Origin of the sequence: Pseudomonas azerbaijanorientalis, assembly GCF_019139795.1 — a bacterium.
GTDB classification, from domain to species: domain Bacteria; phylum Pseudomonadota; class Gammaproteobacteria; order Pseudomonadales; family Pseudomonadaceae; genus Aquipseudomonas; species Aquipseudomonas laurylsulfatiphila.
This window is the reverse complement of the sequence record NZ_CP077078.1, coordinates 1,650,041-1,705,853: the sequence shown is the minus strand read 5'-3', so window position 1 is coordinate 1,705,853 and position 55,813 is coordinate 1,650,041. Positions and strand designations below refer to the sequence as shown.

Below are 55,813 nucleotides of genomic sequence, written 5' to 3'. Positions count from 1 at the left end.
GGCCCGGACACTGAACAATGACAGCAGCAACGGAATACTGAGATAGACCACCAGACGCAGGTCGAAACGCAGACCGTTGGCGAATGCCTCGAGGAAGGTCGAAGCCGGTGTATCGAGGATCATCGAGCGGTTGTAAACCAGCAGCGCGACGCGCAGCAGGCTGAACATGACCATCATGACCAGTGCACACAACAGCGTGTAGGCCAAATGCGATTTGACGGTCGGTTGCAGCAGGCGACTAAAGGCTCGCTGCTGATTCAGGGCGTCCGGGATTGCCATGTCGTTTTAGGACCCATTGGAAGTTGAAGTTTCAAAAAATACAGCTGCGCCTGGCCCTCTTTTCGGCCCGTACAAGGCCCGGGGGTTTGCGCGGTGCGCAAATGTTGCACGATCAACGGCTGCATTGCCATTGATTACTACCCTCATCCCGACTGTTTCATCCTGCATTCAGCAATACGCTGCGGGTTGCGGGAGAGCTGACGAATTGTCTTGGAGACGTGGTGAAAATTTCGTGCAACGCATATCCGGTAACAAATTAAAGCCCCCCCCCTGCCCTGTCAAAAACGCAAACGCCCCGAACCGACCGGGGCGTTTACAGTCACCTTAAAAGAATCACACCGTCACTTCTCGGCGCGTTCCTTGAGGGCTTTCAAGGTATTGAACGGGGCATCCACCACGAACTTGTTGGCCACCATCGACGGTACGCTGCCGCCCGGTTCGGTGTGCACCTGATAGGTCACTTCGATCTGGTCGCCCTTGGGTACGAACTTCCAGAAACCGTCGACCTTGGCAACCCGGACGAAGCCTTTTTCTTCAGGAAGGTATTTCGGTACGCCTTCGAGTTTGCGGGTCAGGCTGCCATCGGCACCTTCGGTTGTGGTGATGTGCAGCACCGAGTCACGCGGAGTAACCGGCCATGGGGTGTTGAACTGAGTGTAGGTCCAGCTCTGGTCACCTTCGTGCTTGAGCAATTTCTGGGTTTTGCATTCGTGAATCCAGGCGCAGGCTCCGGACACGTCATCCTGCAACGCACGCAGCTTGGCCATGGTGGTTTTCATCAGCGTAACGCCCTGGTAGGCCTTGTAATCGGACCCGGCCACTTCACTCAGGGAGACCTTGATGCCGTCTTCGTTTTTCGCGATTTTCCAGTCTTCGGCCTGGGCCGTCGAGGTAGCCAGCACAACCGTCAAACCACACAGCACAGCCATACGATGCAGCGAACTCATAGTCTTATTCCTTATTGTTGAAGTTCCGTTCGTTGGGCTTGCACCTGCGATCACCTTCAGGTCTTTCGCAGGTGATCGCAGGTGCGAGCCCACACATCACGCCGCCGTCATTTGCTCCCACCAGCCAATCAGCCGGATGGCCTCTTCGCTGCTGCTTCCGCACACCTCGGGGTCGGCCTCGAAGGCAGAACACACCGCCGGCCGTTCCGGCTGGCCGAAAATATTGCACAGGTTATCGGCGGAAAGCTGCAGGCAACGCTGCCCCGCGGCCTTGCCGTTGGGCATACCGGGGATCGGTGAACTGATGGACGGGGCAATGCAACAAGCGCCACAGCCCTCACGGCATTTCATGACGACAAGCTCCTCGCAACGAGCAATGTGTAAAAGGACGGGGCACAGAGTACCCGCTAAAACAGTTGTTTTAAATTACCTGCGAGCGGGTTTTTCCACGTTAACGGGCATGACCGACCAGTCTCCGACAAAGCGTCTGTTCTGCGGCTCGCGGAACTTGCTGGCGTTACTGCTTGAACTCGAAATCCAGTGCCGCGCCTTCAACCTCACGGCGCTCTTCATTGCGCAGTTGCAGCTGCATTTCATTGCTGAGCAGGCGGCCGTTGAGCTGGAACGGGCTGCTACCGCTTTTGTCACCGAACATCTGGGGCAGCAGTGGTTCGCGCTTGGACAACGGCACTGTTCCGACCGGCTTGAGTTCCTGAACCATATCCTTGGGCAAGCTCAGGTCCAGCTTGGCGGATGGAAGCTCGGTCTTTACCACTTCGCTGGCCGGTTTCGATTTGGAAGCAATAGGTGGGCGTTTTTTCGCGGACGTCGCCGGTTTCTTGGCCGGCGAAGCTTTTTTTGCGGGTGCGGTTTTTATCGGTGCAACGTGGAAACTGCCGGTGGCCTGCTGATCCTGCTCGGTGGCGGCAACGACGGATACCGGCTGAATACTCGCAATCAGGCAGAGCAAAAGCCAGGCGGCAGGAAAAGTCGGTTTCATGTATCCAACGGTGGGTGCAAACGGCAGAGGTGTCTATGCTCGCCTGTTGCAGCCCACAAGACAAGCGCAGTAGCAGACTATTACAAACTGCCAGCCATCTCCTGGCAGAGTTGGGTGGCCAGCATGCCCAGGGTCATCAACGCGCGCTCGGCTTCACGATTCCAGGGCGTGCCGCAATTGAGGCGAATGCAGTGATTGAATTGCTCGGTATTACTGAAGATCAGCCCGGGCGCAATACTGATGCCCTGCTGCAATGCCCGCACGTGCAACTCCTGGGTGTTGACCCGCCCCGGCAGACTGACCCACAGAATGAAGCCACCGGTGGGCCGGGTCATCTGCGTGCCTTCCGGGAAATACTGCTGTACGGCCAGCTGGAAGGCACTGAGGTTCTTGCGGTACTCCTGACGGATAAAGCGCAAATGCCGGTCATACCCGCCATTCTCCAGGTAAGCGGCAATTCCCATCTGGGTCACGCTACACGCTGAATGCGTGCTGAAGGTCTGCAAGCGCTGGATTTCCTGCTGATACTTGCCGGCAATCATCCAGCCGATCCGCACCCCGGGTGACAGGGTTTTCGAGAAGCTTGAGCAATAGATCACCCGGTCCAGCCGGTCATAGGCCTTGAGGGATTTGGTGCGTCCCTGCTCGAACATCAGCTCACCGTAGATATCGTCTTCGACAATCTGGATATCGAAGTCCGACGCCAGGCGCAGCAGTTGTTTCTGCCGCTCTTCAGGCATGGTGCCACCCAACGGGTTACTCAGCCGAGTGGTCAGCACCAACGCCTTGATCGACCACTGGTTGGCTGCCAGTTGCAGGGCTTCCAGGCTCATGCCCGTGGCCGGATCGCTGGGGATCTCGATGACCTTGAGGCCCAACAGATCGGCCAGTTGCAGCAACCCGTAATAGGTCGGCGACTCGGCTGCAATCAGATCGCCCGGACGGGTCAGCACGCGCAAGGACATCTGCAGCGCATCGACGCAGCCGTGGGTGATCACCACTTCCGACGGATCGACCACCACGCCGGCATCGCGCATGCGGATCGCCACCTGTCGGCGCAACGGCTCGAAACCGGGGCTGAACATGTAACTGAAGGCCCGCGGGCTATGGAAACGAGTGACTTTGGCCAATTGCTGATGCAGCGCTCGCACCGGCAAATAATCGACACTCGGCACCGCCGCGCCCAGCGGGAAGACACCTTCACGACGGGATTCGACCAACACTTGTTGAATGATGCTGCTACGGGTGACCAGGCCGGGGCGCTCGACCCGGGCGATGTCCGGCGTCGGCGCCGTGAGTGCCGGCGTCTGGTGCACGTAGTAACCCGACTGCGGCCGGGCGCGGATCAGCCCCTGATCTTCGAGATTGGCATACGCCTGCAACACCGTCGCATGACTGACATTGAGCTGCGAGCTCATCTTGCGCACCGAAGGCACGCGCTCTCCCGGCTGATAGACTCCTCGGCGGATGTCTTCGGCCAGTTGTTGAGCAATACGTTGATAGAGCAAAAGATTGGTCATGACGCAGCACTCGATTTCACGGGCATTTTATTCTTGTGTAAAACAATACCGGAACAGTTTAGAAGTGTACGGGGACAGTTACCACAATAGTCGACCGTACAGTGCAGTGTCAGCAAAATCTGTACTGTTTTGTGCGGTAATCGGCAGGCGAAAAAAAACCCGGCGCTGCATGGCAGGCCGGGTTTTCCATCGACGCACACCCTACCGGGCGGCGCCGAGCTGGCCGTTTTCGTCGGAAAACACAATTTCCACCCGACGGTTCTGCGCACGGCCCCGTTCCGACGCATTCGCGTCCACGGGATACTCGTCGCCGTAACCTTCGACCTGGATGCGCTTGTCGTCGATGCCCAGATCCATCAGCACGTCAGCCACCGATTGTGCGCGGTCGCGAGACAGCTTGAGGTTTTCCTGCTTGCCCCCGGTACTGTCCGTGTAACCTTCGATCCGCACCACACGCTTGGGGTTGAGTTGCAGGAACTGCACGATCTTCAACACCACGCGGTTGGCCGAAGGTTTCAATTCCGCTTCACCGGTGTCGAACAGCATGTCGCCCAACGTCATCACCAGACCGCGGTCGGTCTGGGAGGTGGTCAATGCCAGGATCTGCTCTTCGAGCCATTTGCCTTGCTGCTGCACACTGAACAGTTTGGACTCACGCAATGCCAGTTGCAGACGCTGCCGTTCCAGTTCGAGTTTTGCCGCTTTTTCTTCGTTGAGCGCCTGATTGGTGTGTTCCCGGGCAATGGCGCTATAGCGCTGGCTCAGGTAGGCGTAATGCACCACGTCCGAACCACTGCCCCAATAGCTGGACAGGCGGTCGGCACGGGCCAGGGACTCACCGGCGCGGATCACGTCCTTGGGGGCGATTCGCAGCACATTGGAGTCTTCCTTGACCTTCTGAAAGTCGGTTCCAGCCTGCTGCAACGCGGTCTCGCTGTGCTGGCTGACGCAACCGGTCAGGCTGGCGGCCAGGATCAAACCGCCGAGGGTTTTGCTCTTGAGGCTCATTGAGCATCTCCCAGTTGCTTTTGCAGACGGGCGATGCGGGTGTTAAGCACGTTCAACTGTTCCTCGCTCTTGGCCGTCAGCACCTTGGCCTCAGCCAGGCGCGCATCCAGTTCGGCCTGTTCGGCGCGCATGCGCGCATTCTTGAACGATTGATCAGTCATGTTGCCCTTGGCGCGGTTGTACTTGTCCTCGGCCAGTTTCATTTCCGGCACATCGTCGGCGGTGGCACCCACGGCCTTGGCCTGTTCGAGTGCCTGTTCGGTCAGGCGCATTTGTTCATTCGGCGCCGGATCGGTTGCACAACCCGCCAGGGCGACAATGGCCACGGCAGCGAAAAGAGGTCGAATACTCACTAAATATCCCTACTGTTTTGGGGTACTGACGGGTTGTTGCGAGGGTTGCTGCGGTTGTGAGCGCTGTGCCTTCCAGCGCTCGATATTGCGCAGCAGCACGGCTTCCGTCAGTCCGGACGCGGGCAATTCTGTCATCTTTTTGGCCAACTGTCCGCGCAACCACGGATCGTTGCAGGCCGAGTTGTGGGAAATCGCCAGGAACAGGCCAGGCTTGTCGACCGGTTGCGAACGTGCGATCAGATCACCGGCCATGCCCAGTGTTTGTGCAGTCGCCATGCCCGAGTAACGTCCGGCCAGGACAAATTCGACTTCGCCCAACAACAGTTTCTGAAAGGCCAGGGTCAGATTGGACATGCGTGCGAGGGTTAATTGCTGTGCGGCAAAAGTGCTGAATTGCGCGGTCAATCGAGCCTTTTCCGACACGGCACCCGGATGACCGTGCAGATCTTGTGCTTCGTTGTAGACCAGCGTCGAATCCTTGCGCGTCCAGACCAGGTAGTCGTTTTCCAGCAAGGGTGGATGGATGTAATCCAGGGTTTCCAGCTCACTGACGGTCAACGTCGCGTCCGCCAGCATGTCCATGCGTCCGCTGCGCACTTCGTCCAGGGCCTGAGCGCGTTTGCCGGCATACAGCAGTTCGACCTTGAGCCCCAACTCCCCCGCCACTTGCTGCAACAAATCGGCATTGGCACCGATCAGGTGTTTGGGATCTTGCGGGTCTTGCCAAAGGTACGGCGGCGCATCGGGGCTGCCGGTGACCACCAGGCGTTCGCATTTGCCTGCGGCGAAAGACAGCGCCGGCAACAGCGTCAATCCCAGCAAGCTCCACACACAGCGCAGATCCATGGCTTCATACTCCACTCATACCCGGTTATGCCTCCTGTAGGAGCGAGCTTGCTCGCGATGGAGGTCAATGCGCCGCGTTTTTTTTCAGAATGAACGCGTCATCGTTAACGCCCATCGCGAGCAAGCTCGCTCCTACAGAGAGCAAAAAAAAGCCCGGCCAAAAGGCCGGGCTCTTTATAAGTCAAGCCGCCGGTTTAGACCAGCTTCTCGAACTCGGGGATGGCTTCGAACAGGTCCGCCACCAGGCCGTAATCGGCCACCTGGAAGATCGGCGCTTCTTCGTCCTTGTTGATCGCAACGATCACTTTGGAGTCTTTCATGCCGGCCAGGTGCTGGATCGCGCCGGAGATACCGACGGCGATGTACAGCTGTGGCGCAACGATCTTGCCGGTCTGACCGACCTGCATGTCGTTCGGAACAAAACCTGCGTCGACCGCGGCGCGCGAAGCACCCACGGCAGCGCCCAGCTTGTCGGCCAGGGCGTACAGGTGTTTGAAGTTGTCGCCGTTCTGCATGCCACGGCCGCCGGAAACGACGATCTTGGCAGCGGTCAGTTCCGGACGATCGGACTTGGCCAGTTCTTCGCCGACGAAGCTGGAGATGCCAGCGTCGTGGGCAGCGCCTACGGCTTCAACGGCAGCCGAACCGCCTTCAGCGGCAACCGGGTCGAATCCGGTGGCACGCACGGTGATCACTTTCACTGCAGCGTTCGATTGAACGGTAGCGATGGCGTTACCGGCGTAGATCGGGCGCTTGAAGGTGTCGGCGCTTTCTACCGAGATGATCTCGGAGATCTGGTCAACGTCTAGGGCAGCGGCAACGCGCGGCAGGATGTTTTTGCCGTTGGAAGTAGCGGCAGCCAGGATGTGGCCGTAGCCCTTGCCGAGTTCGGCAACCAGCGGCGCAACGTTTTCCGGCAGTTGGTGAGCATAGGCAGCGTTATCGGCTACCAGCACTTTAGCCACCCCAGCGACTTTCGCAGCGGCTTCAGCCACGGCGCCAGCGCCCTGGCCTGCAACCAGCACGTGGATATCACCACCGATTTTGGCGGCGGCAGCAACGGTGTTCAGCGTGGCCGGGGCCAGCACTTTGTTGTCGTGTTCAGCAATAACCAAGATAGTCATTTAGATTACCTTCGCTTCGTTTTTCAGTTTCTCGACCAGTTCAGCCACCGACTTGACCTTGATACCCGCGCTGCGTGCAGCCGGCGCTTCGACTTTCAGGGTCTTGTTGGTGGAGGCGGTGGAAACGCCCAAAGCGTCCGGAGTCAGCACTTCGAGAGGCTTCTTCTTGGCTTTCATGATGTTTGGCAGAGACGCGTAGCGCGGCTCGTTCAAACGCAGGTCGGTGGTGACGATGGCCGGCAGTTTCAGGGAAACTGTCTGCGCGCCGCCGTCGATTTCGCGAGTCACGGCAACGCTGTCGCCGCTGATTTCGACTTTCGAAGCGAACGTGCCCTGACCGTAGCCGCTCAGTGCAGCGAGCATCTGGCCAGTCTGGTTGTTGTCGCTGTCGATGGCCTGTTTGCCAAGGATCACCAGCTGAGGCTGTTCCTTGTCGACAACAGCCTTGAGCAGCTTGGCAACGGCCAGGGAAGTCAGGTCTTCGGCGGACTCGACGAGGATGGCGCGGTCGGCACCCAGAGCCAGCGCGGTGCGCAGTTGCTCTTGAGCGGTGGACGGGCCGACGGAGACGACGACGATTTCAGTCGCAACACCTTTCTCTTTCAGGCGTACGGCTTCTTCCACGGCGATCTCGCAGAACGGGTTCATCGACATCTTGACGTTGGCAAGATCGACGCCGGAATTGTCCGCCTTGACGCGAACCTTGACGTTGTAATCCACAACGCGTTTGACAGCTACAAGAACCTTCATGGATTCCTCGTTACTCTCCGGTGAAAAGAAAGTCGCCTAGGCGAACCTGGCGGTTGATGCTCATCGGGCGCAAGGGCACCTCTAAAAACGCCGGCTAACGTGTCAAGTGACCATCACTCATGATCTGCATGACCATTCGTCAGTGGTGACTGACGAGTCATTCAACGTCACGGCGTGTAAACTTCGCGCCAAACCCGCACGGCGCATCACTCTCTACTGCCATCGCCCTGTCTTTAGAGGTGCTCTTGAAACCAACTGCCAGCCTACGGCGAGCGCAAAACCGCCCGTATCTTGACCGGAACGCCTATTCCGGTCAATACGCCAAAATGGCCGTTCATAAGGCGCGTGACTTTGATTTCTCTGGCTTTGAGCCAATTCAAACAAACGTTTGTATTGGACGCTGAGAGTGGTGTAGATATAATGCGCCACCCAAAGAGAAAGGTGGTCAATCGATTGTCCGCTTTCGGCGTTGCGCCGGAATTCATGGATGCGACACCCAACCTCCAAATTAGAAAAAAAACTGTTGAGCCTTGAGTAGGAGATAACCTGTGGAACGCGAATACATGGAATTCGACGTCGTCATCGTCGGTGCCGGCCCCGCTGGTCTTTCCGCCGCCTGCCGCTTGAAGCAGAAGGCCGCCGAAGCCGGTAAGGAAATCAGCGTCTGCGTGGTCGAAAAAGGCTCCGAAGTCGGTGCTCACATTCTGTCCGGTGCCGTGTTCGAACCACGCGCCCTGAACGAACTGTTCCCGGACTGGAAAGAACTCGGCGCGCCGCTGAACACTCCCGTCACCCGTGACGACATCTTCGTGCTGAAGAACGCTGAAAGCGCGCAGAAAGTTCCAGACTTCTTTGTGCCCAAGACCATGCACAACGAAGGCAACTACATCATCTCCCTGGGCAACCTGTGCCGCTGGCTGGCCCAGCAGGCCGAGAACCTGGGCGTGGAAATCTACCCGGGCTTCGCCGCTCAGGAAGCGCTGATCGACGAGAACGGCGTGGTGCGCGGGATCATCACCGGTGACCTGGGTGTCGACCGCGAAGGCCATCCGAAAGAAGGCCTGTACACCCCGGGCATGGAACTGCGTGGCAAATACACGCTGTTCGCCGAAGGTTGCCGTGGCCATATCGGCAAGCAACTGATCAAGCGCTTCAACCTCGACAGCGATGCCGACGCCCAGCACTACGGCATCGGCCTGAAGGAAATCTGGGAAGTCGACCCGGCCAAGCATCAACCCGGCCTGGTGGTGCACACCGCCGGTTGGCCGATGGACATCATGGGCACCGAGAACACCGGTGGCTCGTTCCTCTATCACCTGGAAAACAACCAGGTCGTCGTCGGCCTGATCGTCGACCTGTCCTACAGCAACACCTACCTGTCGCCGTTCGACGAGTTCCAGCGCCTCAAGCATCACCCGGTGCTCAAGCAGTATCTGGAAGGCGGCAAGCGCATCAGCTACGGCGCTCGCGCCATCTGCAAAGGCGGCCTGAACTCGCTGCCGAAGATGGTCTTCAAGGGCGGCGCGCTGATCGGTTGCGACCTCGGCACCCTGAACTTCGCCAAGATCAAGGGCAGCCACACCGCGATGAAGTCCGGCATGCTCGCCGCTGAATCCGTGGCCGAAGCACTGTTCGCAGAGAAGGACGGCAGCGAAGAGCTGACCACCTACGTCGACGCGTTCAAGAAGAGCTGGCTCTACGACGAACTGTTCGCCAGCCGCAACTTCGGCCCGGCGATCCACAAGTTCGGCGCCATCGTCGGTGGCGGCTTCAACTGGCTGGACCAGAACATCTTCGGCGGCAAACTGCCGTTCACCCTGCACGACACCAAGCCGGATTACGCTTGCCTGAAACTGGCGGCCGACTGCAAGAAGATCGACTACCCGAAACCGGACGGCAAGATCAGCTTCGATAAACTCAGCTCGGTGTTCATCTCCGGTACCAACCACGAAGAAGAGCAGCCGTGCCACCTGAAGCTGGCCGATCCGAGCATCCCGATCAGCAAGAACCTGCCGCTGTACGATGAGCCTGCCCAGCGTTACTGCCCGGCCGGCGTGTATGAAGTGATCACCAAGGAAGACGGCGAGAAGCGCTTCCAGATCAACGCCCAGAACTGCGTTCACTGCAAGACCTGCGACATCAAGGACCCTGCACAGAACATCACCTGGGTAACGCCCGAAGGCGCTGGCGGCCCGACTTACCCGAACATGTAAGCCGACCGCTGAACATCAAGGCTCCCGAATGGGGGCCTTTTTGTTGCCTGGCATTTATGCAACAACACAAACCCCATGTGGGAGCGGGCTTGCGCGCGAAAGCGGTGTATCAGTCGACATCCATGTTGAATGAATGACCGCTTTCGCGAGCAAGCCCGCTCCCACAAAGGGGTCGAATCAGACCTTGAGGCCCAGCTCCGCTGACAGCCGTGCCGTGACCCCTTTGATCAAAGGAATCAGCTCGGCCATTTTTTCCAGCGGCATGTACGGCACGGTACTCGCAATGCTGATGCCGGCGACGATGCGTTTGCTGGCATCGCGCACCGGCGCTGCCACGCAACGGATCGACGGCTCGTTATCTTCCAGATCGAAGGCATAGCCGCCGGCCACGTACTCGACCATGCGCCGCTCGAACTGCTCCCAGGATTGCTCAGGGTGCTGCGGCCAGAATTGATTTTTCCCACCCACCGGCAGGCTGACTTCGTACAGGCGCTGCCACTCTTGCGGCGAATCATCGAGCATCAGCGCCTTGCCGATCCCGGTGCGCGCCAGCGGCATGCGATGGCCGACCCGCGAACGCATTTCCGGGCCATTGCGTCCCGGGTTCTTGTGCAGGTACAGCACTTCGTCGCCTTCACGGATCGCCAGATGAATGGTGTCGCCGGTCAACGCCGACAACTCATCCAGATACGGCCCGGCCAGGGTCACCAACGGCAACTCTTCACGGGCCTGAAACCCCAACTCGATCAGTTTCGGCCCCAGCAGATAGCCGACTTGCGGCACCACCCGCAGGTAACGCTCGTCCACCAGGCAACTGGCCAGGCGATGGGTGGTGCTGCGCGTGGTGCCGATCAGCCGGGCGATCTCCTTGAGATCGCGGGCGCCGCTGGCCACGGCATGAACCACACCCAAACCGCGAAGCAGGGTCTGGGTGCCGGTCGGTGCGGCGTCCTTGGCGATTTTTGGGGCGTCTTCCTGCATATCCAGCCTTTACCGTTGAGCGAGTGAACGGGCGGCATTATGGTCGCCCGCGTGCCACGACTACAACTTGATACGCTCGACCTTGCCCACCAGCAAGATGTAGGACAGTGCGCCAATCAATGCCAGCACCGAGATGTAGGTGATTGCCGGGGCAAAGGAATCACCCGTGGCGAGGAAGCCGATCACGATCGGCGTGGCAATGGCCGCCAGGTTGCCGATGAAGTTGAACACCCCGCCGGTCAGCCCGAGCAAACGCGCCGGGGCGAGCGTCGACACCAGTGACCATGTGATCGAAGCCAGGCCGTTGCCGAAGAATGCCAGCGCGAGGAAGGCAATCACCAGCGGCGTCGACTCAACGAAGTTGGCGCCGATGATCGAGGTGGAAATCAGCAAGCCGCTGATGATCGGCAACTTGCGGGCGAAACCCACCGTGTAACCGCGACGGATCAAAAAGTCCGAGAAGAAACCGGAGCACAGTACGCCGACAAAGGCCGCGAGAAACGGCAGCGACGCCAACAGGCCGGACTTGATGAAATCCATACCGCGATATTTCACCAGGTAGGTCGGGAACCACGTCAGGAAAAACCACAGGGTCGAGTTGAGGCAGAACTGGCCGAGGTAGATGCCCCAGAGCTTGCGCTTGGTCAGGACAATGCCAAGGTCAGTCCAGCTGAATTTGGCTTTGACCTTGGCCTGTTCGGCCTGGATATCCACCAGCCCGCCGCCCTCGCGGATCAAGTCGATCTCCGCCTGATTGGCGCCTTTGAAGTCCCGCGGCTCGCGATACACCGCGTACCAGATCACTGCCCACAGAATGCCTACCGCGCCGGTGGTGACGAACACCATGTGCCAGCCGAATTCGTGCTGCAGCCAGGCCAGCACCGGTGTCAGGAAGGCCAGGCCGACGAATTGCCCGGAGGTGTAGAAACCGATGGCCGTGGCGCGCTCGCGCTCGGGGAACCAGGTGGTGACCACGCGGCTGTTGATCGGATAGGCCGGCGCTTCCAGGGCGCCGACCGCCATGCGCAACACGAACAGCGCGATGAAGCTGCCAGCGAAGCCGAGCATCACGGTGGCAATCGACCACAGCAGCAGCGCTGCCGTGTACAGGATGCGTGGCGGTACCCGGTCTACCAGCCAGCCACCGGGGATCTGCATGGCGGCGTAGGTCCAGCCGAAGGCAGAGAAGATCAGGCCGACATGAATCGGGTCGATGCCCAGGTCACTGGTCAATGCCGGGGCGGCAATCGACAGGTTGCTGCGGTCCAGGTAGTTGATCACCACGGTGATGAACAACAGCACCATGATGAAAAAACGCTTGCGGCTGGGCGTCACCAAGGACGCCTGCCCGGTGAGGGTTTGCGGTTGCATGGGGGGTGCCTCTTCTTATGGTTATTGAGGTCAATGAGAAAACCGGGGGAACGCAGATCCCTCTATCCATGGAGATCAAACTGTGGGAGCGAGCCTGCTCGCGAATGCGGTGTGTCAGGCAACATCAATGTTGAATGCACCATCGTCTTCGCGAGCAGGCTCGCTCCCACAGGACTCAGTGGTGTGTCAGTGACTCACCACTCGGCAAAACTGCCATCGGCATGGCGCCAGATCGGGTTGCGCCAGCGGTGGCCGATGGCGGCGCGTTCGATCACGTATTCCTCGTTGATCTCGATGCCCAGGCCCGGGCCGTTCGGGATCTTCACGAAGCCCTGGTCGTAGTCGAACACCCGTGGGTCTTTCACGTAGTCGAGCAGGTCGTTGCTCTCGTTGTAATGGATGCCCAGGCTCTGCTCCTGGATGAATGCGTTGTAGCAAGCCGCGTCCAGTTGCAGACATGCCGCCAGGGCAATTGGCCCCAGCGGGCAATGCAGCGCCAGCGCCACATCGTAGGCTTCGGCCATGTTGGCGATCTTGCGGGTTTCGGTGATACCGCCGGCGTGGGAAGCATCTGGCTGGATGATGTCGACGTAGCCTTCGCTGAGCACGCGTTTGAAATCCCAGCGCGAGAACAGGCGCTCGCCGAGGGCAATCGGTGTGCTGGTCAGTGGCGCCAGCTCTTTCAGCGCTTCGTAGTTTTCGCTCAGCACCGGCTCTTCGATGAACATCAGCTTGTACGGATCAAGCTCCTTCATCAGCACCTTGGCCATGGGTTTGTGCACCCGACCATGGAAGTCCACGCCGATGCCGACGTTCGGGCCGACTGCATCGCGCACGGCAGCGACATTGGCCAGGGCCTGGTCGACCTTGTCGAAGGTGTCGAGGAATTGCAGCTCTTCGGTGCCATTCATTTTCACCGCAGTGAAACCGCGTTCGACAGCTTCTTTGGCAGCACGCGCCGTGTCCGCCGGACGGTCGCCGCCGATCCACGAATAGACGCGAATCTTGTCCCGCACCTGACCACCCAGCAGGTCGCTGACCGACACGCCCAGCGCCTTGCCCTTGATGTCCCACAAGGCCTGGTCAATACCGGCCAGGGCGCTCATGTGGATCGCACCGCCACGGTAGAATCCGCCGCGATAGAGCACGGTCCAGATGTCTTCGATGTTGCGCGGGTCCTTACCGATCAGGTAATCGGACAATTCTTCAACGGCAGCGGCAACGGTGTGGGCGCGGCCTTCGACCACGGGCTCGCCCCAACCGGTGACGCCCTCGTCGGTTTCGACCTTGAGGAAGCACCAGCGTGGCGGAACGATGAAGGTGGTCAATTTGGTGATTTTCATCTGTTGTCTCTCTTATAGATGCAGCGCTCGCAGCGCCAAAAAGTCTTAGCGAAGGGCTTTCCAGGCAGCGACATAGGCCTTGGCATTGGCCGCCACCTGCGCAGACGTCATGCCCGGTTTGAACAGACCGGAGCCGAGGCCGAAACCTTTGACGCCCGCGTCGATAAACACCTGCATGTTGTCCGGGGTAATGCCACCGACCGGTGCCAGAATCGTCCCGGCCGGCAGTACCGCCAGCCAGGCCTTGACGACTGCCGGTCCCATTTGCTCGGCCGGGAACAGCTTGAGGATGTCCGCGCCTTCGGCCAGCGCCGCGAAGGCTTCGGTCGGTGTGGCGACACCGGGCGACAGAGACAGCCCCGCCGCTTTCGCCGCACGCAGGACCTTCGGATCGCTATGGGGCATGACGATCACCTGCCCCCCCGCCACTTTCACCCGTTCGACCTGCTCCGGCGTCAGCACCGTGCCGGCACCGATCAGGCAATCGGTAGGCAAGGTACTGCGCAGGATGCGGATACTGTCGTACGGTTCTGGGGAATTGAGCGGCACTTCGATGACGCGAAATCCGGCGGCGTACAGGACCTCGCCGACAGCGGCAGCTTCCTGTGGACGCAAGCCGCGCAGGATCGCGATCAGGCCGTTTTGCGCCAGCGCTTGTTTGAGCATGTCAGACCTCCAGGCAGGTTTAACGGGATGCGGTGGACGAGACCAGACCGGCGGCGAGCGCCAGTTGCCACAATCCGCGTTCGGTGGCCTGTTCGGCCAGGGTCACCCGGGTAAAGCCGCAGGCATCGAGCGCACGGCGGTAGCGGGCACAGAGTTGGGAATTACCGATAAGGATGATCGACGGCAGGTGCACGCTGTTGCGCCGACGCCGCTGGACATTGGCCAGGGCCGACAACTCGTGGCCGATCAGCAGGCCGGACAGATAATCGGCCTGGGCGCAGGCGCTCAATTCGCCGGTCAGGCCCAGGCTACGGGCGCTGAACAGCGTCGACAGCGGACCGGTTTCACCGTCCGCCGACAACGCGACCTGCACGCCACGATCAAACGCATCCCCCTCGAAAGACCCGCCACGCTGCTGGGTGCGCCCGAGAATGCTGTGCTCGCTGAGCACTGCGAAGACCTCGCCGGTCATGAAAGTGTCGAAATGCACGATGCAGCCGTCGGCCACTTCCACCCATTTCGAATGACTGCCCGGCAGGCCGATCAGCAGATCCGCACTCGCCTCGCCCGGCAGGTTTTGCAGCACACCGAGCACCTGAGTTTCTTCGCCGCGCATCACGTTCGGCAGACGTGAACGCTCGATGACGCCGGGCACGATGTGCACATCGACGCCACGCAGGCTGCGAACGGTTTGCAAGGAAGTGCCGAGCGTGGCGACGTTCGCCGGCGTGTCGCGGTACGCCGCTTCGCACCAGCCCTGGGCGCTGCCGACCATGCCACAGGCAATCACCTGCAATTGCGGCTGGGCATCGAGCCAGTCACCGCATGCCTCTTCGAAGGCCAGTTCAAAACCGTCGGTGCACTCCCGGCCGCCGATGATTCGCGGCGCCTTGGGCAGCTGCATGATCCCCGACGCCAGCGAACGCTGTTCGAGCACCTGCCCGCCTTCGGCCAGTTTGTAAGCACGTAATGAGGTTGTCCCCCAGTCGAGCGCGATCAATTGCGCCTGCATCGCTTCACCTGTTTTGGTTTTTGGCAGTGAGTGGGCGGGACTATAAACCCGGATGCCGGGAAATCTCAATATATAAATATCAATCCCATATTGTGAGACACGAACAAAAAAAGATCGCAGCCTTCGGCAGCTCCTACAAGGTGAACCTCGTCCCGTTGTAGGAGCTGCCGAAGGCTGCGATCTTTTAAGGGCGATCAATTACCAGCAGCAAAATCCCTCAAAACGGCCCCATCCATCCGATACCGAACCCACTCCTCCTGCGGTTGCGCCCCCAGGGATTTGTAGAAGTCGATGGCCGGCGTATTCCACTCCAGCACGCTCCATTCGAAACGGCCGCAGTCGTTGGCGCAGGCGATTTTCGCCAGATGCCGCAACAGGGTCTTGCCTGCGCCACCGCCGCGCTGCTCCGGAGTGATGTAAAGGTCCTCGAGGTACAGGCAATTGCTGCCCAACCAGGTGGAATAGCTGAAGAAGAACACCGCGAAACCGATGGCTGCACCGTCGCGCAGGCAGATCAGGCCATGGGCCGTGGCGCCTTCGCTGAACAGGCTGCGCTCGATATCGGCAACGCTGGCGATGACTTCATGGCGGGCACGTTCGTAGTCGGCCAGTTCAGTGATGAACGCGAGGATTTGCGGTGCATCACTGGGGGTCGCCGGGCGGATTTCGATCGTCATGGACGTGCCTTGTCAAAAGTTGAAAACGCCATACTAAGGCGACACGATATTTGTGGCGAGGGGGCTTGCCCCCGTTGGCCTGCGAAGCAGGCCCTTTCTCAGCGATCGCATTACACCAGAAAGATTGCAGTTTTCTTATTGGGGTTGCTGCGCAACCCAACGGGGGCAAGCCCCCTCACCACAAGCAAGCTCCCTCGCCACAACAACGCAGAGGCTTCACTCCGGCCGCCACTAACCCTGGCATCGATAACCTTGAACCTGACAATCAGGCACTGCGTGGTTAGATAGAGGCGCTGCTCACTTATCCGGTCAAGGAACCGCGTCATGTCTACCGCAACACCCCCAGTTTCAAGCAAATTGTTCGGCCTGTTTTGCCTTGCCAGTTACCTGCTGTCATTGTCCTATGGCTCGACCTTCCTGCTGTCGCTGCTGATCAACGCGCGTGGTGGCAACGAACACGACGCCGGCAGTGTGATTTCGGCGGCGATGCTCAGCACCTTTGCGGCAGTGATCGTTTCCGGTCATTTGTCCGACCTGCTCGGTGCCGCCCGGTCGGTGGCGCTGTTCGGTGTGTTGCTGGTAGCGGCCAGCCTGGGCTTCGCCCTGACCCCGGGCTTCGGCCCTCTGCTGTTGTTTTTCGGCCTGCTGCTGGGCCTGGGTTGGGGCGTGTTCTACACCCTCGGGCCGATCATCGTGGCAAGCCTGGTGACGCCCGCACAGCGCGCCAGATACTTCGCCCTGCTGTCGGGCAGCATGATGACCGGGATCGGCAGTGGCCCACTGCTCGGCCGCGCGGCGAGTGCCCTCGGGTACCCGGTGACCGCTGCGTTTTATCTGGCGGCGCTGGCCAGCCTGGTCGGTGTGCTGCTGTTCTGGCGCCTGCAGCGGAAATTGAATCAGGCCCCTCTGCCATCGGGCAGCGTGTCGCGGATTTCGTGGCGTGCCGCGGGTCAGGTGCTGTCGTCCAGGGCTGTCTTTCCAATCATCATGGTCGGTCTTGGCGGCTGCGTGTTCGGCGGTCTGTCGAGCTTTCAAACCAGTTATGCCGCAGCGCACTCGCTCGACTACTCGCTGTTCTTCCTCGGTTTCATGAGCGCGGCGATCAGTGGCCGAATGCTGGTTGCCGGGTTCGTGGTCAAGCGCGATCCATTGCGTGCCTCGTGCCTGCTGTCGGGGCTGATGCTGGCATCGATCGTCATGTTCGGTTTTGTCGTCGACAGCAGCTTCAGCTACGTGCTCGCGGCGGTGATGCTCGGGACCGGTTACGGCCTGACCTACTCGGTGATCAACGGCCTGGCCGCCAATGAGGCGCCGACCGGCACCACCGCGCAATCCTTGTTGCTGTTCAGCCTGTCGTACTTCATCGGTGTGTTCGGCTTCCCCTTGCTGGCCGGGAAAATCATCGTCGAGCAAGGGATGGCCACGCTGCTGCTCACCGTGCTGGCGGTTGCTGCGCTCAACTGGTTGATCACCGCAGGCCGATTGATCTGGCGAAGAGCAGCAGCGGTCAGGGCATTGACACAGGCCTGAGCCGTCCGTCGTTAACAACGCACCTATCCCGGGCGAGGACGGACTAATCAGGTAAGGACTCTACCCGTTGGAGACAACACCATGATCCTGTCCAGGTTGACCGCCCTCGCCCTCTGCGCCCTGCTGTCTTGCACCTCGTACGCCGGAGCCATCGGCTCGAGCACCGGCCCGACCAATCCGGTGGAAAAGCCCAGGGCGCCAGCCATCCAGAGTGCCCCCGGCATGAACACCGACGGCACCACGATCGACCACAACCTGCCTCCGTCCACCGGCACCGACCCGCGCATCCAGGGCAATGACATGGGGCGTCAGGGCGGGGCGGACTTGCCGAACAGAAAAACGCCCGGCAGCGGTGGTCTCGGCTCGAGCACCACCGAGGACGAGGACAGCAACATCAGCCAATAGTGAAGCCAGGATAAATGTACTGAAGCTGATGGCCCCTTCGCGAGCAAGCCCGCTCCCACAGGATCTATGCCACACACCCTGTGGGAGCGGGCTTGCCCGCGAAGGCGTCGTCATATCCAACATTTACATTTCAGACAGACCTTCGCGGGCAAGCCCGCGCCTACAGAGGAAATGAATGTCAGCGCTGCTTAAGTCGGTCAATGACCACCGCCAGCAGCAAGATCGAACCGCGAATCACATACTGATAAAACGTATCGATATTCTTCAGGTTCATCGCATTCTCGATGATCGCCAGAATCAACACCCCGGCAATCACGTGCCGGATCATGCCGATCCCGCCACTCAACGATACCCCGCCCAGTACACAGGCCGAGATCACGGTCAGCTCGAAACCCTGGCCGATCATCGGTTGCCCGGAGGTCATGCGCGACGCCAGGATCACCCCGGCCAGCGCGCCGATCACGCCATGCACGGCAAAGATGATGATTTTGGTCCGGTCGACATTGACCCCGGCCAGCAACGCCGCCTCCTGATTGCCGCCGATGGCCATGGTGTTGCGCCCGTAGGTCGTGTAGTTCAGCAACCAGCCGAAGAACAGGAAGCAGACGATGGTGATCAGGATCGGTACCGGCACGCCGAACATCTGACCGTTGCCGAACACGAAGAACGACTCCTGGGACACCCCCACCGCCTTGCCGTTGGCGAAGATGTAGGCCAGGCCGCGCACGATCTGCATGGTCGCCAGCGTGGTGATCAGCGCGTTGACCCGCAGCTTGGCAATGACGATGCCGTTGATCAGCCCGACGATCAGGCCCATCACCAGCGCCGCACAGACACCGAGAAACACGCTGTCGGTATCACGCATCACCACCGCCGCAACCACCCCGGCACAGGCAATCACCGAGCCCACCGACAAGTCGAAATGCCCGGACGCCAGGCAATACAACATGGTGCACGCAGCGATCCCGGTGGTGGAAATCGCCAGGCCCAGGCCACGCATGTTCAGCGGCGACAGGAAGTTGTCGATCATCAGGGTACAGAGCACGAAGATTCCGACGGCCGCCAGCAGCATCACCCAGTCATCGAGGAAGCGCCGCAGGTCCAGCGGTTTGCGCGTGGTCGGCAGGGTGTTGTTTTGGGTTGTCATCATAGTCACCTCTCAGTTCGCCACGCCGTCAGCGCGTTGGCGCGGCAAAGCCAGTTGCAGCAGGTTGGATTCGTTGGCCTGGTCGCGGCTCAGCTCGCCACGCAGCGCGCCTTCGCACAGCACCAGGATGCGGTCGGAAATGCCCATGACTTCCATCAAGTCGCTGGACACCACAATCACCGCGATCCCCTCGGCCGCCAGGTTATGGATGATCTGGTAGATCTCGGCCTTGGCACCGATGTCGATGCCGCGGGTCGGTTCGTCGAGCAGCAACACTTTCATCGGCATCGACAGCCAGCGACCGAGAATGGCCTTCTGTTGATTGCCACCGGATAGAAACTTGATCGGCTGCCCGGCGTGTGGTGTTTTTACCTTGAGCGCCTTGATCTGCTGGTCGGCGTTGCCTTTCTCCCACTGGCCACGCAACAGGCAGCCGAAGGTGGAATGGGCGCCGCGGGCGCTGATGTTGATGTTCTCGGCGACGCTGGCCAGCGGCAGGATGCCTTCCTTCTTGCGGTCCTCGGGGCACAACAGGATCCCGGCGGCAATCGCATCCCGGGGTGAACGCAGCTTCAGTTCATGGCCACGCAGTTTCAGCTGTCCGGCGCGGTTTCGCGCCAGGCCGCTGAGCAGGCGCAGCAGCTCGGTGCGACCGGCGCCCACCAGCCCGAACAAGCCGAGAATCTCGCCTTTGTGCACCTCGAAACTCACGGGCTCGCGTAACCCCGGCCCGAGCAGACCGTCGACCTTGAGCGCCACCGCACCGCGCTGGCGCGGGCGGTAATCGTAGATGTCCTGGATGTCGCGCCCGACCATGCAGGTGACCAGTTGATCATGGGTCAGCTCGCTCATGTCATCGAACGTGCGCACGTATCGTCCGTCCTTGAACACCGTCACCGCATTGCAGATGCGGAACACTTCTTCCATGCGGTGGGAGACGTAGAGCACCACTTTCCCCTCGTCCCGCAGCCGGCCGATGATCGCCATCAAACGGTCGATCTCCCGTGCCGAAAGGCTGCTGGTGGGTTCGTCGAAGGCAATCACATGGGCGCCACGGGACAGCGCCTTGGCGATTTCCACCAATTGCCGCTGGCCGAGAGACAGGCGCCCGACTTTCTCCTGCGGGTCGATCTCATCGGCCAGGCCTTTGAGACAGGCCAGTGCCTGCTGGCGCAGGGCGCTGCGATTGATCAGGCCGAAACTGGCTGGCAGATGCCCGAGAAACAGGTTCTCGGCCACGGTCATTTCCGGCACCAGATGCAGCTCCTGGTGGATCACCGCGACGCCACTGCCGATGCTGTCGGCGGTGGACTTGAAGTCCATCGTCCGCTCGCCGATCTGCAAGGCTCCGCTGCTGGGTATGTAGGCCCCGCCGAGGATTTTCAGCAGCGTCGATTTGCCGGCGCCGTTCTCGCCCATCAAGGCATGAACCTGCCCCGGATGGGCGACGAAGCTGATGTTGTCCAGCGCCTTCACCCCGGGAAAGGTCTTGCCGATCCCGTTGAAACGCAAGCTGCCGCTGTGTTGTTGTGTATGTGTTTGCGCGTGCATAACCCACCTCTTCAAACCGGACAGGCAGCCTCGTCGCCGAGACCGCCGCTGAAACCAATGGCCGTCAGTTCCACAGGCCGATCTTTTCCAGTTCCTGCTTGAAGTTGTCGCGGGTGATCAGCGTCACGTCATCCATGGCTGTGTACTTCGCCGGTTCTTTGCCGGTGGTGACCCACTCGTACATCATGCTTGCGGTCTTGTAGCCCTCGATGTGCGGGCTCGGCAGCATCGAACCATAAAAGCCGCTGTCAGGCTTCTTCAGCTCGCCGATGGCGTCGGTACCGTTGATGCCGATGCCGATCACGTTGGCCGCAGCGAACCCGGCGCTCTCGGTGGCGCGCACACCGCCGAGCACGGTGTTGTCGTTCATGCCGCCGATGATCAGGTTCTTCGCTGCACTCGGCAGTTTCACCAACGCCGAGTTAGTGGCGTCCATGCTGCCCGGCACGTCGAGGGTCTTGAGGGCCGAGAACAGGATGTGGTCCTTCGGCATGCCGGCGTCTTCCAGGGCTTTGACCGAACCGTCAGTGCGCTTCTTGCCGGTGTCGAGTTCGTTGTAGGTATTGATCACCGCGTACGTGTCTTTCCAGTCCCAGCCGCGTTTCTTCGCCTCGGTGGCCATGGCATGGCCTTGCTTCTGGCCGACTTCGAACGCAGCCATGCCGAGGTACGGCACGTCTTCCATGAATTTGCCGCTGGCATCGACGAAACGGTCATCGACAGCGATCACCTTCAACCCGCTGAGCCTGGCCTTGGCCATGATTGCCGGGCCGAGGGACACGTCCGGCGGACAGATCACGAAGCCTTTGGCGCCGTTGGCGGCGAGGCTGTCGATGGCCGACAGGGTTTTCTCACCGTCCGGCACGGCGATCTTGATCAGGGTGAAGCCCTTCTCTTTCCCGGCCTTTTCGGCAAACGCCCACTCAGTCTGGAACCAGGGCTCTTCCGCTTGCTTGACCAGAAAACCGATTTTCACTTCCTCGGCCGCCAGCAGCGTGCTGCTCAGGCTGACCGCCGAGACCGCCAACGCGGCACAGCATAGGGAACGGATAGCACGACGACGATTCATAAGCTGACTCCTTGTTATTTTTCTTGAGCGTTCTTTGAAAGCGTTCTGTAAAGCCTGGGCGGTAAACCGTACTGCCAATAGTCATATCGTATGATGATTGACTTTCAGACGTACCAGGACGCCTGAAAGCCCGGCCACTCAGTCGTGGTACATCACCGAGCGCCCACCATCGATGGTGATACACGAGGCATTGATGAACGGCGCTTCATCACTGGCCAGGAACACCGCAGTCATCGCCACTTCAATCGGCTGGCCGATGCGTTTGGGCGGATGCAGGTCAAACGCACGCTGGCGCTCAGCGTGAGGGTCGGCGAAACCGTTCCAGTAATCGATATTGATCTGGGTTTCGATATAGCCCGGTGCGATGGCGTTGACGCGGATGCCCCTGGACGCATATTCGATACCCAGCGCGCGGGTAAGCCCGAGCAAGCCGTGCTTGGCCACCGGGTAGGGAAAGCAGCCCGGAATGATGTGGGAGGAATGGGACGAGGCAATATTGATGATGCTGCCGATGCCCTGCTCGATCATCTGCGGCAGCACCGCCTTGCAGCCATACCACGCGCCATCGAGGTCAATGGCAAAGCAGCGACGCCAGTCTTCCTCGGTCATTTCCAGCGGATCACGGAACACGTTGACCCCGGCGCAGTTGACCAGCACATCGATCCGGCCATGTCGCTCGACCGCCAGCCTGGCCATAGCCTGCAGATCCTGCGGCTGTGAAACGTCAGCCTTGATCGCCACCACGTCGGCGCCCTGTCCGCGCCAGTGCGCCGCGACCTTCTCGACCTTCTCGGCCTGGATGTCGCTGATGATCAGCCTGGCCTGCTGGGACACAAAGGTCGCCACAATGGCCTCGCCAATGCCCTGGGCGGCACCGGTCAGCAATACGACTTTGTCTTTGAGGCGCTCACCCTTGGGCGGCTCGGGCACCGGGGGCAATGACAGCGGTTCAGCCATGGTTCAAGACTCCTGTTCGAAAACACGACGAAAACCGGACATCAGTCGATGGCCGGTCAAAAGGCGTTGTGGAAGAAAACAGGTGAAAGCGAAAACGTTTCAGCTTGAAAACGCTCTGCGGCACTGTCTGCGCAAGGGAGCACGGGGGAATTTCGCTGCATCACTTCACCTGTTTTGTTTTTTTGAGTGTGAGTGCATGTAACTGGTGAGGCCGACTATAAACCTGGCCCGCAACAAATCTCAATATATATATTCATATCCCATATTATGGGAATTAACCCGCAAAACGCGTACAACGCTTCCCGGGCACATCCACTGGAATCGACAGCACCGCCCCATCCAGGGGATGGCCCAGTGGACTCGCCGCGCTGGTGATGTACAGGGTTTTCAGGTCTGCACCACCGAACACGCAACTGGTGGGACGACTGATCGGCAGTTCGATGGTCCGGTCGACTTTGCCGTCAGGGCTCAACCTGAGCAGACAGTGGCCATCCCAACGGGCATTCCAGATAAAACCTTCGGCATCCATCGCCGAGCCGTCCGGGCCGCCGCGCCCGTGCGGGCCAAACCAGACCTGCGGCGCATCAAGGGCGCCGTTGCTACGGATGAAGTGTCGATACAAGGTGCCATCGAGGCTGTCGCCGAAATAAACGCTGGTGGCGTCATCGCTCCACAACAGCGTGTTGGGAATGCCCAGGTTGCGCAGTAACGGCACAACCCGCCCGGCACGATCGATGCGCAACAGTCCACCCGAACGGCGCACGATGGGCAGGTCTTCGCCCTGTTCTCCGATATTGTTTTGCATGGTACTGAGCCAGAGCCGGCCCTGGGCGTCGCAGCGGGCTTCGTTGGGGCGGTTGCCCGGTTGCGGATCGGCCACGCAGAACAATGTCAGGCGCGGCGCCAGGCCCGGTGAATCGAGATCGAGCCGATACACGCCACTGCTCAATGTCACCAGCGCGTCGCCGCTTTCACAGGGGATGAAGGCTGACACATGTTCCGGCATCTGCCAGATCTGCACGTTGGCGCCGATCAACCGCAACGCCTGTTTACCCGCGATATCCACCCAATACAGGGCCTGGGTCGGCGCATCCCAGAACGGACCTTCGCCCAGTTTCGCCCGATGCCCGGTAACCGCCGTCAACGTCATGAAACCTCCTGCATGGTTCTTGTTTTTATGATGTAGGACCCAGCTTGCTGGCGATGGTGTGTCAGTCGGTCTCGTGGTAGCTGATAAACCATCGCCAGCAAGCTCGCTCCTACAGGGGTTCGAGTGCTCAACTGGCCTTTTTATCGGCCATGACTTGCGGGTAGTAACGCTTGATCGCCAGGGCGGCGTTATCGATCAGGTTCATGCAGGCCCAGACGCCCCGAGCGGTATCACGGGCCGCAATAGCCTCGGCCAGGTCCCGGTGAATCGGCAAGGTGCGACGCAGTTCATCCGGGTCGGCGGCGGACACTTCAAAGGCCACCGCCAGCAACGCGCCGAGGGCGGGAACCATTTGTTCGATGAATTGATTGTGGCTGGCGGCCAGGATGCACTCGTGGAAGAGCTGGTCGGCACGGTTGTAATCGATGCCGCTGTCCACCGCCCGTTCCAGTGCGTTGCAGGCCAACAGGATCGCGTCCACCTGTTCGCCGGTTGCGCGCTCACAAGCCCAGCGCACGGCCATCGGTTCGATGGTGCGACGCAGATCGAGCAGATCGTCGACGAAGTTTTCCGGCAAGCCGCTGCGCGACAGCCAGCCGACGACTTGTGGATCGAAGAGGTTCCAGCGCCGCACCGGCAACACTCGCGTGCCGACTTTCGGGCCGACTTCGAGCATGCCTTTGGCAACCAGGGTTTTGATCGCTTCGCGGATGACCGTACGGCTCACGCCAAGTTGTTCGCCGAGGTCGGCTTCGACCTTGAGTGACTCACCCGGCCTGACCTGCCCCGTGGCCAGCCAGCATCCCAGCCAGTCGACCGTCGTAGCATGAAAGCTGTTGGACATGAGCACCTCCAAGCCGTATGCGATGGAGGACCACGCTAATCATCATACGATTGTGTGTCAATTTGATTTTTTGAAGAAATCAGAAATCTGACGCGGGAGCGGGCTTGCTCGCGAATGACGGTGTTACTGAATCAACTCGGTACTGAGTACTTTTGAAGACCCACCTATCACGCTCTCGCTGAGCTGAACAAACGCCTGGGTATCGATTTCCCCCTGCTGCATCGCCCCGCGCAACACGTCGTCCAGTGAACGCTTGTTGTGGGTTTTCAGACGAATCTCGCGATCCAGTTCCTGCAGCAACACCACCGCCCTGGCCACCTGCGCCGGGTTGACCCGATCACTGCGCAGCGTGGTGACTTTCTGGCTGGTCCCGACCAGTTTGCCGTGCAGGCTCTCGTAGCGTTCATCGCTCATGCCGCCGGCCCGGCGCACCAGTTCGATGGCGTAATACTCGGCAAAGCCTTCATTGATCCAGTCACTGCGCTTTGTGCCGTTGATCCGCCCGAACACCTGGGCCAACTCGCGAACCAGGGCGCTGGAGCCGCTTTCGCCGACCAATGGCAGGCGACTGTTGAGGTAGATCGACTCATGCGCAGACCGGCTGCCACGCCACATCGGATCATTGGCCCCGACGATCAGCAGTTTGCCCGGGTGTCGCGGGTACAGCGCCTGCACTTGCGGCCAGACGAAGGTCAGCAGCGTCAGCACATCCATACGCCGCATGCCCTGCCCCAGCGGCGAGGCGACGGTGACTTCAGTCTCGCCCAGACGGGTACGGCGGCTGCCAAGCTGGCCGGCGAGCATCCAGCCCGTGGGCCGGTCGAACAGCCTGGAAGGGTTATCGATACGGAACTTGTTCTGGCCGATCCGTGGCCACGCGGTTTCGACGCTTTTCCAGCCACCGGGCAGCTCGAATTCAAGGCGTGAAACCAGTTCGATGCCATCTTGTTGATCGAGTCTGGCAGGCGGCACCAGATCGTCGCCGCGCATCAATGCCCAGCTTGGCGTCATGCGAGCATCAAAGCTGCCGTTCTTGCGACCGTGGTTGATACTCACCCGATACGTCAGGCTGGCCTTGTCAGCCGCTGGACGCCAGACACCCCGCACCGCTTTGCCAGGGGTCAGTTGCCATTGGCCGTCGGCCTTGAAATCGCTGTAGTGGCTGCCGTCGCCGAGGTCGAAATCCAGGCTGCGAACCGCCGAGCCCTGGGCGAGCGTCAGGCGCACTTCGGCCTGATCGTTCTTCGGCAACAGGCGCACGTGATAATCCAGATCGACCTTGTTCGCTGCCCATACGGGCGCACTCACGGCCAGTAATCCAACGCCCCACGCCTGCCGCCATCCCACAGCCATACACACTCCTTCGTGAAAGGTTGAGCCTCTGGCAGTCAGCCTGCGCGGAAAATCAGGTGATCTTCCCAGTCGTCTTCCGGCACGCTGCCTTCGGCGAGCATGCGCCCGGACTGGGAAATCCGCTCATGATGCACGGCATCGCGATCACCGCACACCAGGTGATGCCACAACGGCAGGTCCTTGCCTTCGCTGACCAGACGATAACCGCACGTCGGCGGCAGCCATTTGAATTCGTCGGCCTTGCCCGGCGTGAGCTGGATACAGTCCGGCACAGTGTCACGACGGTTAGGATAATCCGTGCACTGGCAGGTTTTCAGGTCCAGCAGTTTGCAGGCGATGCGCGTGTAATAGACGCTGTTGTCGTCTTCGTCTTCAAGCTTTTGCAGACAGCACAATCCACAGCCGTCGCACAGCGACTCCCATTCCTCCTGATCGAGTTGATCGAGGGTCTTGCGTATCCAGAACGGTTCTACTTTGGCGGCCATGGTTCGAGCATCGACATCAGGTGGTGAAAAGGCCGCCAGTCTAGTGCCCGAAGCCCCGTGGGCCAAGCATTGGCGACTGTCGGTAGAACGGGCTTGTCAGTTTCTGCGCTGCCAAGTAGGGTTTTTCGTCGCTTCCACTTTCAAACGTAGCAAGGAATCTCTTGATGAGTGCCAACCCACGCGTTGCCGATTACACCATTGACCCTCAGTTCACCGATCGCTGGTCGCCCCGCGCCTTCACTGGCGAAGCCATTGCCGAAGAAACCCTGCTGAGTTTCTTCGAAGCCGCGCGTTGGGCACCCTCGGCCTACAACTCGCAACCCTGGCGCTTTCTTTACGCACGTCGCGATACGCCGAACTGGGAGCGCTACCTGGGACTGCTGAACGAGTTCAACCGCAGCTGGGCGCAACATGCTTCGGCCCTGGTGATCGTGATTTCGAAAACCACCTTCACCGCGCCAGGCGCCACCGAAGAAACCCCGGCCCTGTGGCACACCTTCGACACCGGTTCCGCCTGGGGCCACCTGGCCCTGCAAGCAAGCCTGAGCGGCTGGCACACCCACGGCATGGCCGGCTTCGACCAGGAACTGACCCGCAAGGAGCTGAACATTCCCGAAGGCTACGCCCTGCACGCCGCCGTCGCGGTGGGCAAGCTGGGGGACAAGGCCAGCCTGGCGGATTACCTGCAGGCCCGTGAAGTACCAAGCCCGCGTCGCCCGTTGAGCGAGCTGGCGGCTGAAGGCGACTTCAGTCTCTAAGCCATACTGAAAATCCCTGTGGGAGCGAGCTTGCTCGCGATGGCGGCCAGTCAGTCAACATTGATGTTGAAGCTAATGGCCTCATCGCGAGCAAGCTCGCTCCCACAGTTTTTGAGAGTGATTTCAGTACCCGCGATCGAAATCCACTTCCCCGCGCAACGCCTCTCCCGCCTGAAACGCCCGCAGGTTTTCGACAAACAGCTTCACCATCATCGACGGCGAAGTCGGTGCCGAACTGTGGCCTGTAAGCAGCAGGCCCCAGGCTGTCCAGAATGGATGCCGCTGGGGCAATGGCTCCTGACGGCACACGTCGATCACCGCGCCCGCCAGATGCCCTTCCTTCAAGGCTTCCACCAGATCCGCATCGACCACCGCCACACCGCGCCCGGCATTGATGAACAACCCGGTCGGCTTGAATTGCTTGAACAGCGCCGCGTCGTAGATATCGTGGGTTTGCGGCGTGTTCGGCAGCAGATTGACCACGTAATCGACTTCACCGACCAGCCGCGGCAGATCCGCCAGAGAACCGACTTCGATAAACGGTGCCTGTTCCCGCGCGCTGCTGGCAACGCCATACAACTCGACACCAAACGGCACGAGGAACTGCGCGACACTCTGACCGATATCACCGGTGCCGACGATCAACACCTTGCGCCCCGCCAGGCTCTGACCATGACGGCTGTCCCATTTGCGCTCGACCTGGCTGACCAGTCGCGCCAGCACTTCACGTTCGTGACCGAGCATATAGGTGAGCACGTATTCGGCCATGACTTGCCCGAAGATGCCGACTGCACGGGTCAATCGATAGTGCCGTGGCAAACCATCGGCCAGCAGCGGCGTAATGCCGGCCCAGGTCGATTGCAGCCATTGCGGTTGATGGCCCTGGCGTAACAGGGTCGCCAGCAGATCAGGCTGGCCGAGCCACACCGGACAATCGGCGGCCTGGCCGGCCAGCTCGGCGGAATCACCGCTGGTCAGCACCTCCAGGTCCGGTGCCGCCTCGCGCAACAGTTGGGCGTACACGGGGTGGTCGTGTTCAGCAATCAGGACGCGCATGCTTCAAACCTTTCAAAAACAGTGCAGACGGCAGCCGACAGAGCGCTGCTCCGTCGATGCTGCCATCGCTAAAATCAATCAGTGTTTCATAACCACTCTGAACAGAGCCTGTCTGCCATTCACACCGGATCGTTGCGGCGCAACAATTCTTCCGGCAAGTGCTCGATGTACTCGTCTTCGGCAGGCGGCATTTGCAGGTGATAACCCTGTTTTTCGAGGTTATCCAGCACGACGGTGATGTCCTCGCGCGACAGCTTGCGCTCGGGGCTGAGCACCAGGTCGAACGCGTGGATGGCCTTGCCGAAGGCTGCCATCAGGGGGTCCGGCACGCGCTCCAGAGCATCGCTCTTGAGCACATACAGGTACATTTCGTTTCTTTTCGAGCTGCGGTAGATGGAGCAAATACGTTTCAAGGCTGTTCTCCGGCGGTGACCAGGCTGTCAAGCAGCGCCTGGCCCATCAATTCGCGGCGCCAGCCACGCAGCGAATCAGGCAATTGGTAGGGACCATTGGGGAAGCCGCTCTTGAGCAGCGCTTCCAGGGTTTTCTTGCGCAGCATCAGTTCCGGCGCAATGCTCAGGCGCTCGGCCTCGGCCTGGCCGATGGCTTTGAGCTGCTTGAGCAACACGGCAGCGTCCACTGGCAGCGGCTCCGGCACGGCTGGCGGCCATTGATCTGGCGACACACTGCCAGAGCGCTTGATCAGATCAAGCAGAAACTCACCATCCTGACGCACGGTACGCGGGTGCATGTCTTCGATTTTCGCCAGGGCGCCGAGATTATCCGGTTGCGTACGCGCCAGCGGCCACAACGAATGCTCGCGGATGATCCGGTTGCGCGGCAGGTCGCGGGCACGGGCTTCCTTTTCGCGCCAGGCGCAGAGCTCACGCAATACCGCGAGTTGGGCGCGGGACAGCTTCCAGGCCAGCTTGGCGTCGCGATAGACCTCGTACGGATCGATCTCGCGACGCAGGTTGGCCACCAGTTCGGCACCGTCTTCCAGAACCCAGGCGTATTTCTCGTCAGACAGCTTTGGACGCAGCTTTACGAAGACTTCGGCCAGGTGCACGGCATCTTCGGCGGCATAGCTGATCTGGGTTTCGGAGAGCGGACGTTGCAGCCAGTCGGAACGGGTTTCACCCTTGGGCAGGTCGATGCCGAGCACTTCCTGCACCAGGCGCGAATAGCCCATGGAGAAACCGAGGTTCAGGTAAGCGGCCGCCAATTGCGTATCGAACAGTGGCGCCGGCAGACTACCGGTCAGGCGTAGCAGGACTTCGAGGTCTTCGCTGCACGCGTGGACAACCTTGACCACGGCCGGATTTTCCAGCAACGCGGCCAGAGGCTGCCAGTTGTCGATGGTCAGCGGATCAATCAGGTAGGCACGTTCGCCATCGCCGACCTGCAGCAAGCCTGCGATCGGGTAGAAGGTGTCGACCCGCATGAATTCGGTATCGAGGGCAACGAATGGCAGTTGCTGCCACTCGGCGCAAAACCGACCGAGGCTATCGTTGTCGCGAATCCAGTGAATATCGATGGCCACACGGCTCTCCCTTGAAGAATGGCGCGCAGTATATATCGCCCCCGGCGATTTCCGCGCATCCACTGAACAAGAGCGTTAGCGAAAACTGCTGCGTGACATGAAGAATAGTCCGACAAGGTCGGCCTAGCGGGTCTTACCCAGCACGTAGACCCGCATTTGTGCACAACCGGGGAAAAAATCCTGATGGCTGAGCAAACGGAATCCCGCCTGCCTGAACTCGCTTTCGACCCCGGCCTTGCTCGGTAACGGCCCCTCCAGGCTTGAATGCGCGCCCTTGAAACGTCCGTCGAGGCGCACGGCGACAATCACCGTATCGCGACTGACCCGGTAAAACTCGCCCAGCATCGCCAGACGATGCTCCTGGCTGTAAAGGTGCTGAAACAGTTGGATGCAAAAAATGCAGTCGACCGCGCTCTCCGACAAACCAATCGAGAAGGCGGAGCTTTGAAAGGTCTTGATCCGCTTCAACAGGCTTTGCGGGTGATGTGTGCGGGCATGATCGAGGATGTCCTGGGACGGGTCCGTCGCGAGGATCACCCGATTGGCATGTTCGGCCAGCACCGACCAGAAACGCCCCACCCCGCAGGCCACGTCGAGGATCAGCCCCGGTTCGCCGGCGACCTTGAGTGCATTGCGCACCAGACGCGCCTCACGCCAGAGCAGCAGACGCCCGGTCAGGCCCGACGCTTGCGGCTGCAGGCAGACGCGCGCGTGTTCCTGGTCGTAGCGCCTGGCAATCTCAAGCTCGATGGCGGATGGGGGCTGAGCGGACATGTGCAATGGCTCTTGATAAACGTTCTACTGGACGCAGCTCGGCAGCCGCCGCGCGAAACAAAACCGGAGCACTCAATCCTTGGCCAACACACCGTCGGTCACCGGCCCACGACATCCGGCAAACATGTCCAGATCCTGGTTGTAGACCTTGCTGTTGACCTCCAGCAGCCCAAGCATCGAATGGAACAGGTTGTCCTGGCTCAGGGGCTTTTCACGACCCTGTTGCAGGCAGCGGGTATCTACCGCAAACGACTGTTTATAGCTGTCGGAGAACCAGGCAAACATGGCCACATGTTTTTGCTGCTCCGGTGCCAGCATGTAAGGCGTGCCGTGGAGGAACAAGTTGTACTCGCCCAGGGATTCACCGTGGTCCGACAGATACAGCATCGCGGTGTCCACTTTGGACTGGTTACTGCGCAGCAGATCAATCAAGGTCGACAGCACATGGTCGGTATAGACCAAGGTGTTGTCGTAACCATTGACGATACTTTCGCGACTGCAATTGTTCAGGGCATTACTCTCGCAGACCGGGGTGAAGCGCTCGAACTCTTTCGGATAACGCTTGAAGTACTCCGGACCGTGGCTACCCATCTGGTGCAATACCAGCACGGTGTCCTTGTCCAGGGTATCGATGAAATGTTGAAGTCCCTGCAGCAGGATTTCGTCGCGGCACTCACTGTTGGCGCACAGCACCGGGTCTTTCAGATTGCTGACGTCCTGGAGGGTGACGCGATCGCATGCACCCTTGCAGCCTGACTGGTTGTCACGCCAGATCACGTCGATACCCGCATGCTTGAGCACATCCAGCAGGCCTTCTTCGTTCTTGGCCTTGCTGGCGTTATAGTCCTTGCGCCCCATGTTGGAGAACATGCAAGGCACCGATACGGCGGTTTCCGTACCGCAGGAGTGCACATCGGTGAAAGCGATCAGGCCATCTTCCTTGCTCAGTTTTGGCGTGGTGTCGCGGCTATAGCCAAGGATGCCGAAGTTCTCTGCCCGGGCACTTTCCCCCACGACAAGCACCGTCAGGGATTTGCGCCCGTGAGTTTGCCAGAGCGTATTGCGCTGGGCATCTTCACCGATCTTGACAAAGGGTTGCCGCGCAGTCGCTACTTTCTCGCGCAATAAACCAGCCGAGGCACCAATGTAGTTGCTTGGCACCACCATCAAGCGCAACTCGTGGTGATTGCGAAACAGCGAAGACAAGCCTTGATAGTTAACCAGTGCAATACCACCAATGACGGCCGCAGAAGCAAATATCACCAGGACTTTACTAAGCAGCTCACGGTGCCAACGACGATAATTAATCGGTGCCTTCCACAATAGCCATGACGGCAATACACCGAGCAGCACAATATAAACAAACAACTTGAGCGACAGTAAGTCGCGTACTTCCGTAGCATTGGTTTCAGCGAAGTTACGCAACATGCCGGTGTCGATCAGGACACCATACTGGCTCATGAAATACGCTACGCTCGCGCTGACCATGAACAGCAGGGTCACGAGCGGCTTGAGCACTGGCCGGAAGGCCAGCAGGGTCAGCACGATGTTGAAGGCCGCGAAGATCATCACCCCGAAGGCCACGCGCATAACGATGCCCTTGCCATCGGACGTGGTGATTTCGAACAGGTGTTGCCAGAGTAGAAAGTTGAAGCCCACCAACAAAAATGCACTGGCAATCAGTGTCACCCATTCGGGGCGCACGGCTTTAATCTTAAACATGAGGTTCGGCGAGTCCTGAAAAGAAGTGCCTTCGGTAAATGTGAAAATTTCATTTACCGAGACAGTTCAAATTTTAGGAAGCCAACCATCAATTTTTTGTGAAAAAGAAGCCAACAATTAGTTGGCTTATAACACCTGCCTGAAACTTCAGACTATTTGAGAAGAGTTCAGCTTTGGTTCAGTTTCGGCTCAAGCCTGATGCAGATACCAGCGCCAGTCCTGCTCACCCACCTCCCCCATGAACTGGCGGTACTCGGCGCGTTTCACCGCCAGGTAGACTCCGAGGAACTCGCCGCCGAAGGCTTCCCTGGCCCAACTGGAGCCTTCCAGCGAACGCAATGTGGTCAACCAGTCCGTCGGCAACAGTTTCGCGGCCTGGGCGTAGCCATTGCCCTCCACCGGCGCACCCGGCTCGAGTTGTTCGCGTATACCGCGATGAATACCGGCCAGAATCGCCGCAGCCGCCAGATAGGGGTTGGCATCCGCGCCACAAATTCGATGTTCGATGTGCCGCGAATACGCCGGCCCGCCAGGGACACGCAAACTCACGGTGCGATTGTCCACACCCCAGGTGGCTGCCAGCGGCGCATAGCTGTTGGCCTGGAATCGACGGTAGGAGTTGGCGTTGGGGCAGAACAGCAACAGCGAGTCGAGCAAGGTACTGAGCATGCCGGCGACAGCCTGCTTGAGCAGGGGCGTTCCATCCGGGGCTTCGCTGGCAAAGAGATTGTTGCCGTCCTTGTCCGCCAGACTCACGTGCATGTGCATTCCGGTGCCGGCCAGGTCATCGAATGGCTTGGCCATGAAGCACGCTGTCATGCCGTGCTTGTGCGCCACCCCTTTGACCAGGCGCTTGTAGCGCACCGCTTCGTCCATTGCCTGCAACGCGTCGCTGCGGTGTTCGAGGGTGATTTCCACTTGCCCCGGCGCGTATTCGGAAATGGCCGTGCGCGCCGGAATCCCCTGGAGCTTGCAGGCGCTGTAGAGATCGGCAAGGAAGGGTTCGATCTGCTCAAGCTCGCGCAATCCATAGACCTGAGTACCGCGCGGACGCCCGCCATCGACATCCCGTGCCGGTTGCGGCCGGCCATTGCTGTCGCGTTGCTGATCCAGCAGATAGAACTCCAGTTCCGCCGCCATGACCGGGTAATAGCCGTCAGCCTGCAAACCTTCGATGACTTTCGCCAGCAAGTGACGGGGATCGGCAATGGTAGCGGGCATACCCTCAGTCGGGTGCATGCTGACCTGCACGGCCGCGGTCGGTATCAGACGCCACGGCATACGCGTGAGGCTGCCGCTGATCGGATAGGCCCGGCAGTCGATATCGCCGACATCCCAGACCAGCCCGGAGTTTTCCACGTCATCGCCGTTGATGGTCAGTCCGAGGATGGTGCTCGGCAATGGCCGCCCGCTTTCATACACCGCCAGCAACTCGTCACGGTGCAGCAGCTTTCCCCGCGGCACACCGTTGTTGTCGAGGATGAACAGCTCGAACATTTCAATATCCGGGTTCTGTTCCAGAAAGGTCAGGGCTTCAAGCCTGGTGGCAAACGAGGTCGTGGCAGTACTCATGGAAACTCTCTTTTTCCGTGTTTGACGGGTGCGCATAGGCACCCGCACTTTAATTCCGGTACCTACCGGAATATGTAGGAGCAATCAGCGGAAAAAGCGCGAATCCGGCGGGCGCGCATGGCGGCAATGCCACAGCGCCCAGAAGGCCAGTTCAGAAGGAAGTGCAGAGAGGCTTGGCGCGGTGGCAGGCGTGAATCGACGACCAAGGCTCGACGCACGAGCGTCAATGGTTGCCTTGAAGTGGATTGCGACTGGCCAACCGTCCATAGAGAGAACCGCAGAAAACAGATGACCCGCAGCCTCACACGATGGGTTCAGTCGTTAAATCAGGATTTGAAGAACCTTGGATATCGTCTGGCTAAACATTCAACGGCGTCCGTATGACCGCACTCTTATTTAATTTCCAAATAGTCCACCAGACTTTCTGATTTGCGGCCTTGCGGCCTCGCGCGCCTAATCGCAACCCTATCGTTCAAGGTCCGATCATGGAAAACACCCGCGCGACTACCCGCCCTGCCCTCTGGTTGATGTTCAGCGTTGTTCTCGTCGCCCTGAACCTGCGTCCCACCATGGCCGCCGTCGGACCTTTGCTCTCGGCAATTCGCGAGGACATCCCGCTGAGTTTCAGCCTGGCATCACTGCTGACCCTGCTGCCGGTCATGGCCATGGGACTGGCGATGTTTTTCGGGCTGCGTGTCAGCCAGCGTCTCGGTGAACAGCGCACGGTCGTACTTTCGTTACTGATCATAGGCGTGGCCACGGTGTCGCGCCTGTTTCTCGATTCGGTAGCCGAATTGATCCTCAGCGCCATTCTGGCACGTATCGGCATCGCCCTGATTCAGGCCCTGATGCCTGCGCTGATCAAATCCCGCTTCAGCGACCACGTTGCCCTGTGCATGGGGCTCTACGTCACATCGATCATGGGCGGTGCCGCCATGGGTGCGTCCTTTGCGCCGCTGGTGATGGCATCCAGCGGCAGCTGGCGTATGGGCCTGGCGATCTGGGCTGTTCTCGCCGTGCTGGCATTGCTCTTCTGGCGCAGCCAAAGCGCCGGGATGCCGACACCGAATTCGCAGGCATCCAGCAAAGGATCGTTCTTCGCCAATACCCGCGCGTGGTTACTCGCGATCTTCTTCGGCCTGGGCACTGCGTCCTACACCTGCGTTCTGGCCTGGCTGGCGCCGTACTACGTGGAAAAGGGCTGGAGCGAGCAGCACGCCGGATTGCTGCTCGGGTTTCTGACCGCAATGGAAGTGCTGTCGGGCCTGCTGACTCCCTTCATCGCCAATCGCAGCCGCGACCGCCGCGTCGTGCTGATGGTCTTGCTGGCACTGATCATCGCCGGTTTCTGCGGACTGATTCTGAGCCCGCAGCACTTGAGCCTGATGTGGCCATGCCTGCTGGGGCTGGGCATTGGTGGGCTGTTCCCGATGAGCCTGATCGTATCGCTGGATCACCTGGACAATCCATTGCGCGCCGGTGGCCTGACCGCATTCGTGCAAGGCAACGGCTACCTGATCGCCAGCCTGTCGCCGCTGCTGGCGGGGATCATCCGCGACCGGCTCGGCAGCTTTGAATGGGCCTGGTGGTCACTGACGGCGGTCATGGCGCTGATGATGTTGATGGTTTTGCGCTTCAACCCAAGGCACTACAGCCGCCACATCCACTGACCCGGAGCCTGCCATGAAAACCACCGGTTTCGCCGCCGCTCACGTCAGCATGCTGCTTTGGGCCTTGCTGATCGCCGCCTCGTTTTCCGCGGCGGCGCAAGTCAGCCAGGCCATCGACCCGATCCTGCTGACCGGTTTGCGCCTGTTGTTCTGCACCTTGGTGTTTCTGCCGCTGTTGCTGCGTGAAGGCAACGCCACCATGACCGCCCGCGGGCTGCTCGGTCATGCGGTGCTCGGCCTGCTGCTGGCGTTGTACTTCGGCTCACTGTTCGAAGCGTTGCGCTACACCTCGGCCGTCAATACCGGGACGATGTTTACGCTCGTGCCGCTGATGACCCTGGCTTTCGAGGCCGTACTCATACCTGACAGCCGCCTGAAACAAAGGATTGTGCCGATGCTGCTCGCCGCTGCCGGGGCGGTGTTACTGATCATGAAAGACACCGGCCCCGGTGAGTTGCCATCGCCCTATGCACTGACCGTGTACGGCATCGGTTGCCTGGCGATGGCGCTCTATGCCCCTCTCAGCCAACGCCTGAAAGCCAATAGCCTCAAGGGACGCGGGCCGGTGCCCATGACGTTCTGGAACATGCTGTTCGGCGCGCTGTTTCTGCTGGTGTTCTGTGGATTCAGTGGCGGCTGGCGTTCGGCATCATCACTGACGCTCAAGGATTTCTATTGGCTGATGTACCTGGCGGTGTTCGCCACCCTGGCAACATTCTGGCTGCTGCATCGGGCCATTGGCGTGATCGCGCCATCCTCGGTGATTTCCTACATTTACCTGAGCACGCTGTTCATCACCTTGTTTCACTGGCTTTGGGGCCGCCAGTTGCCGCTGCCGCTGGAGTTGGTCGGCGCGCTGCTGGTGGGCATCGGCATGTTCGCGCTGTTGATCTCCAGCCGCCGCGCCGTGTCGGCGATGGTCCAGAGTTGAAGGGCCCAGGGCGAAACTTCCTGCAAGGCATTTTCCCTGTTCGTTCATTCCGTTAGGATAATTCACCCACCCTTGCACATGGTCAGCGCAAGGGACGCAGCGAGACGCAATGGATGCTCAACAGTAATTCGCTCAGAAAACTCGACATGCAGGACCTCCTGGTGTTCGTCGCCGTGTACGAGCAGAACAGCGTCACCGGCGTATCCGAGATGCTTAGCGTCAGCCAGTCCACAGTGAGTTACTGCCTGAAAAAACTGCGCAACAGCTTCGAGGACGAACTGTTCATCAATACCCGTACCGGCGGCATGCAACCCACCGGCAAGGCCAGCGCGATGTACCCTCACGCGCTGAAAGTCCTGGAAAGCATCAACTTGTGTCACGCCGGCTCACCCGCGTTCGACCCAGGCCTGCAAGCCGTGACTTTCAACCTCTGCGCACCGGAGTATTTCGAGCAGTTGATCCTGCCGCGCCTGTTGAACACCTTCGCCCTCGCCGATCTCCCGGTGACGGTCAATGTGCTCAAACTCGAAGCCGACATCCCTGCCGAAGCGTTGCGCGAAGGCAGTCTCGACCTGGTGATGTGTTTCGGCCCGAACTTTCATCGCAGCCACGTCGATTTCAAATCCCGGACACTGCTCGATGATGATCTGGTCTGTGTGTTCGACAAACGCGCCACCCCGGCGGAACCACGTTTGAGCCTGCAAACCTATGTCGAACGTCGACACGTGTTCCCGACACCCTGGACGTCCGCCACCAACATGGTCGACGGCTGGCTCGCGCAACAGGCCAAACAACGCCAGATCGTCGCGCGCGCCAACAGTTACAGTGCAGCGCTGAAGCTGATTACCGGCACCGACTATGCCCTGACCCTGCCCCGGCGCATCCAGCGGCTGCTGGCCAGTACCGACACCTTCAATCACTGTGAAGCGCCCGAGGGCTTGCCGGGGTTCACCCTCGACATGCAGTGGAGCCAGAGTGTCGATCAGGACAGCGCCAACAGCTGGTTGCGAGCGCAAGTGATCCAGGCCTGCGCCGCGCAGGAAACGGCCTGATACTCAGTTGCTGATGGCGGTCTTGCTGTAGGAATCGCGATCGATGTCGAGAATTTCCACGCACAACTGGACTTCAACGCCGCTCGGCCACTCACACAGGTCCTGAACCACCGCCAGCAGGCTTTCGGAAAGTTGTTTCTTGATCTGTGCGGAACGACCACTCAACAGTGCCAGTTTCACATGCACGAACGCCCGCTCAGACAAAGCAGTACCGACCTTGAACGTTTCGACCCTGACCGCGCGGCTCTTGATGTCGAATTCGGCAGCAAACTGACCGGAACCCACCAGCGTATTGTTCAACCGCATCAACGCCACATCGGCATTCAGGTCAGACAGGTTGGCGGTGTATTCCATGTGCAGGTGAGGCATGAGTTGGCTCCTGGAAGGGGATGGAAAGGTCGTACGTATAACACGCCCTGTTCATTCGGGCAGCGGCAAAACGGCACGCTCACTCATGAACGCCTCCAGGCGCGAACGCAACCAGCGCTCGGCAGGGTCGGTATCGACATGACTGAGCCAGACCATGGACAAATCCAGGGTCGGTGTCTTGAACGGAAAGGGCTCCTTGAACAGCATGCCCGAAGCAGCCATCGCCTCGGCTGTGTAGTCCGGCAGGCTGGCGATCAGGTCCGTCCCGGCGAGCAGTGCCGGCAACGAGCTGTATTGCGGTACCGAGAGCACCACCTGGCGCGTGCGGCCGATTTCCGCCAGCCACTCGTCGGCGTAGCCACTGACGTTGGCGGTATGGGACACCAGCACGTGCGGTCGCGCGCAATATTCGTCGAGCGTCAGCGGAGTGTCGCAAGCATCGGCGCGCAAAATGCTGGGCTGGATGTGCCGCAGCAACTTGCGCTTGGCATTTGCCGGCAAGCCACGGGTCTGGCTGATACCCACCGTGATATCACCAGACGCCAGCAAGTCGGGGATCCGCCAGTAATCGACGTGCTGCACCACAAACACCACCTTTGGCGCTTCCTGGCGCAGCGTTCGCAGCAACGGCGGCAACAGGCCGAACTCGACATCGTCGGACAACCCGATGCGGAACGTCATCGTGCTGCTGGCCGGGTCAAAATCATGGGTCAGGCTCAAGGCCACGGACAAGGAATCCAGCGCCGGCGACAAGTGCCTGATGATCTCCTCAGCCCGTGCCGTCGGCTCCATGCGATGGCCAACACGGATGAACAGCGGATCATTGAACATCGCACGCAAGCGGTTGAGCGCAGAACTGATGGTCGGCTGCCCGAGAAACAGCTTCTCCGCCACCCGAGTGACATTGCGCTCCAGCATCAGCGTTTCGAACACCACCATCAGGTTGATATCCGCCTTGCGAAGTTCGTTGCGATTCATCCAGTGTCCCCGTTCCCCAAATCTGCTGACAGTTTAGGTAGCCGGGGCAACTGCCGTCTATCCAACTCAAGTTCTACAGCCTGATGAGGTTCACGTTTAGGCAAAATGCCTGCCCACGCCTTGTCCTACAGCCTCTTCCTTTTTACCTGGCCCCCCTGGCAGTTAACCCGTGGGTCCCTAAGCTCAGCGGCGCACGAGGGGAAAAACCAGCCTCGGCATCCAAAACACGCGTTATCAAAAGGAGCGGCACCATGGCCAGAGACAAAGCCAAAGACGACAAGCACTTCAACTGTACCCAGCCCCACGAAGCCGACTACGTCGCCGGCTTGTACCCGCACGCAAGGGATGAAGTCAAAACGTTCCTCGCCTCGGCCTGCAAGGACAAATCCCTGCACAACTCCACCCACAAGGACGTCTACGAACTGATCAAGAGAAAACTGGGTCATTCCCAGCCATAAACCGGGTTGAAACGAAGCTGCTCTCAACGAGCAGCTTCACCCCCACCTCAAATTAGATTTCCTTGATCGGGGTCTGCTCACAGGTCCCCTTGATCAAATTGATTGCATGCAGGCAATCGGCCTTGTTGACGTAAGCCTCCCCGCTGGCAATCGTTTCATGATTCCCCGCCCTTAACCGCCATCGCCATTGGCCCTTGCCAGTCAAAACGGTGCCGCGGATTTGCCTGTAAATCTCAAAATACATTGCTCGCTCCATGCGATTGCTGGTGACAGCAGGTCAGCGACCTGCGCAAGCAGAGTAAAGGAGGAATTCCCAGGGCGATTACTTTCAATGTCAGGGGATATTTCGCACCGCAGCCCCTGAATGGCAGGGCGCACAATGGATTCGGGGACAGGATGTTGGAAGCGATAGCCCACTGAAAAAGCTTCAGAAACGAAAAAGCCCCGTAACTTTTCAGCTACGGAGCTTTTTCCATGTAATGGCGGAGAGATAGGGATTCGAACCCTAGGTACCGGTGAAGGTACAACGGATTTCGAATCCGTCCCATTCGGCCACTCTGGCATCTCTCCAACGGCGCGCATCATAACAACACTTTCGCCGGAAGCGAACCCCCTGAGCGAAATATTTCTGTGCTTTCAGATGCTTGCGTCGGTTAAAGCGGTACGCCCAGACGGTTGGCGACTTCTTCGTAGGCTTCGATGACGTCACCGAGGCCCTGACGGAAGCGGTCCTTGTCCATTTTCTTGCCGGTAGCCTTGTCCCACAGACGGCAGCCATCCGGGCTGAACTCGTCGCCCAGCACGATGGAACCATCGTGGAACACGCCGAATTCCAGCTTGAAGTCGACCAGCAGCAGGCCGGCGTCGTCGAACAGTTTGCTCAGGACTTCGTTGACCTTGAGCGACAGCTCTTTCATGCGAACCAGTTGCTCGGCGGTGCCCCAACCGAAAGCCACGACGTGGGATTCGTTGATGAACGGGTCGCCCTTGGCGTCGTCCTTCAGGAACAGTTCGAAGGTGTAAGGGTTGAGCTTCATGCCCTCCTCGACACCCAGGCGCTTGACCAGGCTGCCCGCGGCGTAATTACGCACGACGCACTCGACCGGAATCATGTCCAGCTTCTTCACCAGACATTCGTTGTCGCCCAGCAGTTTGTCGAACTGGGTCGGCACGCCGGCCGCTTCGAGCTTCTGCATGATGAAGGCGTTGAACTTGTTGTTCACCATGCCCTTGCGGTCGAGCTGTTCGATACGCTTGCCGTCGAACGCCGAAGTGTCGTTGCGAAACAGCAGGATCAAACGGTTAGCGTCGTCGGTCTTGTAAACCGACTTGGCTTTGCCGCGGTAGAGTTCTTCACGTTTTTCCATGATGGGCTCCGCTTGCTAAGTAGATGGGCTAGGCGATGTGACGCCAGTCGAGCCCTGAATCTTGATCGGCCAGTTGCAGCCAGTCCGGGTCGCACCCGAGGGTGTCGACAAAACATTGCCGGGCCAGCTGCGGCAGGTTGTTCTTGCTGCTCAGATGGGCCAGGACCAGGTGTTGCAGGTCCTTCCAGCCCAGCTCGGCCACCAGGAATGCCGCCTGATGGTTGTTCAAATGTCCCAGTTCACCGCCCACCCGTTGCTTGAGAAAGTACGGGTAATGACCGCGAGCCAGCATGTCCCTGCAATGGTTGGACTCGATCATCAATGCATCGAGGTCCCGGTAACCGTCCAGCACCTTGTCGCAGTAGGAGCCCAGGTCGGTCAACAGGCCGAAACGCCGTGAACCGTCACTGAAGACATACTGCGTCGGTTCCTGTGCATCGTGGGCCACGGCAATGACACCGATGCTCAAGTCGCCGATTTGCAACTGCTCGCCGCCAGCCAGAAAGCCTGCTGGTTCAATCGGTTTGCGCATCCCGCGCAAAGTCCCGCGACTGAGGTAGACAGGCAGATTGTAGCGCCGAGACAGCAAACCCACGCCATGCACGTGGTCGGCATGTTCGTGGGTCACGAGTATCGCGCTCAGCTGCGCAGGGTTCACACCCAGTCGCAGCAGGCGTTTTTCGGTTTCCCGCAGGGAAAAACCACAATCCACCAGCACGTACGTATCAGCGCTGGCTATCAGCGTGCCGTTCCCTTGACTGCCGCTGCCGAGAACGGCAAAACGCATAGGATCAGCCCAGGTTGTCTTGAATCATGCTCAACACTTTACGCGCCACATCTGCCGGCGCCACGGTGTTGATGTTCTTCTCGACGGTGACCTGAACGTTCTCGCCAACCTTGCTCAGGCGAACCTGATAACGCTCGGCACGGGCTTCAAGCTCTTCCTTGCTCGGCGCGGTGCCGAACAGGCTGCTGAGGAAGCCTGGCTTGTCGTCTTTGCTCTCGGCTTTTTCGGCCAGGTTGATGTAGTACAGGCCCAGGCTGCGGTTGATGTCTTCAACGCGCCATTCGCCTTGTTCCAGCGCACGACCTACGCTCGACCAGGCACGGTCAAGGTCGGTACCGACGTTCAGCACAGGGTTGCCGCTGCCGTCTTCGCTCAGGCTGACACGGCTGGGCGCGTCGAAATCACGCGAAGCCAGCATGGAGACAGAGCCGCCCTTCTCCGAGATACGGCTCATGCTCGCGAGCATGTCGTCGACCAGTGCCGCGTCCAGGCCAGTGTTGACCGAACGGTTGGTGAACTCGACGTCGGCGGTGCTGCCGGCAGGACGCTCAGCGCTGACCACGTAGACTTCACTGGTGTTGCGCTGCACGCCCGGCTCGATGCGCACCCGCACGCGGGTTTCGCTGTCGGTGCTGACGCCGGCCGCGCTCAGGCGCTTGGCCATGGCCGCAGACAGTTCATCGGAATGCTGCCAGGTCGTGGTGAATTCGCCGGTTTGCGGACGCTGTTCATCCAGACGGAAACCGTTGTCCTGGAAGAACTGAACGGCCACAGGCCAGATTTCGGCCGGCGGATTCTGCGCCAGGATGGAACTGGTGCCGCCGCTCTTCTGCAGCGAATAGGGACTGGCGTCGGCAGCCGCCGTCAGCGGCTGGGGACGTGGAACGATGTATTCGCCCGTGGCCGTGTCATCGGCCACGTTGCGCGGGATCGGCAACAGCGGATCCAGACGCTTGGCGGTATGGATATCCGGCGGAATTTGCATCGGTGCAGTCTGTTGCGCTTCCAGGTAATCGCTACCACGGTCACGGAAATAACCTTCCGGGCCCCAGATCCATCCGCAGCCACTGGTGCTGGAGATAATCAAGGCAAGTGCGGAAAGTCCGGCCATTCGCTTCATGCGTTGTACTTCCTCAATTAAACCAGGACGCTGCACTGGCGCAGGGCCGTGCGGAGCGTTTCGTGACAAGGTGCGCTCAGCCAGGTCAGCGGCAGGCGAATGCCTTCGTGCATCAGGCCCATTTCGACCAAAGCCCACTTCACCGGAATCGGGTTGGCTTCGATGAACAGGTCCTTGTGCAGCGGCATCAGTTTTTCGTTGATTGCCCGTGCAGTCTCGGCATCACCCTTGAGGGCGGCCTCGCACAGATCGGCCATTTCACGCGGCGCGACGTTGGCGGTGACGGAGATGTTGCCCTTGCCGCCCATCAGGATCAGCTCGACCGCGGTCGGATCATCGCCGGACAGCACGATGAAGTCCTTGCTGACGCCATCGAGGATGGCCTTGGCGCGCTTGAGGTCGCCGGTCGCTTCCTTGATACCGATGATGTTCGGCACGGTGGACAGGCGGATCACGGTCTCGGCCTGCATGTCGCAGGAGGTGCGGCCGGGCACGTTATAGAGAATCTGCGGGATGTCGACCGCTTCGGCGATGTGCTTGAAGTGCAGATACAGGCCTTCCTGGGTCGGCTTGTTGTAGTACGGCACGACCAGCAGGCAGGCATCGGCGCCGGCTTCCTTGGCATTGCGGGTCAATTCGACGGCTTCGCGGGTCGAATTGGCGCCTGTACCGGCAATCACCGGAATGCGGCCATTGACCTGCTTGACTACCGCCTTGATGACGGCGATGTGTTCATCGACATCAAGGGTTGCCGATTCGCCGGTGGTACCGACGGCGACAATGGCATGGGTGCCGTTTTCAAGGTGGAAGTCCACGAGTTTGCTGAGGCTGTCCCAGTCAAGACGCCCCTGTGCATCCATGGGAGTGACCAGTGCCACCATACTGCCCGCAATCATGAAACCGCTCCTGCCGGAAAAAGAGAGCCGTAATGGTACTGGCGCCAAGTTGCTTGCACAAGCGAAGTACTGTGCTGCCGCCATTCCCCTTGGCGCCGGTTTTCGCTACCCTTCAGACTTTGATCGTTACAGACAAGCTCGTCCGTCGGGTTTCAGCCTCCATTTTCGGCATCACAAGTCCTGATCCAGCGTTGCCACGTCTCGCTCCCGCCCCGGCGGAGCCTGTTCGCAACCTGTCACTCGGGACTTTCTGAGTTCGCATCCGCAGGCTCGCTCCCGGCCAATCAGCCCTTAGACGTACCGACCGCTCATCGCTTTAGGAATGCTGCATGTCCACCCCCACAGTTCGCGAACAATTCCTTGTTATCAGTGCCCTCGGCGCCAACCCCATGGAGCTGACCAACGTCCTGTGCCGCGCCAGCCATGAAAACCGCTGCGCCGTTGTCACCTCTCGCCTGACCCGTCATGGCGAATGCAGTGCCCTGGTGCTGGAAATCTCCGGTAGCTGGGATGCCCTGGCGCGCCTGGAAGGCAGCCTGCCAGTGCTGGCCAAGCGGCATGCGTTCACGGTCAACGTGGTACGCAGCGCCGCCCTGGAAAACCGCCCACAGGCCCTGCCGTACGTCGCTTATGTCAGCTCGGCCTACCGCTCGGACATCATCAACGAGTTGTGCCAGTTCTTCATGGACCACAATGTCGAGTTGGAGAACCTGACCTGCGACACCTATCAGGCTCCGCAGACCGGCGGCACCATGCTCAATGCCACGTTCACCGTGACCTTGCCGGCCGGCGTGCAGATCAGCTGGCTGCGCGATCAGTTCCTGGATTTCGCCGACGCGCTGAACCTGGACGCCCTGATCGAACCCTGGCGCCCACAGAACCCAATGTAAGGAAGCTTTCCATGGCCGTTGCCATCGACCAACCGGTTGCCGATTTCGAAGCCCCCGCCACCAGCGGGCAGACCGTCAGCCTCGCAGGCCTGAAGGGCAAGCAGGTGGTGATCTACTTCTATCCGAAGGACAGCACGCCGGGCTGCACCACCGAGGGCCAGGGCTTTCGTGATCAGCATGCTGCGTTCAAGGCCGCCAACACCGAAGTGTTCGGCGTGTCGCGCGACAGCCTGAAATCCCACGAGAACTTCAAGTGCAAGCAGGAATTCCCCTTTGAGCTGATCAGCGACAAGGACGAAGCCATCTGCCAGCTGTTCGACGTGATCAAGCTGAAAAAGCTGTATGGCAAGGAATACATGGGCGTGGACCGCAGCACCTTCCTGATCGACAAGAATGGCGTGCTGCGCCAGGAGTGGCGTGGCGTGAAGGTGCCGGGGCATGTGGATGCGGTTCTGGCGGCGGCTCAGGCCCTCGACAAAGCCTGATTTCTTCGATGCCTGTTCCGCCTCTTCGCGAGCAGGCTCGCTCCCACAGTTGACCGGGTTGTTTTGACTGACGCGATCTGATGTGGGAGCGAGCCTGCTCGCGAAGAGGCCGTCAGCTTCACCGAAGATTCAAAGCAACGGCGCGACTTCCGGCTCCTTGCGCGGCCAGGCATCCAGCACAGCCTTGAACAGCGTCGCCAGGGGAATCGCAAAGAACACCCCCCAAAAGCCCCACAAGCCGCCAAACAGCAGCACCGCACAGATGATCGCCACCGGGTGCAGGTTGACCGCCTCCGAGAACAGCAAGGGCACCAGCACGTTACCATCGAGCGTCTGGATGATTCCGTAGACCGCCATCAGGTAGATGAACTGATCGCTCCAGCCCCACTGGAACAGCGCAATCAAAAACACGGGCACAGTCACCACCACGGCGCCAACATAAGGCACCACCACCGAAATCCCCACCAGCAGTGCCAGCAACGCCGCGTAGTTGAGTTCAAGAACGGCAAAGGCAATGTAGGTCACGCCACCGCAGATGAAGATTTCGATGACCTTACCGCGAATGTAGTTGGCGATCTGCCGGTTCATCTCATGGGCGACCCGGGTGATCAACGCCCGCTCACGGGGCAGGTAACCGCGCACCCACTGGCCGATCATGGCTCGGTCCTTGAGGAAGAAAAACACCAGGATCGGTACCAGCACCAGGTAGATCATGATGTTCACCAGCAATGGCAGGCTCGACAGCGAGAACGTCAGTGCCCACTGACCAAACTTGCCGATTTCGCCGCGCGCCACTTCGATCGCCTGCAGCACTTGCTCATCGGACACCAGGTGCGGATAGCGCTCGGGCAGCAGCAGCAACAGTGACTGCCACTTGGCGAGCATGCCGGGCAACTCGTTGAACAAGGTGATCAGTTGATGCCACAGCAGCGGCACGACCACCACGATAAACACCAGCAACAGCCCCATGAACAACGCAAAGACCAACCCCACCGCGACCCCGCCCGGCACACGCAGGCGCTCAAGCGTCACCACCAGCCCCTGCATCAGGTACGCCAGCACCATCCCGGCGAGCACCGGCGCCAGCATGCCGCCCAAGGTCAATACGGCGGTGAACGCGAGAAACAGCAGGACAGCCAGCACCACCGCTTCTTCATCGGAAAAATAGCGCTGAATCCAGTCGCGTAACACTTTGAACATCTATAATCCTTAGGAGCAAACGCAGCACAATTCAGGCTTTTTTCAACCAGTAGCGGTAAACACCCGCCTCATCTTCTTCACGAAGCAGGGTATGACCGGCCAATCGGGCAAAGGTGCGAAAGTCGCGCTGCGAACCTGCATCGGTGGCGATGACCTTGAGTACCGCGCCACTGGCCAGCCGGTTGAGCTCCATCTTGGCCTTGAGCAACGGCAGCGGGCAATTCAGGCCGCTGGCGTCCAGTTCAACGTCATGCTCTACAGCATCGGTCATTGCATCACTCCGGGTCAGGTGGTTGAGATGCCTAGAATATCTGGTCGCAACGCCGGTGTCCGGCTACAGTAAGGTCTTTGTCGACTAAGGCTTTGTGCATGACATTTTTGCGCCCTACCCTGCTGACGCTCGCTTGCCTGCTCGCCTCACCGGGCTTCGCCGACGACCTGCCGTCACTCGGCGACGCCAGTTCTGCCATTGTCTCGCCACAACAGGAGTACCAGCTCGGCCGCGCATGGCTGGCCATGTTGCGCAGTCAGGTTTCGCAACTCAACGACCCGCAACTCAAGAATTACGTGGAATCCAGCGTTTACCGCCTGCTGGAGACCAGCCAGGTCACTGACCGGCGCCTGGAATTCATCCTGATCAACAGCCCGCAGCTCAACGCCTTTGCGGCGCCGGGCGGGATCGTCGGGGTCAACGGTGGCTTGTTCCTCAACGCCCAGACCGAAGGCGAATACGCCTCGGTACTGGCGCACGAACTGGCTCACTTGTCGCAGCGCCACTTTGCCCGGGGAATCGAAGCACAAAAACGCATGCAAGTACCCATGATGGCTGCATTGCTGGCCGGTATCGTGGTAGCAGCCGCAGGTGGCGGTGACGCCGGGATTGCAGCCATTGCCGGCACACAGGCAGCAGCCATTCAGGAACAGCGGCGATTCTCCCGCCAGAACGAACAGGAAGCCGACCGCATCGGCCTCCTCAATCTGGAAAAGGCCGGTTACGATCCCCGCTCGATGCCAACCATGTTCGAGCGCCTGGGGCGTCAGTACCGCTACGATGCCAAGCCACCGGAGTTCCTGCTGACTCACCCGGTCACCGAATCGCGTATCGCCGACACCCGCAACCGCGCCGAACAGTTTCCAACGGGCGGCATTGAAGACAGCATGCGCTACCAGCTGATCCGCGCACGCGTACAGCTGATCTATGAAGAAACCCCGGGGCTCGGCGCCAAGCGCTTCCGCGCCCAGCTCGACGAGAACCCGAAAAACGACGTGGCGCGCTACGGCCTGGCGATCGCCCAGATCAAGGGCGGCCATCTGAACGAAGCACGGGAAAACCTCAAGCAGTTGCTGGCCAAGTCACCTAACGAAATCATCTACAACCTCGCTCAGGTCGATCTGGACATCACCAACAATCGCCTGGCGGATGCCCAGTCCCGGGTTGACCGCCTGATGACCCAGTACCCTGGCAACTACCCGCTGAACCAGGTGCGTGTCGACTTGCTGCTCAAGCAAAACCGCACCGCAGATGCGGAGAAAGCCCTCGAAAGCCTGCTCAAGTCACGGCCGGATGACCCGGACGTGTGGTATCAAGTTGCCGAGACGCGCGGACTGTCGGGCAATATCATCGGCCTGCATCAGGCGCGTGCCGAATATTTTGCCCTGGTCGGGGACTACAAACAGGCCATTCAGCAACTGGACTTCGCCAAACGCAAGGCCGGCAGCAACTTCCCGCTGTCTTCGCGGATCGACGCGCGGCAACGCGAGCTGATGGAACAGGAGCGCTTGATCAAGGACATGATGGGCTGACGCCCCTGCAGACAAAAAGTCCGGACATAAAAAAAACGCCTCTTTCGAGGCGGTTTTTTATTCAGCCATCAACCGGATTATTCAGCCAGCTTGAAGGTGATGAAGCTCGCACGACCTTGACGCAGCACTCGCATCGACACCGAACGGTTCTTTGGCAGCGCCTTGGCGATGTCCGCGAACTCCTTGGCGGAACCGATGGCCTGGTTGTTCAGGTGGGTGATCACATCACCCGGCTGCAGGCCGATCATGGCGGCAGGACCGTCCTGCACTTCCTTGATCACCACACCACCTTTGAGGTCGTAGGTTTTCTTCTGGTCGTCAGTCAGTTCGACCACGGAAACACCGAGGCGATTGCTGCTGCGCTCGATGCTGGATTTTGGCTCGGCGCCCATTTCCTTGTCTTCATCCGGTATGGCACCGACGGTCAGCTCGACATTTTTGCGCTTGCCGTCACGAATCACTTCCAGATCGGCCTTGGCGCCAGCCTTCAATGCGCCAACGAGGTGTGGCAGATCGGCCGACATGACGATTGGCTGACCGTTCATGCTCAGGATCACGTCGCCCACTTGCAGGCCACCCTTGGCAGCCGGGCCATCATCCTGGATCTGAGCCACCAGCGCACCCGCCGGTTTCTCCAGACCAAACGACTCGGCGAGATCCTTGCTCACTTCCTGAATCACCACGCCCAGCCAGCCACGGCTGACCTTGCCACCGGACTTCAGCTGATTGGAAACGTCCATGGCCACGTCGATCGGGATTGCAAACGACACGCCCATGAAGCCACCGGAGCGGGTATAGATCTGCGAGTTGATCCCGACCACTTCACCGTTGAGGTTGAACAGCGGGCCGCCCGAGTTACCCGGGTTGATCGGCACGTCGGTCTGAATGAACGGCACATAGTTTTCATTCGGCAGGCTGCGACCGACGGCGCTGACGATGCCTTGAGTCACCGTGTGGTCGAAGCCGAACGGTGAACCGATAGCAACCACCCACTGGCCAGCCTTCAGATCCTGGGATTTACCGAGTTTGAGCACCGGCAGATCCTTGCCTTCGATTTTCAGCAGCGCCACGTCGGAACGTGGATCGGTACCGACCAGCTTGGCCTTCATTTCGCTGCGATCGGCCAGACGGACGAGGATTTCGTCTGCATCGGCGATCACGTGGTTATTGGTCAGGATGTAGCCGTCAGACGAGATGATAAAACCCGAGCCCAGGGAAGTTGCCTCGCGCTGACGGTCGCGAGGAGAACGCGATTGCGGCGGCATGCCCCGCTCGAAGAATTCGCGCAGCATTGGCGGCAGCCCTTCGAGGTCGGGCATTTGCTGGCTGACTTTGCGATCCGGCAGCTTTTGCGTGGTACTGATGTTCACGACCGCGGGCGAGGCCTGTTCGACCAGTTGCGTAAAGTCAGGCAATTCGACCGCTTGGGCGGTGACCGCCTGACCGAGCACCAGCACGGTGGCAATAATGGAAAGGTAGGACTTCAAACGTGGTATCGACATACGGCTCCCGTTACGACGAGCAGGGTTAAGCGATATGGAGCAAGGAACACCGGGAACAATACGCCGGTATTTTTGTTCCGGGAACAACAAACAAGGCCAGAGCCGAGGGGCTCTGACCTATAAGAAATTTAAGCTTTTTTTGCAAATTGAAATGCTCACGAAACATTTCGAATTTAGCTCACTGCTTGGTTGCAGTGGCGTCGGTGCGCATTGAAAGCGCTATCCGTTCAGCAGTACCTACCGGTATCTCGCCGACGACGGTCACCATCATGTCGCCCTGTGCCGTGGTCAAGCGCCGGGAAACCGCAACGGTCGGCCCCAACTGAGTACGGGTGTCGGTGACGGTTGCGCCATTCAACGGCTCGAGGAATACCGAAAAACGCGCCAGACCATCGTCGTACATCAGGCTATTGACCTGGGTCTTGGTCTGCGGATCCTTGCGAGCGGTACTGCTGGTCAGCTCGAAGCCGGGAGGCAACCAGTCGGAATGCCAGACCTGAGCAGTCTTGACGGCAGAAGCCTTGTCACTGTCGAGGTTGACCGACTTGCAATCATTGCTGGCCTGCAGATCCTTTTCGGAAGGAACATCGGCCGTATCCAGTTGCGTGAACTGGAAGCGCTCCAGCAACCGCCCCTTGTCGTCCAATAACAAAGACTTCAGAGGCAGGCCGGTTTCTTTGTCCAGATGCAGTTCAAAACCGTAACGGTGTTGATCGCGGGGTTTCAGCGATACGATCACCGCCGAACGCCCGGCGACACGCGACTTGCCGATGACGGCGAGGTCATACCAATTCTTGAGCTTTTGAGGATCGAGTGCACGGGCAGCGGAGTTGGGGGAATCCCCCAGCCCTGCTATCAGTGTGCCGCTGACGCATTGAGTATGCCCATCAATGCGAACGACTTCCTGAGCGGAGCCGTCGAGCTGGATCAATCGCTCGCGGACCTTTCCATCCTGGACCAGGTGCCAGATGTTATGGGTAGAAAAACTACCGTTACGCTCGTAGACGAAAGTACCCTGAAAGCTTTGCTGCTGCTCTGCCTGGCCCAGGCGGGTCAACCAGTCCTGGGCATCATCAGCTTGGGCTGGAACGATGAACCAGCCGCTGAGCAGAAGCGAAAGTAGAGGTATGGCGCGCATGATCCTCCTTAACGGTTTTCCAGACTTGCCGCACGAGCGTAAGGCAGAGCGCTCTCAGTACCTTTCAGTGCAGCCTGTTGTGCATGTTGGCGCAAGTAGCCTGGCAGACGCTGATCGTGCCAGCCTGGCTGACCTTGCAAAACGCCATTGGCCATTGGGCCTGTAGCTTCCGAACTCTCATTGTAGCCTGCCAGAACAGCAGGGCCTTTTACTTGAGGAGCGGCCAGTGCGGGCTGACTGGATTGCTGGGCCAGTTCGGTACCGGCGATCTCATCCTGGTTGTACAGACGCACACCGGCCAGTACTGCCAGGGTCACAGAAGCTGCGACCGCCAGACGACCCAGGCTGCGCCATGGACCGCGGGAAGCTTTTGCCGGTGAGGCTTCGTCAGCCAGGGCAGCAGAAACAGCCGCAGCGATGTCCAGGCGTGGAAGCAGCAGATCCTTGTGCATCACTGCCCGAGCGATCTGATAACGAGCCCAGGTTTCACGGGTTTCAACATCGTCGCAGGCATTCAATACCCGACGCAATTCCAATTCGTCCGCTTCGTTATCCATCACTGCGGACAGCGATTCCTGCAGGGCTTCACGACTCATGGCGTTCCTCTCTTGGCTGTCGCCGCTGTCTTTAGTTTTCCTGCAACAACGGCTGCAGGGCTTTGTCGATGGCCTCCCGGGCGCGGAAAATCCGGGAGCGCACGGTGCCTACCGGACATTGCATGACGCTCGCAATGTCCTCGTAACTCAGACCATCAAACTCACGTAAAGTTAAAGCCGTACGCAAATCTTCCGGCAGTTGCTGAATGGTTCGATGGACAGTGCCTTCGATCTCATCCCGCAGCAAAGCCCGTTCTGGCGACTCGAGATCCTTGAGGCCATGATCGCCATCGTAGAACTCTGCATCCTCGGAACTGACATCGCTATCCGGCGGCCGACGGCCGCGTGAAACCAGATAGTTTTTCGCCGTGTTGATGGCGATGCGGTAAAGCCACGTATAAAACGCGCTGTCTCCGCGAAAATTTCCAAGTGCACGGTACGCCTTGATAAAGGCTTCTTGTGCCACATCCTGGGCTTCATGGGTGTCGTGCACAAAACGCACGATCAACCCGAGAATTTTGTGCTGGTATTTCAGCACTAGCAGATCGAAAGCACGCTTGTCGCCGCGCTGAACGCGTTCGACCAGTTGCTGATCCTCTTCCTGGGTTAGCATGAACACTCCTCGATGAGCTCGGAGGAGGCTTGCAGAAGTAAACCACCAGACTTGCAACCATAGACTCGGGCTTTTCGCAAAAGTTCTCCCCCTCCAGGCAAGTTTCCTGCGGGCTCTGATTTGGCACGCACGAAAAGCGCAGCGCGAGTGGGCCCGGCTGCGCGAATAATCTTGTCATCGGACTCTTCGCCAGGGATCGAACTGCAATCCTGTACTGAATCCGACGCTGTCCCTTGTTTCAGGCAACGGTCTATTGATCTTGGCACTTTGGCAAAAGTTCCAAATATTTATAGCTGCGCCGAACCGACATTGTGCAACCGTGAAGCGAAAAAGACTGTTAAATCGGCGATACAGTCGTTCTCGCGCGCAACGGGCAGAAAACCATCCGACGAAGCGCCCGACATTTTGCGTCACAGTAGTTTCACAATGCCATGCTGGCTCGGGTATTGTGCCGTCCCCCCCCTCTATATACTAGTGGGCTGTGCGGCTGACTTGACTCGCCAGTCCAGCTGCGCCACCCCCGACCCGGGTCGCTTTGAGCGGAATCCTGAAATGAGCCAACAGTTTCAACACGATGTTCTGGTAATTGGCAGCGGTGCTGCCGGCTTGAGCCTTGCGCTGACCTTGCCCGGTCATTTGCGCATTGCCGTATTGAGCAAAGGCAACCTCGCCAATGGCTCGACGTTCTGGGCCCAGGGTGGTGTTGCCGCCGTGCTGGACGACACCGATACCGTTGAATCCCATGTCGATGACACACTCAATGCCGGCGGCGGCCTGTGCCATGAAGACGCGGTGCGCTTTACCGTCGAGCACAGCAAGGAAGCGATTCAATGGCTGATCGACCAGGGCGTGCCTTTTACCCGCGATGAACAGTCGGGCAATGAAGATGGCGGGTTCGAATTCCACCTGACCCGCGAAGGCGGTCACAGCCATCGGCGCATCATCCACGCCGCCGATGCCACGGGCGCTGCCATTTTCACAACCCTGCTCGAGCAGGCCAGGAAACGACCGAACATCGAACTGCTGGAGCAGCGGGTTGCGGTAGACCTGATCACCGAGAAACGCCTGGGACTCGAAGGTGATCGCTGCCTCGGTGCTTATGTGCTCAATCGCGGTACTGGCGAAGTCGATACCTATGGCGCCCGCTTTGTGATCCTCGCCTCCGGCGGAGCGGCCAAGGTTTACCTGTACACCAGTAACCCCGACGGCGCCTGCGGCGATGGCATCGCCATGGCCTGGCGCTCAGGTTGCCGGGTGGCGAACCTGGAGTTCAACCAGTTTCACCCCACCTGCCTGTATCACCCGCAGGCCAAGAGCTTCCTGATCACCGAAGCCCTGCGCGGCGAGGGTGCCCACCTCAAGCTGCCCAACGGCGAGCGCTTCATGCAGCGCTTCGATCCACGGGCAGAACTGGCGCCACGGGACATCGTCGCCCGGGCCATCGACCATGAAATGAAACGCCTGGGTATCGATTGCGTCTATCTGGACATCAGCCACAAGCCCGAATCCTTTATCAAGACGCACTTCCCGACGGTGTACGAACGCTGCCTGGAATTTTCCATCGACATCACCAAACAGCCGATTCCGGTGGTCCCGGCGGCGCACTACACCTGCGGTGGCGTGATGGTCGATCAACAGGGCCGCACCGACGTGCCGGGGCTGTACGCCATTGGCGAAACCAGTTTCACCGGCCTGCACGGCGCCAACCGCATGGCCAGCAACTCGCTGCTTGAATGTTTCGTTTATGCCCGCTCGGCGGCCACGGACATTCTCGAACAGTTGCCCCGGGTTCCAATGCCCGCCCCCCTTCCCGCCTGGGATGCGAGCCAGGTTACCGATTCCGATGAAGACGTGATCATTGCGCACAACTGGGATGAGCTGCGGCGGTTCATGTGGGACTACGTTGGCATCGTGCGCACCAACAAACGCCTGCAACGGGCACAACACCGCGTACAACTGTTGCTGGATGAAATCGACGAGTTCTACAGCAACTACAAGGTCAGCCGGGATTTGATCGAGCTGCGCAACCTGGCCCAGGTGGCCGAGCTGATGATCCTGTCAGCCATGGAGCGCAAGGAAAGCCGTGGCCTGCATTACACCCTCGACTACCCGGACATGTTGCCGGTCGCGCTGGACACTATTCTGGTGCCGCCCACCTACGTCGGCTGAATTTGAGCCGGACCCGCAGGCGTCGGTGCACATCCGCCGCCTGCGCATCCCGGGGCACGCAAATGGCCCTGACCCGGCGCTCGCCACGCAGACGGAAACGCAAGACCACCACCAACGGCAGCGCCAGGCTGTCCGGCCTCAGCTGCACGGGCTGCCAACCCTTGGCCCGACTCCACAACTGCCAGCCATCAGCATCGCGCCGCAAGCCGCAAATGGCCTGCGGGTGCGTCAAGAGAATACCCCGGGGCAACAGCCAGACGCCGTGAGCCACGCACAGCACAACGCCGAGCGCGCTGGCCCAGAGCGGAATCGACAGTAAAAACAACGAACCCAGCGCAAACAGCTGGGCCAGCAGATATGCCGCCAGCAACTGCCGTGAGGCATGCCAGCGGCATTCGAACGAATTACTTGGGCTGGACACGATCCAGGATCATGCGAACCATGCGTTGCAATTCAGGATCATCGGATTCGCTGCGTTCCATGAACCAGCCGAACATGTCCTGATCCTCACACGTCAGCAGTCGGACGTACAACGCGCGATCCACCTCGTTGAGCGTTGCGTAAACCTCTTTCGTGAACGGTACCAGCAACACGTCAAGCTCAAGCATGCCACGGCGGCTGTGCCAAAAGAGGCGGTTCAGTTCAACATCTTCGACCATGGAGCGCTCCTCAAATAGGCCGCAAGTATACAGGCCCGCGCACCGTCGAACAGTCGGCTTTGGTCGGGCACCGGTGATCCTTTGTGAACTACCCATTTCGAAGGCGGCCCCTTATGATGTCCACCAGACTTTTTACCCTGCGATGACCCATGGCCGATTCTGCTTTTTTCTGCACCCTTTCTCATGAAGGTGTTCTCGCGGTCCGCGGCGCGGACGCCAGCAAATTCCTGCAAGGCCAACTGACCTGCAATCTCAACTATCTGAGCGATTCCCGGGCCAGCCTCGGTGCGCGCTGCACGCAGAAAGGCCGGATGCAATCGAGTTTCCGCATCCTGCTCGAAGGTGATGGCGTGGTCCTGGCCATGGCCACCGAATTGCTCGAACCGCAACTGGCGGACCTGAAAAAATACGCGGTGTTTTCCAAATCGAAACTGACCGACGAGAGTGCCGCCTGGGTCCGCTTCGGCATTGACCATGGCGACGCCGCACTGGCCAGCCTCGGCCTGGACCTGGCGGCAGAAACCGACAGCGTCGTGCGCAGCGATGGACTGATCGCCATCCGTGTTTCGCCGCAACGCGCCGAGTTGTGGGTCGCCGCAGGTCTTGCCGATGCGGTCAAAAGCAAGCTGTCGGCGGTGCTGAGCGAAGGTGACCTGAATCAATGGTTGCTGGGCCAGATACGTGCCGGGATCGGCCAGGTCATGCCCGGCACCCGCGAGTTGTTCATCCCGCAGATGCTCAACCTGCAAGCGGTCGGTGGCGTGAGTTTCAAGAAAGGTTGCTACACCGGCCAGGAAATCGTCGCGCGCATGCAATACCTGGGCAAACTCAAGCGTCGCCTGTATCGCCTGCAACTGGCGGCCGGCGAGCTGCCGGAACCGGGTATCGCGCTGTTCTCCCCGACCCATGGCAGCTCTATCGGCGAAGTGGTGCTGGCTGCCCGCGCCGGGCAAGGCATTGAGCTCCTGGCGGTGATGCAAGCCGAAGCGGCAGACAGTGGAGACATCCACCTGGGGGCGCTCGAAGGGCCGTCCTTGCAGCTGCTCGACCTGCCTTATGAACTGGATCGCGATCGCGAAATCCAGCAATAACGGCAGCACTTGGCGCAACACCCAGAGAGACTA

General features: G+C 59.7%; 58 protein-coding genes and 1 tRNA gene (1 of these 59 only partly in view). 13 read left to right on the top strand and 46 right to left on the bottom strand.

Features of this window, described 5'->3' with window-relative positions:
* From KSS91_RS07550 to KSS91_RS07505, 10 genes are all read right to left on the bottom strand, one after another.
* On the bottom strand, positions 1-279 hold the 5' portion of the coding sequence (locus KSS91_RS07550; RefSeq protein ID WP_015093954.1) for an LTA synthase family protein. It extends 1,815 nt beyond the left edge of the window; only the first 279 of its 2,094 coding nucleotides appear in the window; it begins with the start codon at positions 277-279; its stop codon lies off the left edge, out of view.
* A 341-nt stretch (positions 280-620) separates the two neighbouring features.
* Entirely contained in the window at positions 621-1,226 is a 606-nt protein-coding gene (locus KSS91_RS07545) for an START domain-containing protein (RefSeq protein WP_217837498.1), read from the bottom strand.
* A 96-nt stretch (positions 1,227-1,322) separates the two neighbouring features.
* Positions 1,323-1,577: a YkgJ family cysteine cluster protein gene (locus tag KSS91_RS07540; protein ID WP_007973695.1), complete on the bottom strand. Its 255-nt coding sequence runs from the start codon at positions 1,575-1,577 to the stop codon at positions 1,323-1,325.
* A gap of 166 nt (positions 1,578-1,743) precedes the next feature.
* The gene (locus tag KSS91_RS07535) at positions 1,744-2,226 is read right to left on the bottom strand and encodes a translation initiation factor 2 (protein ID WP_217837497.1); all 483 of its coding nucleotides are present in this window, start codon (positions 2,224-2,226) and stop codon (positions 1,744-1,746) included.
* An 80-nt stretch (positions 2,227-2,306) separates the two neighbouring features.
* Positions 2,307-3,746: an aminotransferase-like domain-containing protein gene (locus KSS91_RS07530; protein WP_015093951.1), complete on the bottom strand. Its 1,440-nt coding sequence runs from the start codon at positions 3,744-3,746 to the stop codon at positions 2,307-2,309.
* A gap of 201 nt (positions 3,747-3,947) precedes the next feature.
* Complete coding sequence (locus KSS91_RS07525) at positions 3,948-4,754, bottom strand: OmpA family protein (RefSeq protein WP_217837496.1); 807 nt, start codon at positions 4,752-4,754, stop codon at positions 3,948-3,950.
* Complete coding sequence (locus tag KSS91_RS07520; RefSeq protein WP_015093949.1) at positions 4,751-5,107, bottom strand: DUF4398 domain-containing protein; 357 nt, start codon at positions 5,105-5,107, stop codon at positions 4,751-4,753. The genes KSS91_RS07525 and KSS91_RS07520 overlap by 4 nt, the downstream gene beginning before the upstream one ends.
* Before the next feature lie 9 nt (positions 5,108-5,116).
* Positions 5,117-5,953 (bottom strand): substrate-binding periplasmic protein, encoded by an 837-nt coding sequence (locus tag KSS91_RS07515; RefSeq protein WP_217837495.1) that lies wholly within the window; start codon positions 5,951-5,953, stop codon positions 5,117-5,119.
* Positions 5,954-6,147: 194 nt separating this feature from the next.
* Entirely contained in the window at positions 6,148-7,077 is a 930-nt protein-coding gene (locus tag KSS91_RS07510) for an electron transfer flavoprotein subunit alpha/FixB family protein (RefSeq protein WP_217837494.1), read from the bottom strand.
* Entirely contained in the window at positions 7,078-7,827 is a 750-nt protein-coding gene (locus KSS91_RS07505) for an electron transfer flavoprotein subunit beta/FixA family protein (protein ID WP_015093946.1), read from the bottom strand.
* Positions 7,828-8,375: 548 nt separating this feature from the next.
* On the opposite strand from KSS91_RS07505, the gene KSS91_RS07500 reads away from it, so the two are divergent.
* Positions 8,376-10,040 carry an electron transfer flavoprotein-ubiquinone oxidoreductase gene (locus KSS91_RS07500; protein WP_217837493.1) on the top strand — a complete coding sequence of 555 codons (1,665 nt, stop codon included), beginning with the start codon at positions 8,376-8,378 and terminating at the stop codon, positions 10,038-10,040.
* Between the two features lie 177 nt (positions 10,041-10,217).
* Here the strand turns inward: KSS91_RS07500 and KSS91_RS07495 are convergent, their stop codons facing one another.
* The 6 genes from KSS91_RS07495 to KSS91_RS07470 all read right to left on the bottom strand — a co-directional run bounded on the left by KSS91_RS07495 (position 10,218) and on the right by KSS91_RS07470 (position 16,090).
* Positions 10,218-11,021 (bottom strand): IclR family transcriptional regulator, encoded by an 804-nt coding sequence (locus tag KSS91_RS07495; RefSeq protein WP_217837492.1) that lies wholly within the window; start codon positions 11,019-11,021, stop codon positions 10,218-10,220.
* 60 nt (positions 11,022-11,081) lie between these two features.
* Entirely contained in the window at positions 11,082-12,392 is a 1,311-nt protein-coding gene (locus KSS91_RS07490) for an MFS transporter (RefSeq protein ID WP_116579996.1), read from the bottom strand.
* Between the two features lie 194 nt (positions 12,393-12,586).
* Entirely contained in the window at positions 12,587-13,735 is a 1,149-nt protein-coding gene (gene dgoD, locus KSS91_RS07485) for a galactonate dehydratase (protein ID WP_007977010.1), read from the bottom strand.
* Between the two features lie 45 nt (positions 13,736-13,780).
* Positions 13,781-14,401, bottom strand: a complete 621-nt coding sequence (locus KSS91_RS07480) for a 2-dehydro-3-deoxy-6-phosphogalactonate aldolase (RefSeq protein WP_217837491.1) — start codon at positions 14,399-14,401, stop codon at positions 13,781-13,783.
* Between the two features lie 19 nt (positions 14,402-14,420).
* Entirely contained in the window at positions 14,421-15,413 is a 993-nt protein-coding gene (locus tag KSS91_RS07475; RefSeq protein ID WP_217837490.1) for a 2-dehydro-3-deoxygalactonokinase, read from the bottom strand.
* 194 nt (positions 15,414-15,607) lie between these two features.
* Positions 15,608-16,090: a GNAT family N-acetyltransferase gene (locus tag KSS91_RS07470; protein WP_085724875.1), complete on the bottom strand. Its 483-nt coding sequence runs from the start codon at positions 16,088-16,090 to the stop codon at positions 15,608-15,610.
* Between the two features lie 324 nt (positions 16,091-16,414).
* On the opposite strand from KSS91_RS07470, the gene KSS91_RS07465 reads away from it, so the two are divergent.
* Positions 16,415-17,620: an MFS transporter gene (locus KSS91_RS07465; protein ID WP_217837489.1), complete on the top strand. Its 1,206-nt coding sequence runs from the start codon at positions 16,415-16,417 to the stop codon at positions 17,618-17,620.
* A gap of 81 nt (positions 17,621-17,701) precedes the next feature.
* Positions 17,702-18,025 carry a hypothetical protein gene (locus KSS91_RS07460; protein WP_217837488.1) on the top strand — a complete coding sequence of 108 codons (324 nt, stop codon included), beginning with the start codon at positions 17,702-17,704 and terminating at the stop codon, positions 18,023-18,025.
* 178 nt (positions 18,026-18,203) lie between these two features.
* Here the strand turns inward: KSS91_RS07460 and araH are convergent, their stop codons facing one another.
* The 8 genes from araH to KSS91_RS07420 form a co-directional block, all read right to left on the bottom strand.
* A complete protein-coding gene (gene araH, locus KSS91_RS07455) occupies positions 18,204-19,172 on the bottom strand; it encodes an L-arabinose ABC transporter permease AraH (RefSeq protein ID WP_126050913.1) in 969 nt (322 codons plus the stop codon).
* A 12-nt stretch (positions 19,173-19,184) separates the two neighbouring features.
* Complete coding sequence (gene araG / locus KSS91_RS07450; RefSeq protein ID WP_217837487.1) at positions 19,185-20,723, bottom strand: L-arabinose ABC transporter ATP-binding protein AraG; 1,539 nt, start codon at positions 20,721-20,723, stop codon at positions 19,185-19,187.
* Positions 20,724-20,787: 64 nt separating this feature from the next.
* The gene (locus KSS91_RS07445) at positions 20,788-21,792 is read right to left on the bottom strand and encodes a substrate-binding domain-containing protein (protein ID WP_217837486.1); all 1,005 of its coding nucleotides are present in this window, start codon (positions 21,790-21,792) and stop codon (positions 20,788-20,790) included.
* 138 nt (positions 21,793-21,930) lie between these two features.
* The gene (locus tag KSS91_RS07440; protein WP_217837485.1) at positions 21,931-22,749 is read right to left on the bottom strand and encodes an SDR family oxidoreductase; all 819 of its coding nucleotides are present in this window, start codon (positions 22,747-22,749) and stop codon (positions 21,931-21,933) included.
* 274 nt (positions 22,750-23,023) lie between these two features.
* Positions 23,024-23,899, bottom strand: a complete 876-nt coding sequence (locus KSS91_RS07435; RefSeq protein WP_217837484.1) for an SMP-30/gluconolactonase/LRE family protein — start codon at positions 23,897-23,899, stop codon at positions 23,024-23,026.
* Between the two features lie 127 nt (positions 23,900-24,026).
* The gene (locus KSS91_RS07430; protein WP_217837483.1) at positions 24,027-24,743 is read right to left on the bottom strand and encodes a FadR/GntR family transcriptional regulator; all 717 of its coding nucleotides are present in this window, start codon (positions 24,741-24,743) and stop codon (positions 24,027-24,029) included.
* A 123-nt stretch (positions 24,744-24,866) separates the two neighbouring features.
* On the bottom strand, positions 24,867-26,096 hold the full coding sequence (locus KSS91_RS07425) for a hypothetical protein (protein WP_217837482.1): 1,230 nt from the start codon (positions 26,094-26,096) through the stop codon (positions 24,867-24,869).
* Positions 26,097-26,131: 35 nt separating this feature from the next.
* Entirely contained in the window at positions 26,132-26,581 is a 450-nt protein-coding gene (locus KSS91_RS07420; protein WP_007984794.1) for a YcgN family cysteine cluster protein, read from the bottom strand.
* Positions 26,582-26,745: 164 nt separating this feature from the next.
* Here KSS91_RS07420 and KSS91_RS07415 point away from each other — a divergent pair, with 164 nt between their 5' ends.
* Positions 26,746-27,339, top strand: coding sequence for a nitroreductase family protein (locus KSS91_RS07415; RefSeq protein WP_015093931.1), 594 nt, complete (start codon positions 26,746-26,748; stop codon positions 27,337-27,339).
* Between the two features lie 123 nt (positions 27,340-27,462).
* On the opposite strand, the gene KSS91_RS07410 is transcribed toward KSS91_RS07415, so the two are convergent.
* The 6 genes from KSS91_RS07410 to KSS91_RS07385 all read right to left on the bottom strand — a co-directional run bounded on the left by KSS91_RS07410 (position 27,463) and on the right by KSS91_RS07385 (position 34,006).
* Complete coding sequence (locus tag KSS91_RS07410) at positions 27,463-28,395, bottom strand: D-2-hydroxyacid dehydrogenase (protein WP_217837481.1); 933 nt, start codon at positions 28,393-28,395, stop codon at positions 27,463-27,465.
* Between the two features lie 119 nt (positions 28,396-28,514).
* Positions 28,515-28,808 (bottom strand): YcgL domain-containing protein, encoded by a 294-nt coding sequence (locus KSS91_RS07405; protein WP_217837480.1) that lies wholly within the window; start codon positions 28,806-28,808, stop codon positions 28,515-28,517.
* A complete protein-coding gene (gene rnd / locus KSS91_RS07400; RefSeq protein WP_095966302.1) occupies positions 28,805-29,938 on the bottom strand; it encodes a ribonuclease D in 1,134 nt (377 codons plus the stop codon). The genes KSS91_RS07405 and rnd overlap by 4 nt, the downstream gene beginning before the upstream one ends.
* Before the next feature lie 123 nt (positions 29,939-30,061).
* Positions 30,062-30,712, bottom strand: coding sequence for a class I SAM-dependent methyltransferase (locus tag KSS91_RS07395; RefSeq protein WP_217837479.1), 651 nt, complete (start codon positions 30,710-30,712; stop codon positions 30,062-30,064).
* Between the two features lie 72 nt (positions 30,713-30,784).
* Positions 30,785-32,434, bottom strand: coding sequence for a phosphoethanolamine transferase (locus KSS91_RS07390; RefSeq protein ID WP_217837478.1), 1,650 nt, complete (start codon positions 32,432-32,434; stop codon positions 30,785-30,787).
* A gap of 189 nt (positions 32,435-32,623) precedes the next feature.
* On the bottom strand, positions 32,624-34,006 hold the full coding sequence (locus KSS91_RS07385; RefSeq protein ID WP_217837477.1) for a glutamine synthetase family protein: 1,383 nt from the start codon (positions 34,004-34,006) through the stop codon (positions 32,624-32,626).
* A gap of 485 nt (positions 34,007-34,491) precedes the next feature.
* On the opposite strand from KSS91_RS07385, the gene KSS91_RS07380 reads away from it, so the two are divergent.
* The 3 genes from KSS91_RS07380 to KSS91_RS07370 all read left to right on the top strand — a co-directional run bounded on the left by KSS91_RS07380 (position 34,492) and on the right by KSS91_RS07370 (position 37,659).
* The gene (locus tag KSS91_RS07380) at positions 34,492-35,676 is read left to right on the top strand and encodes a cyanate transporter (RefSeq protein ID WP_217837476.1); all 1,185 of its coding nucleotides are present in this window, start codon (positions 34,492-34,494) and stop codon (positions 35,674-35,676) included.
* A 13-nt stretch (positions 35,677-35,689) separates the two neighbouring features.
* Entirely contained in the window at positions 35,690-36,607 is a 918-nt protein-coding gene (locus KSS91_RS07375; protein ID WP_217837475.1) for a DMT family transporter, read from the top strand.
* 113 nt (positions 36,608-36,720) lie between these two features.
* The gene (locus tag KSS91_RS07370) at positions 36,721-37,659 is read left to right on the top strand and encodes a LysR family transcriptional regulator (protein ID WP_217837474.1); all 939 of its coding nucleotides are present in this window, start codon (positions 36,721-36,723) and stop codon (positions 37,657-37,659) included.
* A 3-nt stretch (positions 37,660-37,662) separates the two neighbouring features.
* Here KSS91_RS07370 and KSS91_RS07365 read toward each other — a convergent pair whose 3' ends face one another.
* A complete protein-coding gene (locus tag KSS91_RS07365) occupies positions 37,663-38,028 on the bottom strand; it encodes a 5-carboxymethyl-2-hydroxymuconate Delta-isomerase (protein WP_217837473.1) in 366 nt (121 codons plus the stop codon).
* 51 nt (positions 38,029-38,079) lie between these two features.
* Positions 38,080-39,006 (bottom strand): LysR substrate-binding domain-containing protein, encoded by a 927-nt coding sequence (locus KSS91_RS07360; RefSeq protein WP_033048393.1) that lies wholly within the window; start codon positions 39,004-39,006, stop codon positions 38,080-38,082.
* 251 nt (positions 39,007-39,257) lie between these two features.
* Here KSS91_RS07360 and KSS91_RS07355 point away from each other — a divergent pair, with 251 nt between their 5' ends.
* Entirely contained in the window at positions 39,258-39,464 is a 207-nt protein-coding gene (locus KSS91_RS07355; RefSeq protein ID WP_217837472.1) for a hypothetical protein, read from the top strand.
* Between the two features lie 52 nt (positions 39,465-39,516).
* Here KSS91_RS07355 and KSS91_RS07350 read toward each other — a convergent pair whose 3' ends face one another.
* From KSS91_RS07350 to dapA, 6 genes are all read right to left on the bottom strand, one after another.
* Positions 39,517-39,708: a YegP family protein gene (locus KSS91_RS07350; RefSeq protein ID WP_217837471.1), complete on the bottom strand. Its 192-nt coding sequence runs from the start codon at positions 39,706-39,708 to the stop codon at positions 39,517-39,519.
* 236 nt (positions 39,709-39,944) lie between these two features.
* Positions 39,945-40,034, bottom strand: a tRNA-Ser gene (locus KSS91_RS07345).
* A gap of 83 nt (positions 40,035-40,117) precedes the next feature.
* Entirely contained in the window at positions 40,118-40,831 is a 714-nt protein-coding gene (gene purC / locus KSS91_RS07340; protein ID WP_007944067.1) for a phosphoribosylaminoimidazolesuccinocarboxamide synthase, read from the bottom strand.
* Positions 40,832-40,859: 28 nt separating this feature from the next.
* A complete protein-coding gene (locus tag KSS91_RS07335; protein ID WP_102674437.1) occupies positions 40,860-41,618 on the bottom strand; it encodes an MBL fold metallo-hydrolase in 759 nt (252 codons plus the stop codon).
* Between the two features lie 4 nt (positions 41,619-41,622).
* Positions 41,623-42,738, bottom strand: coding sequence for an NlpB/DapX family lipoprotein (bamC, locus tag KSS91_RS07330; protein ID WP_217837470.1), 1,116 nt, complete (start codon positions 42,736-42,738; stop codon positions 41,623-41,625).
* 17 nt (positions 42,739-42,755) lie between these two features.
* Positions 42,756-43,634 carry a 4-hydroxy-tetrahydrodipicolinate synthase gene (gene dapA / locus KSS91_RS07325; protein WP_007979774.1) on the bottom strand — a complete coding sequence of 293 codons (879 nt, stop codon included), beginning with the start codon at positions 43,632-43,634 and terminating at the stop codon, positions 42,756-42,758.
* Positions 43,635-43,963: 329 nt separating this feature from the next.
* On the opposite strand from dapA, the gene KSS91_RS07320 reads away from it, so the two are divergent.
* Positions 43,964-44,524: a glycine cleavage system transcriptional repressor gene (locus tag KSS91_RS07320; RefSeq protein WP_007979776.1), complete on the top strand. Its 561-nt coding sequence runs from the start codon at positions 43,964-43,966 to the stop codon at positions 44,522-44,524.
* 11 nt (positions 44,525-44,535) lie between these two features.
* On the top strand, positions 44,536-45,009 hold the full coding sequence (locus KSS91_RS07315; protein ID WP_126049850.1) for a peroxiredoxin: 474 nt from the start codon (positions 44,536-44,538) through the stop codon (positions 45,007-45,009).
* Between the two features lie 129 nt (positions 45,010-45,138).
* On the opposite strand, the gene KSS91_RS07310 is transcribed toward KSS91_RS07315, so the two are convergent.
* Together KSS91_RS07310 and KSS91_RS07305 are read right to left on the bottom strand one after the other, a co-directional pair.
* The gene (locus tag KSS91_RS07310; protein ID WP_217837469.1) at positions 45,139-46,209 is read right to left on the bottom strand and encodes an AI-2E family transporter; all 1,071 of its coding nucleotides are present in this window, start codon (positions 46,207-46,209) and stop codon (positions 45,139-45,141) included.
* 31 nt (positions 46,210-46,240) lie between these two features.
* On the bottom strand, positions 46,241-46,480 hold the full coding sequence (locus KSS91_RS07305; protein WP_007979782.1) for a sulfurtransferase TusA family protein: 240 nt from the start codon (positions 46,478-46,480) through the stop codon (positions 46,241-46,243).
* Positions 46,481-46,578: 98 nt separating this feature from the next.
* Between KSS91_RS07305 and KSS91_RS07300 the strand changes: the two genes are divergently transcribed.
* Positions 46,579-48,012, top strand: coding sequence for a M48 family metalloprotease (locus KSS91_RS07300; protein ID WP_217837468.1), 1,434 nt, complete (start codon positions 46,579-46,581; stop codon positions 48,010-48,012).
* Between the two features lie 77 nt (positions 48,013-48,089).
* Here KSS91_RS07300 and KSS91_RS07295 read toward each other — a convergent pair whose 3' ends face one another.
* The 4 genes from KSS91_RS07295 to rpoE form a co-directional block, all read right to left on the bottom strand.
* Positions 48,090-49,514 (bottom strand): DegQ family serine endoprotease, encoded by a 1,425-nt coding sequence (locus KSS91_RS07295; RefSeq protein ID WP_095966283.1) that lies wholly within the window; start codon positions 49,512-49,514, stop codon positions 48,090-48,092.
* Positions 49,515-49,692: 178 nt separating this feature from the next.
* The gene (locus tag KSS91_RS07290) at positions 49,693-50,652 is read right to left on the bottom strand and encodes a MucB/RseB C-terminal domain-containing protein (RefSeq protein WP_217837467.1); all 960 of its coding nucleotides are present in this window, start codon (positions 50,650-50,652) and stop codon (positions 49,693-49,695) included.
* An 8-nt stretch (positions 50,653-50,660) separates the two neighbouring features.
* Positions 50,661-51,248, bottom strand: a complete 588-nt coding sequence (locus tag KSS91_RS07285) for a sigma-E factor negative regulatory protein (protein WP_015093912.1) — start codon at positions 51,246-51,248, stop codon at positions 50,661-50,663.
* A gap of 31 nt (positions 51,249-51,279) precedes the next feature.
* A complete protein-coding gene (rpoE, locus tag KSS91_RS07280; protein WP_003172477.1) occupies positions 51,280-51,861 on the bottom strand; it encodes an RNA polymerase sigma factor RpoE/AlgU in 582 nt (193 codons plus the stop codon).
* Positions 51,862-52,413: 552 nt separating this feature from the next.
* Between rpoE and nadB the strand changes: the two genes are divergently transcribed.
* The gene (gene nadB, locus KSS91_RS07275; protein ID WP_102674434.1) at positions 52,414-54,030 is read left to right on the top strand and encodes an L-aspartate oxidase; all 1,617 of its coding nucleotides are present in this window, start codon (positions 52,414-52,416) and stop codon (positions 54,028-54,030) included.
* On the opposite strand, the gene KSS91_RS07270 is transcribed toward nadB, so the two are convergent.
* Complete coding sequence (locus KSS91_RS07270) at positions 53,999-54,451, bottom strand: protein YgfX (protein WP_217837466.1); 453 nt, start codon at positions 54,449-54,451, stop codon at positions 53,999-54,001. The two genes, nadB and KSS91_RS07270, sit on opposite strands and share 32 nt — an antisense overlap.
* A complete protein-coding gene (locus KSS91_RS07265; protein ID WP_217837465.1) occupies positions 54,435-54,689 on the bottom strand; it encodes an FAD assembly factor SdhE in 255 nt (84 codons plus the stop codon). Before KSS91_RS07265 ends, KSS91_RS07270 begins: the two co-directional genes overlap by 17 nt.
* Positions 54,690-54,838: 149 nt before the next feature.
* On the opposite strand from KSS91_RS07265, the gene ygfZ reads away from it, so the two are divergent.
* Positions 54,839-55,780 (top strand): CAF17-like 4Fe-4S cluster assembly/insertion protein YgfZ, encoded by a 942-nt coding sequence (gene ygfZ, locus KSS91_RS07260; RefSeq protein ID WP_217837464.1) that lies wholly within the window; start codon positions 54,839-54,841, stop codon positions 55,778-55,780.
* Positions 55,781-55,813 lie beyond the last annotated feature (33 nt).

Coding starts and splice junctions, on each gene's coding strand:
- KSS91_RS07545 (WP_217837498.1), bottom strand. CDS start 1,226: ATGAGTTCGCTGCATCGTATGGCTGTGCTGTGTGGTTTGACGGTTGTG.
- KSS91_RS07540 (WP_007973695.1), bottom strand. CDS start 1,577: ATGAAATGCCGTGAGGGCTGTGGCGCTTGTTGCATTGCCCCGTCCATC.
- KSS91_RS07535 (WP_217837497.1), bottom strand. CDS start 2,226: ATGAAACCGACTTTTCCTGCCGCCTGGCTTTTGCTCTGCCTGATTGCG.
- KSS91_RS07530 (WP_015093951.1), bottom strand. CDS start 3,746: ATGACCAATCTTTTGCTCTATCAACGTATTGCTCAACAACTGGCCGAA.
- KSS91_RS07525 (WP_217837496.1), bottom strand. CDS start 4,754: ATGAGCCTCAAGAGCAAAACCCTCGGCGGTTTGATCCTGGCCGCCAGC.
- KSS91_RS07515 (WP_217837495.1), bottom strand. CDS start 5,953: ATGGATCTGCGCTGTGTGTGGAGCTTGCTGGGATTGACGCTGTTGCCG.
- KSS91_RS07510 (WP_217837494.1), bottom strand. CDS start 7,077: ATGACTATCTTGGTTATTGCTGAACACGACAACAAAGTGCTGGCCCCG.
- KSS91_RS07505 (WP_015093946.1), bottom strand. CDS start 7,827: ATGAAGGTTCTTGTAGCTGTCAAACGCGTTGTGGATTACAACGTCAAG.
- KSS91_RS07495 (WP_217837492.1), bottom strand. CDS start 11,021: ATGCAGGAAGACGCCCCAAAAATCGCCAAGGACGCCGCACCGACCGGC.
- KSS91_RS07490 (WP_116579996.1), bottom strand. CDS start 12,392: ATGCAACCGCAAACCCTCACCGGGCAGGCGTCCTTGGTGACGCCCAGC.
- dgoD (WP_007977010.1), bottom strand. CDS start 13,735: ATGAAAATCACCAAATTGACCACCTTCATCGTTCCGCCACGCTGGTGC.
- KSS91_RS07480 (WP_217837491.1), bottom strand. CDS start 14,401: ATGCTCAAACAAGCGCTGGCGCAAAACGGCCTGATCGCGATCCTGCGC.
- KSS91_RS07475 (WP_217837490.1), bottom strand. CDS start 15,413: ATGCAGGCGCAATTGATCGCGCTCGACTGGGGGACAACCTCATTACGT.
- KSS91_RS07470 (WP_085724875.1), bottom strand. CDS start 16,090: ATGACGATCGAAATCCGCCCGGCGACCCCCAGTGATGCACCGCAAATC.
- KSS91_RS07465 (WP_217837489.1), top strand. CDS start 16,415: ATGTCTACCGCAACACCCCCAGTTTCAAGCAAATTGTTCGGCCTGTTT.
- KSS91_RS07460 (WP_217837488.1), top strand. CDS start 17,702: ATGATCCTGTCCAGGTTGACCGCCCTCGCCCTCTGCGCCCTGCTGTCT.
- araH (WP_126050913.1), bottom strand. CDS start 19,172: ATGACAACCCAAAACAACACCCTGCCGACCACGCGCAAACCGCTGGAC.
- araG (WP_217837487.1), bottom strand. CDS start 20,723: ATGCACGCGCAAACACATACACAACAACACAGCGGCAGCTTGCGTTTC.
- KSS91_RS07445 (WP_217837486.1), bottom strand. CDS start 21,792: ATGAATCGTCGTCGTGCTATCCGTTCCCTATGCTGTGCCGCGTTGGCG.
- KSS91_RS07440 (WP_217837485.1), bottom strand. CDS start 22,749: ATGGCTGAACCGCTGTCATTGCCCCCGGTGCCCGAGCCGCCCAAGGGT.
- KSS91_RS07435 (WP_217837484.1), bottom strand. CDS start 23,899: ATGACGTTGACGGCGGTTACCGGGCATCGGGCGAAACTGGGCGAAGGT.
- KSS91_RS07430 (WP_217837483.1), bottom strand. CDS start 24,743: ATGTCCAACAGCTTTCATGCTACGACGGTCGACTGGCTGGGATGCTGG.
- KSS91_RS07425 (WP_217837482.1), bottom strand. CDS start 26,096: ATGGCTGTGGGATGGCGGCAGGCGTGGGGCGTTGGATTACTGGCCGTG.
- KSS91_RS07420 (WP_007984794.1), bottom strand. CDS start 26,581: ATGGCCGCCAAAGTAGAACCGTTCTGGATACGCAAGACCCTCGATCAA.
- KSS91_RS07415 (WP_015093931.1), top strand. CDS start 26,746: ATGAGTGCCAACCCACGCGTTGCCGATTACACCATTGACCCTCAGTTC.
- KSS91_RS07410 (WP_217837481.1), bottom strand. CDS start 28,395: ATGCGCGTCCTGATTGCTGAACACGACCACCCCGTGTACGCCCAACTG.
- KSS91_RS07395 (WP_217837479.1), bottom strand. CDS start 30,712: ATGTCCGCTCAGCCCCCATCCGCCATCGAGCTTGAGATTGCCAGGCGC.
- KSS91_RS07390 (WP_217837478.1), bottom strand. CDS start 32,434: ATGTTTAAGATTAAAGCCGTGCGCCCCGAATGGGTGACACTGATTGCC.
- KSS91_RS07385 (WP_217837477.1), bottom strand. CDS start 34,006: ATGAGTACTGCCACGACCTCGTTTGCCACCAGGCTTGAAGCCCTGACC.
- KSS91_RS07380 (WP_217837476.1), top strand. CDS start 34,492: ATGGAAAACACCCGCGCGACTACCCGCCCTGCCCTCTGGTTGATGTTC.
- KSS91_RS07375 (WP_217837475.1), top strand. CDS start 35,690: ATGAAAACCACCGGTTTCGCCGCCGCTCACGTCAGCATGCTGCTTTGG.
- KSS91_RS07370 (WP_217837474.1), top strand. CDS start 36,721: ATGCTCAACAGTAATTCGCTCAGAAAACTCGACATGCAGGACCTCCTG.
- KSS91_RS07365 (WP_217837473.1), bottom strand. CDS start 38,028: ATGCCTCACCTGCACATGGAATACACCGCCAACCTGTCTGACCTGAAT.
- KSS91_RS07360 (WP_033048393.1), bottom strand. CDS start 39,006: ATGAATCGCAACGAACTTCGCAAGGCGGATATCAACCTGATGGTGGTG.
- KSS91_RS07355 (WP_217837472.1), top strand. CDS start 39,258: ATGGCCAGAGACAAAGCCAAAGACGACAAGCACTTCAACTGTACCCAG.
- KSS91_RS07350 (WP_217837471.1), bottom strand. CDS start 39,708: ATGTATTTTGAGATTTACAGGCAAATCCGCGGCACCGTTTTGACTGGC.
- purC (WP_007944067.1), bottom strand. CDS start 40,831: ATGGAAAAACGTGAAGAACTCTACCGCGGCAAAGCCAAGTCGGTTTAC.
- KSS91_RS07335 (WP_102674437.1), bottom strand. CDS start 41,618: ATGCGTTTTGCCGTTCTCGGCAGCGGCAGTCAAGGGAACGGCACGCTG.
- bamC (WP_217837470.1), bottom strand. CDS start 42,738: ATGAAGCGAATGGCCGGACTTTCCGCACTTGCCTTGATTATCTCCAGC.
- dapA (WP_007979774.1), bottom strand. CDS start 43,634: ATGATTGCGGGCAGTATGGTGGCACTGGTCACTCCCATGGATGCACAG.
- KSS91_RS07320 (WP_007979776.1), top strand. CDS start 43,964: ATGTCCACCCCCACAGTTCGCGAACAATTCCTTGTTATCAGTGCCCTC.
- KSS91_RS07315 (WP_126049850.1), top strand. CDS start 44,536: ATGGCCGTTGCCATCGACCAACCGGTTGCCGATTTCGAAGCCCCCGCC.
- KSS91_RS07310 (WP_217837469.1), bottom strand. CDS start 46,209: ATGTTCAAAGTGTTACGCGACTGGATTCAGCGCTATTTTTCCGATGAA.
- KSS91_RS07305 (WP_007979782.1), bottom strand. CDS start 46,480: ATGACCGATGCTGTAGAGCATGACGTTGAACTGGACGCCAGCGGCCTG.
- KSS91_RS07300 (WP_217837468.1), top strand. CDS start 46,579: ATGACATTTTTGCGCCCTACCCTGCTGACGCTCGCTTGCCTGCTCGCC.
- KSS91_RS07295 (WP_095966283.1), bottom strand. CDS start 49,514: ATGTCGATACCACGTTTGAAGTCCTACCTTTCCATTATTGCCACCGTG.
- KSS91_RS07290 (WP_217837467.1), bottom strand. CDS start 50,652: ATGCGCGCCATACCTCTACTTTCGCTTCTGCTCAGCGGCTGGTTCATC.
- KSS91_RS07285 (WP_015093912.1), bottom strand. CDS start 51,248: ATGAGTCGTGAAGCCCTGCAGGAATCGCTGTCCGCAGTGATGGATAAC.
- rpoE (WP_003172477.1), bottom strand. CDS start 51,861: ATGCTAACCCAGGAAGAGGATCAGCAACTGGTCGAACGCGTTCAGCGC.
- nadB (WP_102674434.1), top strand. CDS start 52,414: ATGAGCCAACAGTTTCAACACGATGTTCTGGTAATTGGCAGCGGTGCT.
- KSS91_RS07265 (WP_217837465.1), bottom strand. CDS start 54,689: ATGGTCGAAGATGTTGAACTGAACCGCCTCTTTTGGCACAGCCGCCGT.
- ygfZ (WP_217837464.1), top strand. CDS start 54,839: ATGGCCGATTCTGCTTTTTTCTGCACCCTTTCTCATGAAGGTGTTCTC.